The following is a 57,671-nucleotide window of genomic DNA, read 5'->3' on the forward strand; positions in this document are numbered from 1 at the left end:
CCCTATTTTGATTTGGACAGCATCAGTGACAATGACAACCTGTTTTCTGAACAAAACATCCGGATGAATAGTTTCAGATGGTTACGATGCTAAAAAGGCCGTTTTTAACCGATTTTGGACACTAATGGTTATATATATTGGGGGATCAATTAGCGATTATGAATATGAACAGAGGAGAAATACTCGACCAGAATCGATTGATGTCGAATTTTTAAAGGCATACCGTGAGATTAGCAATTGTCAATGTATTGATCTTTTAATCTCACCACCCCCGCCCAAGGACCACCATGTAGCACACAATATACTGCTGCGAGAGTTCTTTATCTTTTTAATGAATGAGGTTTTAATCAATACGCAAAATCCTCGTCCAAATTCAATGGCAATTATTGGATATTCCTTTGGTGCCTATCTGGCAACCTATATCGCCTTTATTCTGCCGATGGTCTATAGTTTATCAACGATAGGAGGTGGAGGGATGGATTATGCTGCCTCACAATGCCGTAACTCTTTTTTAAATAACAAAAAAATATTTATCTTTAGTAATACCAATGATGGTACAGAAGATGAAGATAGGAAATTTCTAGCATATCTCTCATCCCAAAAAATAGAATCAGAAATTTTTAAAAGAGAAGGTAGCCATACTTTTTCTGATTATGTTAACAACAATTCTGTTAAAGATGCCTTTAAGTTTGCAATAGATTCTGTTTGTCGTTATTAACCCGAATTCTTTAATATAGTTGGCCAGCAAAGGAGAATCTAATGGCCGTATTGGTGGAAGCAATTTCGGTGATTGTGCGACGGGACGCAATTGACGCGAAATACCCCGGCGGATGGAAAGCTTACGTTGATGCTGCTCCCAGCGAAACGCTGTGCTACGACGGCAAGCTTGCTCGGGTTGGCTTCATGGCACCCCATGCGGTAGAGGCTTTCATTACTCGCCTCACGGCGAACGGGTTGACCTACTTGGTCGGCGACGAGGCGCAGGACATTGCAGTTGTAGATCAGCAGCGTGGTCCCATGACTAAGTGTGAATGGCTGGAGTTCGCGAAACTGCCGTTTGGAGAAGCCGGAGGCAAGGTTTCTGCGTGCTGGTTCTTTGACAGTCCAAAGGTCGCTGCCGGTGTGCACCTTCCTGGCAAGTCACTCGACCTGTCTACCCCTTCTGGATGGAAATTCGAGGGATCCCTCAGCCATCGCTGTACCTTTGTTCCGATGGGAGGTGCCGAAGGCAGGCCTGAGCACCTACACAACAAAAAAGAGGAACAGATCACCTCAATGACGCAGTGTGGGCCAGGCGGTTCGGAAAAATACGCGCTCGTTTGGCTTCCCCGGCCATCGGAGCACGAATTTGTTAACGCCGCATTCGGAGCCGTGGAATCTACGGGACCGATTTTCCTTCCGATCTTCCTGTCAGGAGATGACCTCACCGACTTCCGACGTACTACTGAAGTGAATTTCAACGCTGTCACACTGCTCTATGGCATCCTATATGCCATTGGCGACCGCAATGCCCCATTTGAGCACTCAACATCGTCGTGCTACTTTTGCCAGGCGTTGGACAAGTTGACTGCCGCACTCAAGATGCCCGACGTTGAAACGCTCGTTCTGACGGCAGGTGCGAACGTCAGACAGGGCTTTGGTTCAGCGCTCAGTGCCACTATGTTGCGGAACGCTCTCCAGATCCTCCCGGACTCAAACAAGATCCGTTGTGACTGCATTACTGACATTTGGGTTGCTGCCGAAGAGCGCGATGAGCCGAACCACATTGAAGTTTTAACAGCCGTTACTGCCATTCTGAAGGAAATTGACTGCGCTTCGCTTGCCCAACCATTCCGCAAGTGCCTTTCCTACATTGCCACGGTTGCATTCGCCGAAGTTGATCCACAGGCAGAGGACACCTTCATCCGGCAGCATTTCTCTGATAACGATCTTGACTGGATTCCCAAGGAAAAAGAGCAGATTGCCGAGTATAGAAGAACGAAGCAGTTCTCATGGAAAGCACTTTCGATACGTTAGGGCCAACAATCGCCTGCACTTTACAATCTCATTCCATCCGTTCTTGCCTAAGTCAGTGAAAATCACGTTGGGTGTTTCAAAAGCGAATGAGGCTTTGACATATTCGTTGAAGCCTTCCTTCAACTCCGCTATGAGTTCTTCATCCAGGAGTTAAGCGTCATCAGGATAACCGTACCCACAGGCCTATCATAAAACGCAATAAAACTTGGAGAAAGACAGAGTTACTCAAAACAAATCTTTCATAATTTTGCCTTCAAATGTTCCGGCACATATTTTAACACACCGCTGAAATTTTTTACCGCGATCTTACACAGATCCTGAGTTCTCAGTGATTCCGGCACATATTCTAACGCACGGCCGTCATTTGCTACTGCAATTCTACACAGCTCCTCCGTTTTCAACTCTTCTGGCACATACTGCAGGGCTTTCCCGTATTGTCTTACAGCAATTTTACATAGTTCCTCGGTTCTCAGTGACTCCGGCACATACTGCAGGAATTCGCCTCTTCGTTTTACCATATTTCTACATTGTTCCTCAGTTATCAACTCTTCCGGCACATATTCTAACGATTTGCTGTCATTTGCTACCGCAGTTCCGCACAGATTCCCGGTTTTCAACTCTTCCGGCACATACTGCAGGGCTTTCCCGTATTGTCTTACAGCAATTTTACATAACTCCTCTGTCTTCAGCTCTCCCGGTACATATTCTAACGCACCGCCGTAATTTTCTACCGCAATTCTACATAACTCCTCAGTTATTAAATCTTTTGGCACATATTCTAACGCACTGCCGTAATCTTCTACCGCGATCTTACACAGATCCTCGGTTCTCAACTCTTCCGGCACATGTTCTAACACAAAGGGTCTATATGCTCCCGCAGTTCTACAAAGCTCCCCGGTTTTCAACTCTTGCGGCACATGTTCTAACGCCTTGCCGTCATTTGCTACCGCAATTCTACACAACTCCCTGGTTTTCAACTCTTCCGGCACATATTCTAACGCACTGCCGTCATTTTCTACCGCGATCTTACACAGATCCTCGGTTCTCAACTCTTCCGGTACGCATTGTAATAGACAAGGGTTATCTTCTACCGCAATTCTACACAGTTCCTCGGTCCTTAAAGATTCCGGTACATACTGTAATGCCCCATAGTGACTTTCTACCGCAATTCTACACAGATCCTCGGTCCTTAAAGATTCCGGTACATACTGTAATGCCCAATAGTGACTTTCTACCGCAATTCTACACAGATCATCAGTCCTCAATGATTCCGGCACATATTCTAACGCACTGCCGTCATCTTCTACAGCAATTTTACATAGCTCCTCGGTAATTAATGATTCCGGCACATACTGTAATGCCCCATAGTGACTTTCTACCGCAATTCTGCATAGCGCCTCAGTTTTCACTGACTTCGGTACATACTGTAACGTAAAGCCATATTTTACTACTGCAATTTTACACAGCTCCTCGGTTCTCAGTGACTCCGGCACATATTGCAGGTGAACGCCAAATTGTTTCACCGCAATTTTACACAGCTCCTCGGTTCTCAGTGACTCCGGCACATACTGCAGGAATTCGCCGTTTTGTTTTACAGCGATTTTACACAGCTCCTCGGTTATCAACTTTTCTGGTACATACTGTATCACAGTACCGTCCTTTATTACCGCGATTCTACACAGACTTTCTGTTTTCAGTGATTCCGGCACATGACCTAACGCACTGCCGGCTTTTTCTACCGCAATTCTACACAGATCATCAGTCCTTAATGATTCCGGCACGTGACCTAACGCACTACCTTCGTTTTCTACCGCAATTCTACACAGATCCTCGGTAATTAATGATTCCGGCACATGACCTAACGCACTGCCGGCTTTTTCTACCGCAATTCTAAATAGCTCCTCGGTCCTCAATGATTTCGGGACGTATTTTAACGCATAGCCTTTACCTTCTACTGCAATTCTGCACAAACCCTTAGTTCTCAACTTTTCTGGTACATACTTTAATGCACTACCGTAATTTTTTACCGCTATTTTACATAACTCCCTAGTCCTCAATGATTCCGGCACATGCCTTAAATCACTACCGTCTGTTCCTACCGCGATTCTAAACAGTTCGGGGGTTCTATGCTTATTTTTCACTGTCAATATTAGAAGGCCGCCATTTTTTACCGCTATTTTATACACTTCCTCAGTTCTCATATCCCGGGGCACAACCGACAAAAGATTGCCGTTTTGTTTTACCGCGATTTTACATAACTCCTCAGTTATTAAATTTTTTGGCACATACCGTAACGTATAGCCTTTATCTTCTACAGCAATTTTACATAGCTCCTCGGTTTTCAACTCTTCCGGTACATACTTTAATGCACTACCGTCGTTTTTTACCGCAATTCTACACAGGTCCTCGGTCCTTAATGACTTCGGTACACGCTTAAGACTAACGCCGCATTTTTTTAACCAACCCCTATAGAATGAAATTGTTTTCTTATTTTTTTCCATGTTATAACCTCAAACTGATACCAGCTTTCATTACAAGTGTCCCTTGAAACCATTATCCGTCCGTGAGACTTATCATTAACCCGCTCCCTTTAACTGATAAGACATGGCTCCTGACATATTTATCCTGCTCTAAACTCGCGATTCAGTAAGAACTGTAAGAACCTGGCAGCCCCTTTAAATAGTGCATGTGAAATTCGCCGAGGCGTTGAAAGCTAATTGATTTGATCTTTCCTCATTTATCACACCGTAGAAGATAAAAAGAGTATCCACCGCCTTCGACCAGGCGAAAAAGATTACCACAATCACGGCACCTTGCTTCGACTTCCCGTCCCATCACGCCCCCCGCATGAAACAACTTCTATATTTAAAATACCATATATCAAGGTACTGTGACAGAAGAGGTCACACTTCCCGGTTTTTTAATTATTTTTCCGCCGGCATCAGAAAACATCATCCACTTGATTATTTTACGGAATAACTCTATATCTTTTGGCACTCACGGGTTATTGAAAGAAATTTTAAGAGCGCAGGGGTATCTGGCCAACAACAAAGTGAGGAGACCCAATATTGAAGTAAGTCAGGCAGAGCAAAAGCTTGTTTAAAAGACGCTGGCTTCGTTTGGGTGGCTATAGCCCGCATATTTCATAAAATTTTCCGGCATAACCGAATAAACCTATAAAAGACAGCCTGTTCGAAAAGATTTTGATGTGTACTCCAAAAATTCAAATTGTCTTTCGTTTTTTGTGGTATTTTATCCTTCTAATGCCGGAAAATTTCACCCTGCGGGCGAGTCACCTTGACCGCATCCGCTGTGTTGCAGGCCGCTCGCAGTAGATTGATTACAGCTTCGCGACCTGCGCCTTGCGGCTCCGGCCAAATCGACTCGTGAAAGATGCGGGCTAGAAAAGGCGTTTATGGAATTGGCGATAACTTTTCAATATAGTCAGAATTTAATTTATTGATGTCATTACACCCGATCAATGCCATTACCCGTTCCATTTCATCTTTCAAAATCGAAAGCGCCCTGTCTACCCCTTTTTCTCCCCCGGCTGCCAATCCATATAAATAGGCCCGGCCAATCATACAGGCATCGGCGCCCAGGGCGATCGCCTTAATAATATCGGAACCTCTTGTAATACCGCCGTCAACCAATATTTCGAGCTGATCCTTTACGGCATCTTTAACCTTGGGTAAAAGTTCTAAACCCGTGGGGGCGCCGTCCAGCTGCCGGCCGCCATGATTCGATAACACGATGCCGCTGGCACCGATATCAACGGCCCTTTTTGCGTCTTCTACAGATTGTATTCCTTTTAAAAGGAAGGGGCCCTCTCCCCAGTAGTCTTTTATTTTTTTGGCATCTTCCCAGGAGACAGAGGCATCGTACTGGCCATTAATGGTATCAACTACTTTTTGCATGTCACCGCCATGGGGTAAATACCCGGTCATATTGCCCATAACCAGTTTGGGAGATGTTAAAAACCGGAATAACCATTTCGGTCTGGAGAGAGAGGCTAAAGCCATGTTTATTTTTAAGCGGAAGGTTCCATGACCGTGATGAAGATCACGTTCTCTTTTACCCAGAACCGGTGAATCTACCGCCAGATAAATACCCTTGTAACCGGACGTTTTGCAGCGATCTAAAAACTTGTACACCCAATCCCTGTTATGCCAGATATATATCTGAAAAAATAAGTCCCCTGTTGATACGGCTGCCGCATCTTCTATGGAGGTAGTCGAAACGGTTGATAAGGTATAGGGAATTTGCGCTTTATTGGCGGATTTCACAACCGCCTCCTCGCCTTTATAGTGGAAGAGACGGGAAAATCCAGTAGGCGCCAGGACAACAGGCAGGGCACTGTCCCTGCCATTTATTTGGGTTCTCAGGTTAATTGCCGTGACATCTTTCAATACTCTTGGCCGAAAACCATATGTTCTGAATACAGAACGGTTCCGCTGCATTGTAATTTCATCTTCAGCCCCGCCATCAATGTAGTCGAACGCTACACGAGGAATGCTTTTCTTAGCAAGAATCCGTAAATCATTTATGGAAGCACAACGGTCAAGATTTTTCACAGCGTAATTCCAATCTTCTTTTTTGTTTTCTATTTTCTTTATTATCATCGTTCTTAATATTATCCAAATCCTCACCGTTAACTAATTTACTGCCGATATCCGATAACAGAACAGCCCCGTTATTCCATCAATTTTTTAAATGCAAGGCCCGTCCACATAACCATTCTAATGGGGAAAACCCGGGAAGCCAGGTCCATCAGTCTGGCATCCATGCCCACCATGATCCGTTTTTTGTTTTTCTTTATGCCGCCAATAATTATCCTGGCGGCTTTGTCCGGTGAGGTTTTCGCGATCCGTGAAAAATTATCGGCAGCCGCGGCCTGATTCTGGCTGCCACCCGCCGAGTGATAGAACCGGGAGTTTGAAACGATATTGGTGTTGATACCCCCGGGATGGACGCTGCTGACAGAAACGCCGGTGCCGGCCAGTTCCTGCATCAGGGTTTCGCTGAAGGCCCGTACCGCATATTTAGACATGTTGTAAGGGCCGTTGTGGGAAAACGGGATCATGCCGTTGATGCTGGAAATATTGACGATATGACCTTTTCCGCGTTTTTTCAGCAGGGGCAGAAAGGCCCGGGTGCCATACACCACGCCCCACATGTTGATGTTGATGAGCCATTCAAAATCTTCATAAGAGACGCTTTCAAGGGATTCCGTGACAGCGACACCGGCGTTGTTGATAATCACGTCCACCCCGCCGTGATGGGCCGCCGCCTCATCGGCATACCGGTACACCTGATTTCGGTTTCCTGTGTCCACCAGATGCGAGCTGATGGATGTGCCAGGCCCTCCGGTCATCCGGACGGTTTCCTCGAGCCCGGACGCATTTATATCCGACAGGGCCAGCCGGCAGCCTTCCTGCGCCAGCCGTATGGCCAGGGCCCGGCCGATCCCCGAACCCGCACCGGTAATGGCCACCACCTTGTTTTTCAGCGAATTCATCTTTTAGCCTTTCTCATAACCTGGTCAGCTTAAGGCCATCTCTAAAAATTAGAATTTTGGTTCGAGTTCAAGGCGCGCGAGAATTTTAACCGCAGGAATACATTGGAGTATTTCGAGGATTAAAATTTGAGCGCAACGCCGAAATCGAGCCAAAAGGCAATTTTTAGAGGTGGCCTTAAAATTTATTTTAATTCTGCTCATGAGTCGATGTTAAATACATCTTAATATTCTCCGCCTTGGAATAAGTTCCATATAAAGGGAGTCCTTGTGGTATAAGGTTTTTGCTTGGTTCATCATCCCCAATCATAATTCGGATACTTCCATTTATATTTGTCGTAGAAGGTTGCTTTTGATCTTTAGAATCAGCTCCAGGTCTCCCATATACAGATCTCACAGTGATAACCCTTGGCCCTATTGATGGCGGTTTAAGGAGAAAGAGGGGACCGTCCATTGACCATTTTTGGGTTATCCATACAGGTGCTGGTATTTCTTCAGGTGTAAATTCAAGGCGGATTCTTGTTTGGCCTTTATAGACAACTTCTCCTGTCCAGGAATTTCCTGATTGCTTCAACGCCACGCTATCAGCAAGATATTTGGGATGCCCCATGGTACGTCCGGCCCAAACTGGTACCCACTTGCTTTCCGGCATCGTAAGACAATACCAGCCCGCTTCACTTTTATATGAACATCGGATCTTAATATATGCGAGCTTGTAAGGGGTGAGCGGCCATGGCCCGACCTCAATATTATCCAAAACACCTATCATTACCATGGGATGATCGGGCATATTAAATTGCTCAGGCAGAAGTTTTCTGTAAAGGGTTAAGTCTTTCGGTTCAACCAGAACAGTTATATTTTGTTGTGCTCTAAAATTATTTTGCGTTGATGCGACCATATGCATAGCTTTTTCTGCAAGATCGCCTTCAATTACCGAATACTGCCCGTTGGCGGTACGATTGTAAAAAAGAATCGATAAAACTAACAATATAATCAAACAAAGACATCCAATTACTAACAGCTTTTTTTTCATTTTTATTGTCTCCTTTTTTATTAAATATTTAGTAAATTTCTCGATTCTTAGACGTAATGACTGTTTATTACCCGATATGTTTTTTCAAAAAAATCAGTTGATCCTTTATCGTTTGTTTAAAATCGGGCTCCACGTAGACATCAAAATGGCCCCGGTCATATGTAATCAGTTTTCCTTTTGGCGCTTGTTTTGCCGCTTTAATAGTCGGCTTTGAAGGCGTTGTGGCGTCTTTTAATGCCACCTGGATTAATACGGGCACCTGTATCTTTGCCGCCAGTTTTCCGGGGGAGTAACTGCCCAATGATAAAAATATTCTGGCTGCCACCGTTTCATTAAACCGGCCTTTTTCCGGATAGAGCTTGCGCGACGCTTCAAACTCTCCCTCAGCGGTCATGGCGGCCAGTTCTCCGGGCCGGCCAAGCGCTGGCACATAAAAAGGGCTTCTGCCCAATAATGCGCGGGTAATGTCACGAAAGGCGGCAACGCCAAGCCGTACGTTCTGAGCCGGGCCTGCCGCCAGGGCTGTGGCCAAACCATTCATGTGCGGCACCTGGGAAATAACGGCCGCGATATTTTTGTCTTCTGCCGCTACGGCCAGGACATGTCCGCCGCTGAATGACGTGCCCCAGACAATGATCTTTTTTGGATCCACGCCGGGCAGGGAACGGGCGAAGGCAATGGCGGCATGCCAGTCCTGATGCTGTTTTTTGATGTCAAGAATCTGCCTTGGCTGACCATCACTGTCGCCGAAATGCCGGTAGTCAAATACCAGTGCGTGGTAACCGGCAGCGGCGAACCTTTCGGCATAGGCGTCCAGCCGCATCTCCTTTACCCCGCAGAAGCCGTGGGCAAGGATTACACACGGCATTTTTCCTGCCTGAGACGGTTTGAACAGCCACCCCCGGCAGGCTGAACCCCTTGATTGAAACTGAATATCCTCTCTCTGGATCATGATCATTTCTCCTGATTCGAAAGTTGTAAACGAATACCCGGTTGAATGAATAACTAAACCATATGTGAGTTCTAAGTATTGACCATATGTGAATATGATTTGACATTTTGTGAAAATATGAATTTAAAAAATATTGTACGGTAATGAAAAAGTTTAAATTACAAATTCTTATCGTGGAATTGATGCTATGGAGCGCCGGAAAGCGAGACGGGAGACGTTTATCGAGGCCGGCCTGGAATCATTCGGCACAATCGGATATGTCCGCTCGACCATCAGGGGGATATGCCAGCCCCGGATTGTGAGAAGTCCGCCAAACTGTTTAATGCCTGATCTGGCCTGCAGTTTATCAGCTGAAATGAAAGACAAAGGCGACGGCGGCACCGATGACCATGGTTAGAATGGCCGCGGCTATCCAGTCCCGGCTATCCAGGCGGCGCGTTTCCGGGAAGCGGGCCGTGAGGTAGAGGATAAGGACCAGGGCCATGAACGGCAGGGCCGGCAGGAAAAGGCCCAGTTCCTGGGCCGCGATCACGGCAATTATCAGGCCCGCGCCGGTTACCGGAAGGAACAGGCCGCTGACCCGCCTCTTTCGTACCATCTCATCCAGTCCTTCTCCGAGTAAATTGTCCCGGATATTGAATTTCATGCAGGCGGCCGCAAAAAAAACCAGCATCACCCAGTCCGACACACCGAAAACCGGTATGGCCCGGGCAAGGCCGGGAACGGCTGTTTTGAGGATCAGCACGTCGCCAAGCGGTACCGGCCCTTTCATTCCGCCTTTGTAATACGGCTTCAGCATATCGCTGATAACCCGGGTGGGGCCGGCCAGCACGCTTATCCCGTCGATCATGAGGACAAAAGCGGCCAGCAGAACGATTTCCGACGGTCGTTTCAGGGCGAGACAGAGCCAGGGGCCCACCAGGCAGGCCAGGACAAGCAGGTTGCCGGTCGACAGTATCTGTATGGTCATATCCGCACCCGTATTCCGGGTGGAAATAAACAAAATCGTTCCGATGGTGAGGCTGATGACGATCAGCGCGGTACGAAAGACCGGCCGTCGGGCCAGTCCGGGTTCGGCATAAACCAGGTGAAATGCCGTCAGGCCGGCCGCGGCCAGCACATGGAAAATAACAACCAGTGGTATAATCACCCCGGGCAGGTCCCCGCCGGAAAGGAGGAGCCTGCCTGTCCGCTGAAACATCATCTGCCAAAGGAACCAGGCGGCATAATACCCGCCCAGGCATGCCAGCACGGTGGTTACAGACGTTGGCGGGGGGTATGGTTTATGCTCATCGTCCGGCATGGTGAATCTCCACTATCATATGGCCCGCAGGCTCAAGACGTCCGCGATCCGATGCCGGACAGAATGGTGTCGGTCTCCCGGATAAGGCGTTCCCGCGCATCAACCGGTAAACCAAGGGGATCAAACCGGTATCGATAATGAAGCGCCAGCACGCCCATGATGCGGTCCGTCAGTTCAGGATCAGGCAGATACGTCTTTATCCTTAACAACCAGGCGACCAGGGTTTCTCCTTCAAACCGGTCATAACCCTTTGACAGCAGGGCTTGTTCCACCCTGTAAAACGGCGAATCCGTTCCCGGCCATGCCGCCGCCTCCGGCTGCTGAGCGCCTGCCGCGCCTTCAAGGCGTGTTTTCCGGTGGCGGAACAGGTTCCGTCCAAGATAAAGGATCATGGGAATCAGCAGCCACAGCATATAATTGGACAGGTTGCGGTCCTCGCCCCAGCGCCACAAGGCATAGGCGAAATAGATGTCCGACAACCGGTTGTAAAGCGGCTCCCAGATGGACACGTTTTCATTATCGGCCTGCCGCCATACCGGGGGGGTGGTGTCAACGGGAATCCATCTACCGTCAATCAAGGCCACGGCCCAGGCATGGGCGTCACGGTCCTTCACGGAAACCCAGTCCGCGTTGACCCCCGTACCCGCCGGCAGTCCGTACCCGGTTACGTATCGTGACGGGATGCCGGACGCACGAAGCAGAAGGACCGTTGCCGTGGCAAAATATTCGCAATGCCCCGAACGGGAACGCAGGAGGAAATTGGCGAGTGCCGTGCCCTGCCCCTGGTCCCGCTGTTCCAGTGAGTAGGTAAATTCATTTCGAAACCAGTCGCTTACCATATTAACGACTTGTCCGGGCGGTCGCCCTTCAAGCTGCAGTGCATGCACGACGGTCTGCACCGCCGCTGCCTCCTGATTCGGAATTTTCAGGTCATACCGGTCGGGCGGATCAAGCCCGTCCGGCACACCGCTCCGCGCCGTATACGTTACCAGTCCGGGACCGTCCTCCACCGTTACCGCGCCCAGCCGGTTCCGGCGGAAGGCGGCCGCCGGCAGACCGGTGACATCAATGGTTTCGGCCGGGAGTTTCAGCACCCCCTCACCCTGCTTCAGCGGGGCGGCTACGGTAACGGCCGCTTCCTTTGCCACACCGGGAATCAAAACCAGGCCGGCATTATTAATTCCCGGCTGAATGACCTTCAGCGAAGCCCCCATGGCGGACCATCCCGGCGGGGAATATGTATTATAAATCCCTTCACACAGAAGGTCCGGCAGGGGCCTTGCCCCGGCCCGCTTTACCCTGAAGGCGATCCGTCCCGACGGCTTCAGTTCGCCGATATCACCGATGGCCGTGGTGGCAATCAACGGATCGGTCTGCTTCATGAAGTATTTGTAATACCAGCCCGCCGTCAGTTTCTGGAGGGTGTTCATTCCGGTATGCAGCCCGAAACCGGTAACACTTATTATGGCCAGCGCCATAAACCACACGGCAAGCGGGTATCGTTTCGATCGCAGGGGATACAACCCCCAGGCGGTCAGGAGAATGACGCCGGCATAAAACCAGGGGGTTCTTACATTGGCGGCCCCGGCAGCAATGACGCATACGGCTATGTACGGAAAAGACAGGTCCACGTAGCGCGGTGTCAGTTCTCCCCGGGCCTCCCCCCGTCTCAACATCCATATCAGGGCACTGACACGGGTCTTGCCGCGCGTGCTGTATAACTGAACCGCCATTATCGGGAATATAGCCAGGGGCAGCCATTTGCCGACGACATAAAGCGCCTTGAAGGGCGTGACGCTGAGAAAATAGACAAAGAGGCCGGCAATAATCACCGCGCAGATATCCGCCACCCGGTTGAAGTCGGCCTCCTCGAAATCCCGCCGGCGTTTGACCAGTCGGGGCAGCTCCAGAACCAGGGCCATGAGCAGTGCCACGGTTATTGCGCCGGCATGGGCTCCCCAGAACAGAAGCGCACCGGTCATTATAAAGGGCGGAGGGGTCATATGGCGGCCAGTCCCTCCTTGATCTCTCCGGTTTTCAGCACATGAAAGGCCCCGGGCATATCCAGCATGGGGCCCGCGTCGATTTGGTCTTCGGCAGTTGAATTTCTGATCACCAGCACCCGCAACGGCAGACGCAACCCGCGCAGCCGGCGGACCAGTTCCTGCCGCGGCTTGTCCCATCCCAGAAGAACGCACAGGCAGCCGCTCAAGCGACCGGCATTTTCAAACACGATCGGCCACAGGGTCTCAAAGGGTTTGTCCCGGCAGGCGGTTACATCCGCCAGGATTTCAAGCATCCGACCGCTATCCGATATCCCGCGCCCGCTTGAAAAGCAGTAGGCCCGGTCCCCGACAAACATCAGGTCAAGCAGCGCCTCCCGGGTCTGGAGTGCGTCCACAAAGGAGGCCGCCACGGAGACGGCGCTTTCGAACACATCGGTTTCCCCGTCTGGTTCAAAGGTGTCCAGGATAAGCGCGTGACGCACAAAGAATTCATCCTGAAACTCTTTTATGATCGGTTTGCCTGTCCGCGCCCAGCTTTTCCAGTGGATGTGACGCAGGGGGTCACCGGGCCGGTACTCACGAACGGAAAAAAATTCCTGTGAATCCCCCACGGACGACGCCAGTGTCACGCCGCCGGGTTGAAACCGGCGGCTGCCGGGTAACGCCAGTGCCGGTACCGGATAGCGTCGGGGAAGAATCAGAACGGATTGACGGTTCCCGATATGGACCGCCGCCTTGAACAAGCCGAAGGGGTCGGGTCGGGAGATGGTCATGCCGCGCAGGTTCAGGTGTCCCCGCCTCCGGGGCATGAGTGCCACCCGGGTTTTTATCGTAGCCCCCGGTTCCATCGGCAGCAGGGAAAAGGCTTCGGCTTCGGCACGTTTCCGACACCCGACCAGCCATTGGAACCGGTACCACATGGTCCCTCGATCCCAGGCATTGCGTTTGCCCTCATCCGGTTCGGGTATGGTCAACATCTCTTCCATGCTGGGACGCGGGTCCGCCATATTTTCTATGGCCAGCAACCCCCGCTGGCGATGCCGGGTCTGGTTGGTCACGTGGAGCGAGTATGTCAGCTCTTCACCGACGGTGCCATATCGCGGAAGTTCACGCCGGATGTCAAAACGGCCCCTGAAGAACAGGCTGAACACCGCGGCAAAGGCCATTACGGGTAAAAGAAAGGCGAACACCTGGTAAATCATGGCCCGATTGGTTTCCAGGCTGAAGAGTCCCATGACCCCGACAAGCGTGATCATAAACCAGCCGGCACGTGTAATCCGGCGTTCGCGCCACACGTCCCAGGCGTAGAAAAAGCGATAGCTTCGATAGAGAAAACGATTAAGCATCAGCTGTGGTCCGGGTTATGACGGCACCGGCACTGTTTCCAGAATGCTCCTGACAACATCCGCCATGGTCCGGCCGGCAAAAGTCGCCTGGTGGCTCAGAACCATCCGGTGGGCAATCGCCGGAACCGCCAGTTCCTGGACGTGTTCCGGCGTCACATATTCAAGACCGTCGTACAGGGCGAGGGCCTTGGCGGTCTTCATGAGCGTCAGAGACGCCCTGGGGCTTCCCCCCAGTTCGACACCCTCGACATTCCGGGTTTCGCGCACTATCGTCACGATATAGTTTTTCAATTCTTCACTGATGCGTACCGCTTTGACCGCCCGCTTCAGGGCCATGACATCGTCGGTATTCACGCAGGGCGACACCTGCTCGATGGGATGACGGTTTTTCTGGTCCGTCAGAATGGCGACTTCATCAGCGGCGGACACATATCCCAGGTCGAACTTCAACGCGAACCGGTCCATCTGGGCCTCCGGCAGGGGATACGTTCCCCGGGACTCCACCGGATTCTGGGTGGCGATAACAAAAAAAAGATCTTCCAGCCGCCGGGCTTCACCGTCAATGCTGACCTGGCCTTCCGCCATCGCTTCCAGCAGAGCGGATTGGGTCCGCGGTGATGCCCGGTTAATCTCGTCCACCAACAGGATATTCGTAAAAATCGGGCCTTTGTGCAGGTTAAAGACCTGGTCCTGCTGGTTGAAAATCGATACCCCCAGGATATCGGACGGCAGGAGGTCCGGCGTGAACTGTATCCGGCGAAACCGGGTATTGATGCTCAAGGCCAGCGTTTTGGCCAGGGTGGTCTTGCCGGTTCCCGGATAATCCTCCAGCAGGATGTGGCCGCCGCTCCCGAAACCGGCCAGCATCAGCCGTATGGCGGCGGCCTGACCCCTCATGACGGTTTCGATATTGGTTGTCAGCTTCCGGTAGGTTTCATGGGCTGCGTTCAGATCACTGCCGGCAGAGTCATCCTTCATTCGCGCTCCCCTTATTTTTGAAGTTCTGGACCGGATAACGATAATACAGGGATCTGTCGGCGGTCAAGCCGGAACACCGCATTTCTGGAAATCTATCACGGGCGTTTTTCACTCTTGTGTCGACAAATAACTTTGCCGGTACTCACCGGGGGTAAAACCCGTCCATTTTTTAAAAGCCCGGTTAAAGGCGCTTTGTTCGGAATAGCCGAGCAGGAAGGTAATATCGATAATCGCTATCCGGGATTGTTCAAGCAGCTGTATGGCGTGCTCTCTTTTTACCTTATCCAGTATGTCCTGGTATTTTACACCTTCTTTGCTTAACCTGATCTGAAGGCTTCTTTTGCTCATGGCAAGCTGACCGGAAATGGTTTCTATGTCCGTCTTGCCGGAAAGCAGATTCTGAATGATTGCGGTTTCAACCTGCACGGAAAACAGGTCTTCACGATATATCTTTTTTTGAAGTTTTTCAGCATATGACTTAAGCGTGTCAAGAATTCCGACATTGGCGACCAGGACAGGAAGATCCAGATGTTTTTTACTAAAGGTCATTTTATTTTCCTGCTGACTGAACAGCACGGGTATTTTAAAAATACGTTCATGCTCTTTTGTGCTTGAAGGAGACGGATGAATAAACTGAACGCTGTCAAGCCGGACCTCTTTCCCGGTCAGGCGGGTTAACAGATTAGTGTAATAAGCAAAATGGCCTTCAATGAATTGTCGGAGCTCATTCATATCTGTAATTTGATATTGCAATTCAAGAGACAGGGATGCGGTATTCCCGGTCTGAGAGAACACAGGCACGGCCACATCATGCATCAGGGGGTAATACTTGCAAAAATTGGTTAATGCTTCTCCCAGGGTGGGAGAGTTAAACGTGATCACATGCATGGCGTCCATAAAAAAATCAAACGCTTCTCCCAGGTGCAGTCCTATATCAGGGTCATAAATGAGCTTCAGGACTTCACTTGCCAGGCCATGCCCCTGTTCGGCGGGTAACCGCCCATTCGGGGCCTTAAGTAAATTGGAATCAAAACCCACTTTTTTAAAAAACCATTCGGGATCAATACCAAGTCTATCCCCCTCCTTGACAAGCATATTAATGAAGTCAACCGAAAAACTGGGTTCTTTTCCGGTTCGGGTCTGATTTTTCGTCAACTCATTCGGCATGTTCGATCTCTTCTTGATGGAATGTCGGTCTGTTTTCCTAAAATACCCCGTATTTTATAAATTCATTTTTTCACAAATTGTCAAATCATATTCACATATGGTCAATACATAGCGCTCGAATATGATTTAAGTTACCTGTTCAACTGGCCGTTATTTTACACATTGGAGAAGGAGAGTGTCATGTTTAAAAACAAAACCATACTCATCACCGGCGGATCATCCGGGCTTGGACTGGGGTTGGCTCAGGCACTTTTAGAAAGAGGCGCGCGCCTGATTCTTCTGGCCCGCACGCCTGAAAAACTTGAGCAGGCAAAAAAGATGTTGCTGGAAAACGTTCCCGGCGGAAATGTAGATATCGTCCCCGTGGATGTAAGCGACCGCGAGGCGTTACAGGAAGCGCTTCATGACGTACTGCGGCAGCAGCCCTCCCTGGACATGGTCATCAATAATGCGGGGATATTAAAGGAAGGATATTTTGAAAAACTGGGGGCAACGGACTTTAAAGAGATGTTCGGCGCCAACTACTTTGGCTGTCTTTATGTGACGCAGATCACCTTGCCGTACTTAAAAAGGTCCCGGGGCCGACTGATCAACGTTGCCTCCGTGGCGGGATTGACCGGAGGTTTTGGACTTTCCGCCTACGGCTCATCAAAGTATGCACTGGCAGGACTGACAGAAACATTACGCTGCGAGCTAAAGCCACAGGGCATCACGGTTCAAATGGTGTGCCCTCCGGAATTTTTATCTCCCATGGTTGAGGAACTGGATACCTATCGGACGCCGGAAAACCTGGCGCATACACAGATGATTCCCAGACTGTCTCTGGATGCTCTGGTAAAAGATACAATAAAAGGCATTGAAAAAAACCGGTTTAAAATTATCCCCGGCCGGCGGACACGATTGATGCTTCTCGGGGCGCAGCACTTTCCCTGTATCAGCCGTCGTATTGCCGACCAGGTGATCAAAAAAGCCTATGTCGGCCCCGATCAACATAAAGGGATTCCTGACATACAACGGTTTGATGCTGCGTCTGTTTATATTATGGTAAAACGCCGTCCGTTTTCAGGGGCAGGAAGATTTAAGCGTGCCCTGTTGTCAGACTTTGCCGGGGAAGCCGCATCCGTTAGAAACACGTTGGACTATACAACGTTCAAGCAACATCATCTTGTCACGGGAGGCTCCTTAGCCGCTCTTTCCTATATTGCGACACGAAAGCATGTAAGTGTGTCATTGCTGAGCCGCATCCGCGGCCTGACACCTCCAGCGCCTTATCATATTTCATTGTTTCCATACTATGACGCGGTGCTGGAATTTCAATTTGCCGGCCAGTTGTCGAATGAACAGAGAACAACGATCAATGACCTTGCTCATTATCTGACCAATATCTCTAAAAGAGTATCCGTGGTGGAGAGCAATGTCCGCTATCAGGCATTCGACGATAAGAGCCCCGCGAAAAAGAATCCTTTTCACCTGGTGTTCATTTCACAGGAGCCATCTCATCTTGCGCGTGAGCAGGCGCAAAAGCACTGGATAAATGAGCATGCCGCTTTCGTCGTCAATAATGTCAAGTATACCAAAATGAAGCGCTACCGGATTTCCCATGCAACGCTTGATAAAAAAAGCGTGTTTGAAAACAGGTATGGCGGTATCGCGTTTGTTGAATTTAAAAACCTGCCGGCGTTTATGCTTAACATGCTCAATCCTAATGCGGTAAGGCTCAATAATTCAATCGTGCTTGATGAAATGAATTTATCGGCTGATTCCGGAATTATGTTAATGGAAGAATACGACAGCATGAATTGAACACGGTATGGCGTTGTATGTCGGCATACCAACCAACGGGTCCAGTTCCAGATCATTGGTCAATTCATTTGCATTGGCGCCTTGCCGTTCCATGCCGTTTTTTTCCGGATGCATGATCTGTCTACCCCAGCCGTGGGACATGGAAACAACCCCTTTCCGGATGGTGTCGTCAAACATGGTTTTTATCTTAACTGCGCCGGTCTTGGTTCTGACCTCTACCATCTGGTTTTTGTTAAGGGGACGTCTATGATTTTATGCGCTTCTTGAGTACTGCGGGAAGAAACGCATAAAATCATAGACGTCCCCACTTTTTTTCCCAAAAAACAGTTGACAAAACCTGGATTTTTGGGTTAGTTGACTAACTAATAAGTGTTTTAAGAAATTGCACCAGCAAAAGAGCTTAAAAAGGTATATTCACAAAAAACCTTCAGAAAGTAGTTACTTAAACCGTTCACGGTATCAGCCTTTTTCACTCTGAAAGTTTTTATTATGGCATTCAGTATGCATCTTAATGCCCAGGAAAGGTCAATTAGTGTGATAAAAAAACATTACTCGATTTGCTGTCTCTGTGGTGCTGCGTGTGGTATTGAAATCCAACACAAAGACGGGAATCTTGTATCCATACGTGGTGATAAAGCCAACCGTCATAGTCGAGGATTTATCTGTCCCAAAGCTGTTGCTTTAAAGGACATCCATAATGATCCAGATCGCCTGCGACATCCAGTGATTAGAAAAGGAGACAAATGGGAGGAAATCTCCTGGAAGGATGCATACGAGTACACGGGGCAAAAAATCCGACAGGTACAAAAAACCTATGGGAACGATTCAGTTGGCGTTTATATCGGAAATGCCATGGAGCACAATTATGATTCCGTACTTCCTCTCCTGACGTTTGTAAATGGATTTAAAACACGCAATCGCTATTCAGCCATTTCAGTCGATTCTTTGGCACGATTAGCAGCATCACTGCTCTTGTATAATAATCAAGCTATCCTACCCACACCAGATATAGAGAGAACTGACATTTTTCTCATCATAGGTGCCAACCCCCTGGTTTCAAACGGCAGTATAATGACAGCGCCAGACACCAAAAAAAGATTCAAAGAAATACAAAAACGGGGGGGTAAAATTATTGTCATTGATCCGAGGCGTACCGAAACTGCTGCTGCTGCAGATGCGCACTACTTCATTAAACCCGGTACAGACGCGCTGTTGTTGTTTGCAATGATTGATACCTTATTCAAAGAAAAACAAATAGACACAAGTCGTCTTCGCCCTTTTGTGGATGGAATTGAAAAGTTAAAACAGTACGCAGCCGGTTATTCTCCAGAAATCGTATCGCCTGTTGTGGGGATAGCACCAGAAGAGATCCGAAATATAGCCAGGGAATTTGGAACTGCCAAACATGCTGTCTGCTATGGGCGATTGGGCGTATCCACCCAGGAATTTGGAACTTTAAGCACATGGCTGATCGATATTTTAAACATAATTACCGATAATATGGACACTCCTGGCGGCGCCATGTTTAATACGCCAGCCGTGGATTTGCCAGGCCTTGCGAATCTGTTTCGATTACCCGGCACATTCAATCAATACCAGAGTCGTGTGAGCGGCCTGCCTGAATTCAATGGGGAACTTCCTGTGGCTGCTTTAGCAGAGGAGATGGAAACTCCCGGCTCCGGTCAGATCAAAGCTTTATTCACTGCCGGGGGAAATCCCCTTTTATCACTACCCAATACAAAACGATTGCAAAAGACATTTGAAAATTTGGAATTTATGGCTTCGATTGATTACTACATAAACGAGACCACCAAATTCGCAAATATCATTTTTCCACCCACATCATTTTTTGAACGAGATCGATATCCGGTTATTGAGCTTATGACCGGTGTTCACAACTTTGCCCAATATTCACCAGCTGTATTTCCCAAGTCAGACAACGCAAAACATCTATGGGAGATAATGGTGGATCTCAGTTATTATATGGATAAACATCGCGGATATTTATCTAAAATAATGGGTTGGATTAAATGGGTCGCTGTCAAAAATGTTGTAACACCCAAATTCCAGCTGGATTGTCTATTGAGACTGGGGCCACAAAAACTATCCATCCGAAAACTATTAGGCCATCCCCACGGCCTTCTTATCGGTCCTCTTCAACCCAGATTAAAAAGCATTATCAATACAAAAAACAAACGCATTAATCTCTTTTCTTCCCCGGTGATTAAAGATCTTGAAAGGTTATCCCTTAAACTGAAACAGACACCTTCCAATGGCAATGGGAAATTTCTTTTAATTTCCCGGAGAACATTGCGCAGTATGAATACCTGGATGCACAACAGCCCAAGACTTGTTGGCGGCCCCCATCGGTGTACCTTGATGATTCATCCCGAAGATGCAAAACAAAAGGGTTTATCGCCAGATCAACGTGTCGTTGTTAAATCAAGAGTAGGCAGCATTACTGTTCAGATTAAAATAACTGATGAAGTTATGCCAGGTGTAGTCAGCCTGCCATTTGGATGGGGCCACAATCAGTCTAAGACAAAACTTTCCATCGCCAATCAACATGCAGGCGCCAACATGAATGACATCGTTGATGATGAATTCTATGACCAACTTTCAGGCAGCTCTGCATTGGGTGGTATACCTGTAGATATTACCAGCGTAGGGTGATAAAGGGGACGTCTATGATTTTATGCGTTTCTCCACGCAGTACGTAAGAAGCGCATAAAATCATAGACGTCCCCACCTTGTTTCCCGGTTTACAGAGCAGACAACGCCTTTTCTATCCCCGTTACGATTTTGTCCAGATCCTGGTCGTTGATGGTAAGGGGAGGGCGGATGACGACGCTGTGTCTGGCGACCACTCCGTTTTTTACCAGCACGCCCTGTTGAATCGCGCTTCGACAGAATCTTTCCGCCGCTTGCGCGCTTTCAAATTCCAGGGATAGCATCAGTCCGACACCCTGCACTGATTTGAGTTTCGGGTTTGATGTGGCCAGTTGTTTCAGCCTTTTTTTCAGTATATTCCCCTGTTTGTGCGCGTTTTGCCAGGGTTGTATCCGGTCATACTCGTTTAAGGCCGCGGCGGCGACCCGGCAGCCCACATCATGTCCGCCGAATGTCAGCAGGTGGATCAGGGGATGGGCATCAAAAAAGGTTTTCACGGAACTGGTAAATACCATGGCCGCGAAGGGAAACATACCGCCGCCCAGGGCTTCACCGAGGAGCATGATATCCGGCCGCACGACGAAATAATCCGAGGCGAACTTTTCCCCGGTCCTTCCGAACCCGGTCTGGGATTCATCAAAAATCAGCAGCGCCCCGGTCTGATCGCAAAAGGTGCGCAGGGCAACGAGATAATCCTTGTCCGCGGTGCGGCAATTGTTTTCCGTTTGAACCGGTTCCAGGATGACCGCCGCCGTTTTTTTAGTGATGGTTTTGCGGGCAGCATCGATGTCATTAAAGGGGATCGTCTGAACATCCGGTATCAGAGAGCCGAAGTCTTTCTTGTCCGCCCGCTCGGACAGGGTCATGGCAAACCCGGTCTGACCGTAGCATCCCCCGTCCACGGTGATCAGTTCAGTTCTCCCGGTATACCCCCGGGCCAGTTTGCAGGCGGCATCCACGGCTTCGCCTCTTACGACCGTAAACAGGCAACAGTCCAGTCCGGGAGGGGTGAATCGGGCCAGTCTTTCCGACAACATGGCCTTTTCCCGTGAGATCATGACAAAGTTTCCCTGGTCGGTTTCATGGATGGCCTGTTTGAGTGCCCGGGCGATGGCGGGATTTTTCCGGCCCAGGTTATAGGTGCCGGACGAACAATAACAGTCAATGAATTCCTTGCCGTTTGAATCATGAACAACCGATCCTTCCCGGCCGGACTCTATCCAGTCCAATCCCTTTGACACCAGGTTTTCCACAACACCTTTTCCAAATACCTGTTGAGCGTCTGCCATAAGTTGATCCATATTTCATTCTCCTGAAATTTTGATGGCTTCGTACTTTTTACGTTGCCATCTCAAATTGGACTTTTTCGAGTTCATTGTATTTTATGTTTCATTATTCCCAGAATGCGGCCTTGCGCAGCAAGTTATTGATGGTGACCATAATATCCCCCTTGTTCATCGCTTCCCGGACAAAGGGGATTTTGGAAAGCGGTCCCAAGGCCAGCATATACAATTTGCTCAGCTTGATCGCTTTTCGAATAATCGCCAGGGCCTCGTCAATATCTTCGGCTGTCGCGGCGGTGGGGAACTGGAACCGCATCACCTGGGGCGCATTGCCGGAATAGGCGGCAAACATGCCGTGGGTTGCCAGGCAATCGGCCATGAGCATCCCCATGAATTCATGTTTATACTCGATCCCGACCATCATGCCCCGGCCGCGGACTTCCAGGATCTGTCCCGGATTTTCGTTCTGAATACTTCGGAGCCCTGCCAGCAGCCGGTTGCCCATCTTCTCGACATTTTCCCAGATTTTATTCTCAACGATATATTCAATAACGGCGGTGGAAACCATACAGCCCAGATCGGACCCTCCGCCCATGGACAAATGAAACTCGGGATTGCGGTCGACATAGCCGGTGAGCTCGCTGCGGTCGCGATAAACAACCGCCCCGTTGGGATACACACCCCCGCCGATTGATTTGGCCAGAAGCATGATGTCCGGTATCACACCGGAATGCTCGGACGCCCAGAGCTTGCCGGTTCTGCCAAAACCGGTCTGGATTTCATCAAATATGAGCATGATCCCCAACTGGTCGCAGATTTCACGAAGCCCCTTGAGGTATTCGTCTGTTCCCACGTGTATTCCGCCTTCCCCTTGAATCGGTTCCAGTATAATGGCCGCGGTGCGGTCGGACACCATTTGACGGATCGCCTCAAGATCACCAAAGGGGGCAAAGCGGAAACCCGGCATTAACGGCACGAACAGTTCTTTATAATAGTCTTTGCCGTTGGCCGACAGGGCCATGCCGGAATGGCCGTGGTAGGCCTTCAGCATGGCGACAATTTCATTTCGCCCGGTGGCGGCCCTGGCCAGTTTTAATGCCCCTTCAACCACATCGGCGCCGGTTCCGCACAGCAGAACCCGGTTCAGGTCACCCGGGGCCACGTCCGCCAGCAGTTTGGCCAGCTTGATTTTCGGAGCGGACAGCATGCCATAGGTGCCCATATCATACTCATCCGCAGCCGCTTCCAGTTTCCGGATAATCTGCGGATTAGAGCGCCCGACATTGAAACATCCGGCTGCTGAAAACCCGTCGATATAGCTTTTACCGGATTGGCTTTCATAAAACCGGAAGCCGTCCCTGTCTCCTTCCAGGATATCCAGGTGACCTGCTGTCAGATAACGGATCTGTCCCTTGGAAATGTGTTTGCCAAAGGCGTCGAAAATCTGATCCCGTTCCTTCCGGGATATGGTTTTCCGGGCTGTTTGATTCATGGTGGTTTTACCTCGCTCGTCAAATGGTTCTTATCGCCGGAACTTTTGTATCCGGCCTGTAATCATCTACGGTTCTATCTTCAATAAATGGCATGCGTTTTCATAAAAAAGTTTTCTTTCCAGCCGCTGGTTGCCTTTGCAGGCGGCTTTTACCGCCTTGATGGCCGGTTTCCTGCACCCGAAGGGCCAGTCTGACGCAAAAAGGACTTTATCCTCGCCGAACGCTTCAATTAAGTTCCGTATCGTTCCGGGCGACTGCAGGGACGTATCCACCCATACATTTTGATACCCCCTCAAAAGCTTCATGACGTCTTTGACTTCAAACATACCGGCATGGCCCACAATAAACTTTGCTTCAGGAAAGGCCGCAACCAGTTCCGCGGCTTCTTTAATACCGCCATATTCCGGAATATTCTGCCCTTTCTCGCTGCCTACATAGTAGTTGGAAACGCCGGCATGAAACAGTATGGGCAGATCAAACCGCATGAATGACCGGACCGCTTTCTTCATCCGTGGATCTGTAAAAGATACCTTTTGAATAATGGGATGAAGTTTCAGGCCCTTTGCGCCTGCCGCCACGTCCGCTTCAAATTGCCCGTCCAATTGTGATGTATCGGAAAAATCAACGCCTGTGAACGGAATCAGCCCCGGATCTTTTTCTGCTGCCGCTTTAACGTCAGAGAATACAACATAGGGCGGAAGCGGCAGGCATACGGTAGCCGTCACCCCGGCCTGATCCATCGAGTTTCTGGCATTCTCCCGTGTTGCCGTAAAATTTCGTTCCTGTTCGGCCCTGATAATCCAATGTAAGAATATTCTGTAAGGCAGGTTCCCCATTCCAAAATCTCGATTCAAGCCCATCTGCGATATGGTTATGGGATCGAATATCAGCTTTTTCCGGACCCCTTTTTGCTCGATAATCCTGCCTCCGCCCGGATATAAAATATCGCCGATATGAGAATGAGCGTCTATAATGTGATCCATAATAAAGCTTCCTTGAATGAAGATAATTTTTATTAGTTAGTTGACAGACTAATATAAAAAAGTTAGTCTGTCAACTAATTTATTATTCCTTTGTAAAATTAAAAGGATTATATTGCAGATGTGGATTTAATTTAAAAACCGCAAAAAAACTCAAGGCATTGAAATGACGAAAAGAAACATTCAGGAAACAAGGCGGAGGCAGATTCTGGAGGCCCTGCACAAACGGTTGCTGATCAAGCCTTTTGACAAAACATCCATTAAAGAGATCGCATCGGAAGCCGGGTTAAATCACGGTATGCTCCATTATTATTTTAACAGCAAAGAAGATATCCTTCTGGCCTATATCGATTATTCAATCGACATGCACAGGGATCTCTTTGTGGAGTGGTTTTCTTCCGATGCTGAAAAATACAAAACCCCTGTTGACCTTATTCATGCGACATTCGATTTTATGACTCAAAAAATTACCCTGAACCGTGAACTTTCAAAAGTTTTCATAGAAATATGGGAAATCGCGCTTTACAACAACAAGGTCCGGTCCAAGCTCCAGAAAGCCTATGGGGAATGGATAGCCGTTGCATCCGGACATTTATCCGACCAGCTTAAATCCCCTGAAAACACAAAAGCATTCGGAATGCTGGTGGTGGCTTTTTCTGAAGGTTTGTCTCTCCTTTCCGTTATCCTTAAAAAATCAGAGGTTCCGGCAGAGATGATGATCAACATGTTCAGAGATGCGGCCTTGCTGTATATTGATGAACAGATCAAAACGACATGACAGGATATTGAATTCCACTGCCAATATCCTGTCCCCAGAAAATCTCTTTAAAAAGGCGTTTCTCCGCATTTGAAGAAATAGGGCAGGACATCCAGGGGCGCATCAACCGTTACCGTCTGCCCGCCCTGGTACACATAATTGGTCCTCATATACTGCCAGCAGCCTTGCGGCAATATGACCGATTTGACCCGTTTCCCTTTGTCCAGCACCGGCGCGACCAGCACCTTGTCCCCCAACATGAATTGCCCCATTTCGTTGCGGAACCGCACATCGTCAGGGAACTCCAGCCACATGGGCCGCCACAGCGGCAGCCCGGCAGCGGCCGCGGTTTGCCAGAGCGTATTCATATAGGGCAGGGCTTTTTTTCTTAAGGCAAGAACGGATTTGAAAACCTGTACGGTCTGATCATCATACGACCAGGGCGTTTTAAGCGCCGTGAAAGGCGAATTGTGAAGCCTGAATACGGATATAAATGTGGCCAGCTGGGTCCAGCGGATAAAGAGTTCTTTGTCGCAGACACCATAGAGGTCCCAGTACCCCCCGATATCTGTTGAGGTATTATAAGCCCCGCCCAGGCCCCGGTTGAGGATATCAGGTAAGACCGACTTAAGACCGGTGTCGGCATCCCAGGATTGCGTATTGTCCCCCAGGAACTGAGCGGTTTCGTAGGCCGGCGAGCCGGGCCGCCCGGAATAATTGGCGCGGGTAAAAAAGAAAATGTCCCGCCCCGGATGGGCCTGTTCGTAGGCATCGACAATCCGGGCGGTTTCTTTGTTCCCCAGGACCGGCAGCCTGTTATGCATGCTGCGGCCGGTTTCACCATTATAGAAACGCATGTCGGGCCGCACCTGTTCGCCAAAGTCAAACATAAAGCCCTCGCTGCCCAGATCGAGCATGCGGTTAACCCGCTGCTGCCACCAGTCCAGGGCCTGGGGGTTGGTATAGTCAACCACGCTTGTCGGTGCCATGAGTACCGGGTAGGCATAGGGGGAGCCGTCTTCCCGGGTGGGCATATAACCATTGGTGTATGCCTGGTTATAGATTTCCGGATCTTCCGTGTTCAGAGAATCATCGGTTAACATCATCCGCATATACGTCAACGGCCTGATGTCCAGGCGATCGAGCTCCGCCAGCAGCAGGTCCAGTTCATCCCGGGTAATATTGGCCGAAGACGCCCAGGCCTCGATAAGGTATCCGCTCGTCTCGATATTCAGTTCCGTTAATTTCCGTAAATACGTCATGGCGTCCCGGAAATAGGCCCCGGGTTCGGCTTCACCAATGAACGTTATCGGTGATCGCTGGGCAAAGATCAGCCCTTTGGCCCAATCGGGAACCGCGCGATGGCGGCCGTTGATGGCCGTGATATTCTCTATGTTCTGCCGGTAATCCCCGGCGCTGACGACAAAGGCGGCCTTGCCGGAAGACACATTCACCTTCCAGGCGTTGTCGCGGTCGTTTCCCATGTAGAATCGGGCCAGCTCACTGTTTTCCAGGAGAAAAGCATATTTTCCCGAAGAATAGAACAGGGCCTGCGGTCCATAGGCACGGGAAAGAGAGTATTGGTCCACGATGGCATTCTGTGCCATGGCGTCCATGGTCCATGAAAAGATCTCCTTGCCTTTCTGATCGAGTGTCCCGCGGCGCCCCCCGAATCCATAAAAGGATTCATTTTTATTGCTTGCAAAAGCGAAACTGACATTTTGCGCCCTGGCGTTATTTACCGTGGCCTTGATTCGCATGGCTTCCACGCCCGACGGGTCCGGTTCAACCAGGACATCGACCGTGGTGTCGTCTCTGGTGGTGGATAACGTGAATAATTGCCCTTTACCGGAAGCGCTCGCCTTGACAACGTCTTTGGCAAAGTAAAGTTTCGTGTCGCGATATATCTGCATCGGTTCCGCCACGAGTAGATCCAGGAAATCAAATTCTTCAGGCTCTCCGATTTCAAAGAACAGGGGGGCATAGCAGTCGCAGATGAGCGGCGGAAGAGACCAGAATCCACCCATCAGGTCGGGTTCGCAGTAATAGCAATCCGGGTTAACCAGCGGGATGTCGCTGACAATCGACGCCAGCACGGTCTGCCCGGCACTGTCTTTTATGAGCAGGCGAAATGGCCGGGTCTCTATGACAGCAGACACTTTATTCCCGGAAACCACATATTGCGGCGCTAAAGACGGTTTCGTGCCCATGGCCGACAACGACTGGGCCCCCCCAAAACACAAACAAAGCGCCAAACCGATAAAGATAAACCGCTTCATTTCATCTTCCTCCGCTTAGTATTATTTTAACTCCCGTGCATCCTCATTAACGGACATGTTTTTTCTCTATATACCGGCTCGATAGCCATAAAATCCTTGACGATCTTGACAAAAGTTAGCATTATTCCCGCATGGCTCTTCAGGCGTTCGGAAAAGACCTTTTTCTCCTCGACAACTATCCGATTATCGTGTTCAAGGTGGCACCGCCCTATCTTTTTTTGAAACGACCGGATCTGGATTTCACCCGGCAGCAGCATTATCATGATTTTTCAGAACTGGTCATTGTCACCGGGGGAACCGGCCTGCATTGGGTGGAGGGGTTTGAATTTCACGTGGCTGCCGGAGATGTGTTTTTAATTCAAGGGGAGCAGCAGCACTATTTTAAAGCGCTCAACGGACTGACGCTGTATAACGTGATGTTTCAACCGGACAGGCTCCAGCTGCCCGTAAATGAACTGAGGAAAATCCCGGGATATAACGCTGTCTTTGTTCTGGAGCCTTCCTACCGTGAGAAACACAACTTTAAAAGCCGTCTTCACCTGAATCGTTCCGGTCTGGCCAGAGTGCAACAGATGCTCGGTCAGATGAGTCAGGAGATCAGGTCGCAGGAGTCCGGTTTTGAAACTTCACTTCTGGGAAACCTGATTCAGCTGTTTGTGTTTCTGTCCCGTGAATATTCAAAAGCGCCGCAGACGGCACAGGGCCAGGCGATTCTTCGAATTGCCGAAGTTATCGGCAAGCTGGAAAAGGAATATGCAAGCCCCTGGAAGCTTTCAGATCTGGCGGATCTTGCCCGCATGTCCGAGGGGAATCTGCATCGCGTTTTCAAGGAGGCTGTCGGCCAGTCCCCCATCGATTATTTAATTCAATTGCGGCTTCATCGGGCCATGGAACTGTTGTCCGGGACAACGTTGTCGATAACGGAGATCGCTTTTCAGGTGGGGTTCAATGACAGCAACTATTTTACGCGGCAATTTAAAAAAGTTGTGGGAATATCCCCCTCCAGATACCGGAGGGCTTAACCATGATGGACCCGATTTTCGATCTCATCCCTGGAATGATCCAATTTGATTTGTATGATAATCCTGTTGATGGTAACATTATTATTATTCCCCGGTGTCAAACAAGGTGCAGTTTTGCGGAAAGGTGTGTCTGATGAGCAACGTTAAAGTCAGCAAGGTCAAAGGGAGCATGCTGGTCACTTTTGTCAAGGCAATCAAGGCGGATAAGACCGGCGCCTGCGCGAAACTGCTTACGGATCAGGACAAGGCAGTGGTCTCTTCGCTGATCCTGGCGTCCAAATGGTACCCGTTTGAAGTTTATAAAAACTGCTTTAAAGCTGTTTGCCAGGTTAACGCCGGAAACAGGGCGGATGTGCTGCGGGAATGGGGGAGATTTGCCGGTGAAGAAACCATGACCAACATTTACAAAACCGTATTAAACAAAAAAGATGCTCAGTCGGCGCTGGACACCTTCAGGCAAATCACAAAGAATGTGTATGATTCCATAAACATTGAAAGCACAATGGTTTCAGATAATGAAGTCATGATCAAAATAACCGATTTTGATCCGGATTTTGAACAATGGTACCTTGTGGGCCTGGGGTGGATCGAAAGGACCATTGAACTGGTGATCAAAAAAGAGGTTAAATCTAAAATCATCGAGCGGTCCTGGCTGGGGTCCCCCGCCACGGTGTATAAAATGAGCTGGGCATAGTGACAACGGAAGATCGCTTTTGCCAAAAAGGGATTATGGCGAAAACTTTCGCTTAATCATTTTTGCGACAGAAGAAGGAAGGCGATCCATCGCGCCCAGCACGCGGGGTAAAACTTTCAACTTCAGCCCCCTGTACTCGCTGGGCACAATGGCGTCAATCAAATGGGGGCCGGGCTCGCTGAACGCAGTCTTCAACGCGTTAACCAGCGCCCGGGACGTTTTAACCGTTTTCGCGGGTATTCCCATGCCGCTGGCGATGGCGGCAAAGTCAATCCCGGGCCGGGACAGGTCAAGCTGTGATTTTGCCTTCAGGCCGGCCTTTTCCGCCCCGACCCTTTCCAGTTCGATATTTAAAATGGCATAGGACCGATTGTTTAAAACAACAATGGTAATGTCGAGTTCCTCCCTGGCGATCGTCCACAACGACTGGATGGTATACATGGCGGACCCGTCACCGACCAGGGCGATTACCGGTCGATTCCGTCCGGCGATGGCGGCCCCGAGGGCTACCGGCAGTCCCTGGCCGATGGCCCCGCCGGTGAGGGTGAGCAGGTCGTGGCGCGGCGCGCCGGCGGTGAAGGCCGGCAGTTGAACACCCGACGTCTGTGCTTCATCCGAGATAATGGCGTTATCCGGCATGAGCGCGCCGATGGCCTGGCATACTTTTGCACCGGTCAGCCTGCCTCCCGGGAGTTTCGGCCTCCGGGACGGCTGCAGTCTCGGCCCGGTTTTTTCGGCGTCAACGGCCGACACCAGGCGTTTCAGGCTTCCCAGGGCATCCTGTTGGGGTTGGCACAGGTGATGTACGGTACAATTATCCGGCACGAGGTAACTTTTCTTGCCCGGATAGGCAAAAAACGAAACCGGGTCCCTGGCATCGACGATGACCAGGTTGTCCAGACCGTTCAGTTGAACGGAGGCCATCTCCGCAAGATAGGCGATTCGCTCCACGTACGGCAATCCCGCTCCCCGCGCCATCCGGGCGGGAAACACTTCCGCCAGGAGCTTCGCCCCCGTTTTTTCCGCGATTTTTGACGCGGCCACCAGGCCGTCCTCCATCAGGACTCTCCGGCCCAGCAACAGCGCGGTTTTCCTGCCCGGCTGCAGCAGCGCTTCGGCGATGCCATTGATGACCGCCTCGGAAGCGGTTTCCGATCCGGTGAACGGCAACGGGACGGCCGCCTCTCCGCCTTTGCTCCAGGACACATCAGCGGGAAGAATCAGGGTCGATATCCGCGCCGGCGGCCCGATGGCCGCTGCTACGGCCTGGGCCGCATCAGCCGCGACCTGATCCGTGGAGGCGCAGGTGCGGAGCCAGGCGGAAAAATTCCGGGCAACAGTTTCAATGTCCGACTCCAGCGGGGCGTCATATCGCTTATGGTAAGTGGCGTGATCACCGATGATGTTGACCACCGGCACCCTGGCCTTGCGGGCGTTGTGCAGGTTGGCCAGACCGTTCCCCAGTCCGCACCCCAGATGCAGCAGGGTCGCCGCCGGTTTACCGGCGATTCGCGCGTACCCGTCGGCCGCCCCGGTCGCCACCCCTTCAAACAGCGTCAATACGGCCCTCATGCCGGTGCTGTCCAGGGCGGCGACAAAATGCATTTCGGAAGTCCCCGGGTTTGTAAAACAGGTATCGATGCCACAGTTGATAAGGGTCTGAATCAATGCTTTGGCGCCGTTGTTCATGGGCGGACCTTTCTTACCTGTACCTGATTATTTCACATCACCGGGGTAACGTTCGACCAGCAACGGTTTCTGCTTCAATCCAGACCAACGGAAGGAGAGTGGGTTTTTCTTCTTTCCATCAGCTCGACAAACCCCTCGATACGGGTATTGATCTGTGCCTCGGAAAAGGCCCGGGGATCGTTCATGTCGCACTGGATGATCAGCACCGGGATATCGCACTCCTGCTGCAGCGCGTTTTTCAGGTCGATCATGCCGGTGCTCGAGGGCCGGCAGGAAAGGTTTTCGTGCAGGATGACGCCGTCGATGCGATAGTCGCTGATGGCCTGCTTGAAGTAGGCGATGCGTTTTTCCAGGTTGTAGGAGTAGGGCACGTCCATCATGGTCCGGGCCACCTGGCGCAACGTCTCCATGTATCCCAGGTTCACCGGCTTGGACGGGGCAAAGGAAAAGGTATAGGGCTCGTAAACGACAACGGCGCCGTACCGGGCCAGGTCATACATGAACCGCATACGGTACCAGAACGGGATGCCTTCAAACATGAGCCGGTAGCGCTCCCTGCCGGTCAGCGTCCCCTTGCCCTGGTCGGCCCGCTGTTTGATGTCCCCCAGAATCTTTTCAAAGAACCGGATGCCGGACCGGACGCCGGGCATCACCACCAGGGGGAAAAAAGAGGCGGAGGTCTCGGCCATTCCGTAGGGCGAGGGAACGTGCTTGCGGTATTCGTAAATCTCCCGCCACAGGGCGCTCAATCGTTCGGACTGCTCGGCGGCCTTGATCATCCGGTCTATATCGGGCTTTTTGCCCGTGTGCTTTTTGACAAAATCAAAAAAATCGAAAAACTGCTCCACCATGTAGGTGATATAGCCCTCGATGGTGCGGTCATCCGTGCCGCTGACGATCTTGGGGCAGTCGAACACGAACAGGGGCACGTCCAGCTTTTCCGCCTGGATCTGAAACCACTTCCAGTGGGTGTCGCAGATGGTATTGGTGCAGGTGATGATATCCGGCCGGGCGATGCCGCCGTGTTTCAGGGGCGCGCCGGTGTCCACCGCGCCAATGTTGGTTTTGCAGTAGGAACAGAGGTCCCGGGAGTATCCCATGCTTTCGGCGTGCTCGATCAGCCGCCGGGACTGCTTCTGGGCCGCGGCCACGGTGGCCATGTTCTCCGGGTGCAGCGGGAAAATGTCCAGCCCCAGCAGCAGTTCGATGGGGAACCCGGCGCAGGTCCAGGCGGTCTTTTTCCACGGCAGCAGGCTGTACAGCTTGCCCGTGAGAAAATACCAGGTCATGGGCCAGCGGAGGTCTCCGGCGTGGGGCAGGGTCTCGACCCGGACGGGGGCGTTCGGATCCATGGCAGGGGGCGTCGGTTGTTCAGCGTTCATGATGTTCATCCCATTTCCGCGAAGGCGGCCAGTCGGGTGGCCAGCGGGTTGTCCGGGGCGGCCGTGTACTCCCGTTCCACATGGAGAACCCGGTACCCCCGGCTTTTCAGGGCATTGTTCACCAGCACGGCGTCATAGGCATAGGGCTCGCAGAACTTGAGGTTCTGGGAGATGACGGCCTTGATGCCGGACTGGGCCAGGGCCCCTTCCAGGTATGCCAGCCGCTGGCGCAGGCCCACCTTGGTGGCGGGCTTGGGTATGGACAGGTAGTACCGCGCCAGGCATTCCACGGGGTCGCCCGATTCGGAAATCCGGTTGGCAAAATACCGTTCGCCCAGGGAGAGGTCGTCCCGGACCACCCGGAATCCGGCCTCGTCGATCTGGTCCATCAATTCCGGATAGGTCACGTCCGATCCGGTCAGCAGGACCTTCACCTTGTCCCCGGGGAAAGGCCCTCGGTTGCTTATCGTATCGATGGCGGCATCGATTTCCCTGATGGCCTCGGCTTTGGGCAGGGTCATGCTTTTGATCATGACCGAGAGGTATTCCCGGTTGGTCATATCCTTTTCCGCCCGGAGGCCGGCAAATACCCGGAGCCGTTCCTTGAGGCGGTTGGATTCCTGGTTGGCCCGGGCCAGCATCTCGCCGGTGACAAGGACGTCGAAATGGCGCTGGATAGCGTCCATCAGCCGCCACAGTTCGGATTTCATGAACCGGACGGCCGCGTCGTCGTCCTTGAGCGGCGTGTTGAACCAGTGCAGGAACGGCGTGGGCACATGCCGCTTCCACACGTCGTAATGGCGGTTGGTGGCGTTGCACCCCTGGGCGACGACGATCCCGGCCCATTGCCCGGACCGGGCCAGGGCCTCGGTCATGATGCTGCGCGCGGCCGGGCAGAAAAAGGCCGGCAGGTAACGGTCCGCCGGGTCGTTGGAGGCGCGCACGTCCCCGAGGATCTTGTACGGGGCAAAACCGGCGGCGGCGATGACCTCCTCGGGCATGTCGTGGGAGGCGTCAAAATAGGCGATGGTTTCCATGTGATTTTTCTCCATTTGCCGTACAGCCGATCAGTAGCGCCATTTCCGATTTTGAGGGCGCCTTCAACCGGTGGCAAGTAAAATCCAATCACCCGACAAGATAACCCCAATCGGACAAAGCCGCCAGAAAAAACTGGATGCGGCGATACAGAAAATTTATGCGGATATACGACTATCTGAACGAACACCAATAACTGCCGGCGGTTTTCCCTGGCTTGAATTTAAGGGCACCTCTAAAAATTAGAATTTTTAGAGATACCCTTTAGGAGCGGATTTATACAACATCTGGCGAAGCGAGGCCCGGGAAAGGGCCGTCTGACGCGGTGGGGGTGTCTGCCCTGTTACCGCCTCGGGCGGACACAAGGTCCGCCCCTACCGGTTTAAATCACAGCGGCGAGACGGCGGGTTCGACCGTGGCGCCGATGATATCCTGCGGCAGCGGACCACCGGCGTTGCGCCGGATAAAGGCGTCGGCCATTTTCCGGGCAACGGCTTTGGAGCGGGCGCTGTTCATCCGGTCATACATCTCAAAAACCGCCTGATACTTACGGTTGATAACCGTATCCGGCGGTGTGAATTGGTCCACCTGGTTAAACATCTCCGCCAGGCGGCTTAAAAATTGCTCGGAACATCGGGTAAAGACCCGGTCATTAAAGGCAAAGGACGCCAGCATCACCCGCTGAATGTTGCGCCGCACCATCCAGTAATTGAAGGTGGCGGCCCGGACTTCGGCATCGTTGGTCGAATCCTTCAGGTTCATGAATCCCCGCCACATCACCAGCAGGGATGACAGAGCCACCGGCCCGTTTTCCCGGTAGAATTCCTCCCGCATCTTTTCGTCGATCTCCTCCAGCCGCCGTCCGTCGATGTGGGACTCGTTATAGCCGGGAATGAACTTGTGGCCGAACTGATAATCGGAAAAGCTGAACATGTGTTTGTGGAGACCCACGATGCCGGTGATGCTGTGGGACATGACCTGCCGGGCGCCGGTGCGCAGGCTTTTCCACCATTCAAAATCCTCCCATATGTTGAGCCGGTCGAACTTGCCGCTTCTGACGCGGTCCTGCCTGAGTTCAGCCAACCGGGCCTCGACCTGTTCGGCCGTCAGATTACCTTCTTTTTTAATCTCCTCCCTGACTTTCTCCTCATCAGCGAAAATGCGGGTGGGCCCTTCGGTATGATAGGGCAGGCCGGGAATGAATGAACCGATCACCACCACCCCCAGGCTCTGCAGTTCGTCCACGATGCTTTTGACCGTTTCCGGGGTGGCACCGCCGCGCTTATCGAATACGTCCCCCCGGGACTCGATACCGATCCAGATGGAGGTGAGCCCGCCGCGCACCAGCGATTTGAAATCCCCGTCCTTCTGCCGGACATTGACCAGGCTGCGGATATCGGAAAAAGTACCGAAGTGCATGTTCTTGCCGGAATGCTCGATGTAGCCGCACAACTCCCTGGCCGTATCCAGGAAATTGATCATACCGCAGGCCGACATGACCTTTTCATCCTTCATGAAATTTTCATCCATCAGGAAAAAGGTGGCTTCCGGCGGATAGTCGTTCCGGGCCGCGTTCCGGTCGTAAACGGTCTCCATGGGAACAAAAATTTTTGCCGCGTTCTGGTAGAGATAGGTCTTTTCCCGGTTGAACATCTTGCTGGTGTTGCAGAACCCGCACTTGTTGGAACAGCCGATGGCGCTGACCAGCTTGTGGGAATCCTTGGGCATGGTGACAAAACCCAGTCCTCCCTTGAGCCGCAGTTTCCAGCCCTCGTTCGAGGTGCTGCCGGAATCGGCAATGGCTTCCGAGACCAGCGGCGTGTTGGGGTCCCCGGCATCGATGCCGGCCACGTCCCGCAGCCACAGGCGGATGTCGTGCACGCCCTCGCCCTTGTAAAAATCAAGGCCCTGCTTCTTTTTCGTTTCCCGCTCTTCTTCCGAATCCCACAGCACGGTGCCGTCTTCCGGAGTCAGCACGCCCAGCTTCTTGCCGGCCGAGGCGCCGTAGCTGCCGAGGATGATTTTAATGTCCGGCCGCGCCTTGCGGATCCGGGCGCAGAGCTTTTTGGCCTGATAGACCCGGTTCTCGCAGCCGATGCCCATGCCGACGATGGCAATGTCCGGGTTCTTCTTTAAATGATTCACGATCCAGCGGTTGCTTTTCGGATACTCCGCCAGAGAAATGTCCAGATAGTCGCGCAGGTTGTATTCGATCAGCCGCATGCCCATGTAAGGCGTCCGGCGCGACGGGTTGAAAAGGTTTTCCAGTTTTAAGGCCATCCGGATCCGGCGCCGGTTGGTGGGCGACATCTCCAGGGCGTTGAAGATCCATTCCAGGACATGGAGCCGCGGCCCCTGGGGCAGCTGGGCGATGTTCATTTCATAAAAACTGGAGTCGGCTCCGGGCATACCCACCAGCAGCATACGGGGTTTCTTCATTTTTGTATCCTCATGAATGGTTATCAGGCGCGGGTCATTTTTTGCCGGGGCGCGGCGCGCCGTGCCCCGCCTTCGATAAGTGCCTGACCCTATAAAAACAGGGGGATACTGTCAACGGGAATGCCTGAAATTACAATTGTTTTACAAACAACGGCGGGCCATGCGGACAAGATTCCGGCCCGGATCCGGCGGCATCGACTCTGATCCGGCAGGGGCACGGCGCGCCGGGCCCCTGCCTTTACAGAAGACCCAATATTACATAAATGATAATTTTATGATCATTGATTACATAATTGTTATGTATAACGTCGGCCTGGCGCCGTTACCGTTTATCGTTTTTGTTCTTTAACCATATGATTTTTGGATGTTTAAAATGAGCGTTTCCGTTACTGTTCCGCTTTGGCATACTATCTGCTTTATGCTGAAACAACGATTAACACTTAACCACAGGAGGAAAAATGAAACGCTTTATTCTGGGTCTGGCAATGGCAATGGTGGTATGGGCAGGCGGATCGGCCATGGCGGCTGACGCGACCGCCAAGATTGATCTCAACTCCGCCTATGTCTGGCGGGGCATCACCTTCAACGATGGGCTGGTGGCTCAGCCCAGCATCGATGTTTCCAAAAACGGCTTCGGCGTCAACGTCTGGAGTAATTTCGACATCGATGATTACGACGGCACCCTGGACGACAACGAGTTTTCCGAAGTCGACCTCACCGTCTACTACGGGTTTTCACTCGAACCGGTGGAGATCGGCCTGGGGCTGATCGAGTATCTTTTTCCGGCCGGTGCCGATGGAACCCGGGAAGCCTATCTCAGCCTCGAGGTGCCGGTGGCCGGCGGCCTGTCAATCGGCGCCACCACCTATTATGATAACGATCAGATCCACGGCTGGTATACCAACGCGGCCGTCACCTACGGCCATGATCTGGTCGACAAGCTCGGCCTGGAAGCCGTGGCCAAAGCCGGTTACGCCGACCAGGACTATGCCGAGGCCTATGGCGGCGAGGACAGCGGGTTTTACGATTATGGCCTTTCCCTGAGCCTTTCTTATGCCGCCACGGACACCCTGACCCTGGGCGCCAACATCAATTATGTCGACTCCCTGGATGATGATGTCCTGCCCGACGATCTGGTGGACACGGATGTTTTCGGCGGTATCAACGTGGCCTACGCTTTTTAGAAGGGTTCAAGGGGTCCGGGGGTCGAGGGTTCAAGTGAAAGCGTTCATAAATCCTTTCAGCAACAACCCCTCGACCCCTTGAATCCTTGGGCCCTGTGCGCCCACTAAATTGAAGAAGAGCCAACAATCAAACAAAACGCCGACATCGGACCAGAAGGCAATTTTTAGAGATGCTCCTACCCTTTGGACATGATTTCCGATGGAGAATCCGTGGTCGGTAACGAAATCGTGAAGGTGGTGCCCTGGCCGGGGCTGCTCTTTAAGGTAATATAGCCGCCCATCTTTTTAATGATGCCCCGGGAGACCGACAGTCCCAGGCCGGTACCTTTATGGCCCTTGGTCGTAAAGAATGGTTCGAACACGCGGCTCTGAATATGCTCGGGGATGCCCGGGCCGTTGTCCTGTACCGTGACCAGGATATAACCAGGTGTTTTATCTTTTTCCACCTTGACCCGGATCTCCCCTCCCGGAGGCAGGGCGTCCACCGCGTTTAAGATCAGATTGACGAAGACCTGCTTGAGTTTCTGCTCATCCCCGTGAACCCGGGGAAGATTGGATTCACATTCGACCTTCAGGTTGACCTTGGCAAACTTGACCTGATTGGCCACCAGCCGGGCCGAGTCTTCGACCAGCCTGTCCATGGCCAGGGCCGCCAGCTGGGTTTCGCCTTCCCGGGCAAAATCCAGAAGGTTCTTGACGACGCTGCGGGCCCTTTCGGTTTCGCTGATGATGTCTTGGATCATGTCGTTCTTTTCCTCATCGGAAAGCGTCGCCAGATCTTCAGTCAGCACGGAAGCCGTCAGCAGCGTGTTGTTCAGGGGATTGTTCAATTCGTGGGCCACGCCCGCCACCAGGGTGCCGATCGCCCGGAGCTTGTGAGATTCCAGGAGTACCTTGTGCCGGTAGTCCAGCTCCTTGATCATGTGGTTGAACGCCTCGGCCAGCTTGGTGAACTCATCCTTGTATTTGCGGACCGGCATGATGGGAGAAAAATCACCCTCGCCGACGCGTTTGGTGTAATCCATGAACCGGTTTAAGGTCAGCAGCAGTTGCCGGGTCAGGAAAACCGTCACAAACACCATCAGCACGAACAGAACGACGATGAAGTACATGGGAACGCGTTTGGCCAGGAGCAGCATCCGGCTGGCGGATTTCTGCTCCTTGATGACAAACTCCTCGGCAAACGAAACCATCTGGCCGCCGAAGCCCCGAAGATTCTGGACAATCAGATCCTGGGCCACCTCCCGGTCCGTCTTTCCCAGCAGGACCAACTGCTCACGGTAGGCGGACATCAACGCCACCATGGTGGCAAAATGTTCTTTGCCTAAAAAGTTCTCAATTTTTTCGGTGTTTTCCTTTAGCACCGCGGCCGCGGTTGCCAGATGCGCCATGGCATCGTCAAGGTTGGTGCCGTACAGCAGATAGTTTTTTTCAAACCGCCGGGCCTGCTGAATTTCCACCAGATAGCTGTCCGCGATCCTTAGAAATTCTATGGTCTTCTCAAGACTGCTCAATGTCCAGTAGGACCATACGGTTACCGTCAGCGACAGAAAGAAAAAAAGCGAAAAGGACACCGCCACCTTGGCCCGGATACTGATGTATGGCCGCCGGTGCAGGAGAATGTTTTCGGGCTCTTGACTGTAATCGTCCTCATGCTTACTGCCGACCATGTGCGGATTTATCCTCTGTCGTCTTTTTTGTTCGCGTCATGAAAGCCCGGCTTTTCAGGCAACAGGCTTCTTTCCCCCTTTTTGCCTTATTATCAGAGAAGCCGCCTCCCGGGCAAGTCTCCCCGGCCAGTCAGACATATCGTCCGAAGAGACTCGCCCCATGCGGTGCGGCACTTCCTGGCTTTAAGCCTCGGCCGGGGCTTGAAAAATCTGGCTCTGGATCTGGCGCCGCTGCCGGTAGGCCTTGACTACATTGACCAGAATCAGCAGGCATCCGGAAATACCGGCGGCAAACAGCATAATCTTGCTGCCCAGGTTGAAATAATTGTCCCACGCCGGATCATAGGAAATCAGGTGTAGTTGTCTCAAGTAAATGGGAATCGCGACGCCACGGCTGACGACGCAAAGCAGGATAATGCTGCCGGTAACGATACGGATGACCACTTCCTTGACCACCTTGGTCCCGTAGGTACCGATATAAATCCCTACCAGCGATCCTAAGTAAAGCAGCATCATCAGCCGAATGTCCACGTACCCCTGATAGGCGTAATTAAGCGCCCCGAAGGCCCCCATGAACATGGCCAGGTACAGTTCCGTTCCCGCGGCCACGGCCGTCGGTACGCCGAACACGTAAATCATGGCCGGAACACCGATAAATCCGCCCACGCCGATGGTGCCGGCCAGGTAACCGGTGGCCAGGCCCACCAGCATTAAAACCCACAGGGAAACCCGGACGTCGGCCACGGGAAAATGAACATAGGGCGGCAGATGAATATTGGCCAGGAAGTTGGCGATTTTCATGGACGGGCCGCTGCCGTTTTCATCGCCCGACTTGAGGGCGTCCCGCAGCATGGAAATGGCCACCAGGGAAAGAATGCAGACAAAAACCAGGCTGATGTAAAGGTTGGAGGCCGCGTCTCCTCCCCCTTCGCCGTGGCTGCCGCCGCCTCCGCCGGAAAACAGCATGCTGTTGATCCAGACCGCCAGCCGGATGCCGGCAAACGACGTCAGGATCAGAAAGGCGCCCAGGCGCTTGTCCACGTTGCCCAGTTCACCGTGTTTCTTGGAGCCCATCATGGCCTTGCCGAATTTGTGCGATATGTTGCTTCCCACGGCCACTACCCCGGAAATGCCGAGGTTCATCATGCCCGGGGTCATGAAAAAAGCGCCGCCGCTTCCGATAAAACCGGACAGGACGCCGCCGATAAACCCCAGCAGCACCACCTGAAGGGCCGAGCCCAAATCAAGTACGATAAAATTAGGGATGATGTAATCGATCATTTTCTCACCTTATTTAGTCCGTATGAATAGCGTTGGTCTGTTTCGTTTATTTGTTTGTTCCCTACTCCATCTTAATCAGCTTTAAAAAGCTCTTGGCGACATTTCCGTATAGAAATGCCACAATCGGGGTACAAACAAACACCCCGACCGCGGCCATGAGTTTCGTTTTCCACTCCTCCCCGACGAAAAAGTTCAACAGCGGTTCCTGATGGGTGAAAACCAGATAATAGATAATCGCCGTCAACCCGAGGTAAAGCAAAGCGGACAGGGCGTCTTTTTTGGTAAACAGGTATTGGCTCTTCAGGTCCTCCACGCCCACCACCGGCGCCCGGATGTGGTCGCTCAAATAACTGCGCAGCTCCCGGTTGAGACGGGTGCGAACCGCGTGGCTTTTATCGAGGAACACATCGCCGACCACCACCAGCGTATAGGGGGCGGTTCGGTCCACGGCTTTGAGCAGGTGCTCGTGTCCTCCGGCCACCTGGTGCCCGCCGCCGGAACGACCCAGGCGGGCGAGTTCCTCCAGGGTCTCCGCCAGACCGCCGGCCTTTCCTTCGGCCGCTTCCTCGACGTCATCCTCGATGCCGCCGTCATACGCCCGGGGAGCGGCTTCCACGGGAGCAGGGTCCGCGGATTTTTCAGCCGAATCGGCGACCGCATCCCCCGACTCAAACCGGACCAGTTCCACGGCCGCGTTCCATTTGGTGGCAATCTCCACCACCTGATGAAAGCTATCGGACTGGGGCTTGAACTCCTCCTGAATCCAGAGCAGGTTGGTGGCGGCCATGGTAGCCTGAAGCTCTTTGATCCCCGCCACGCCCGCCGTCACGGGCTGAATGAACTGGGCGGCCTTGCTGTCCTGGGGCAGATAGGTAACGGTGACGCCGCCATTGTCGGCCCTGACCTTGAAGCCGGTCCGGCCGGTGCGTTCATCCCTGGCCAGGGCCAGCCGGACCCGGGCCCCCAGGTTGAGGTTATCCATGACCCGCCGGGAAGCCGGGGTCATCTGAAAATCCGGCAGCTGGGAAATGGTGGTCAGCGCCGCCACCGCGTTGTCCACGCTTAATTGTTCCAAATTGATGACGATGTCATACTGCCCGGCTTCATCCCCTGATACCCCGTAAAGGTTGTGCGCCCAACGCCGGCGGTCCTCATCCACCGCCTCGAGGTAGCGCTGGGCCTTGACCCGGTCCACATTCAGCTGCTTCATGGCCGCCTTGATGCGGTAGTCCCAGTCCGCCACTACCCGCACCCGCAGAACATGATTGACGCCCGGCAGGAGAAGATGCCCCGTCCGGCCATGATACACCAGCGGGCCGTCCTTGACCTTGTCGCACAGGTAAGCGGTGGTAAAAGCGATGTAATGTTCACGCTCCAGCGCCAGGCGTTCGGTAAACAGGCCGGGCTTCATCAGCGCGGTTTCGATCTTGCCCACCTGGATCCCTTCTCTGATTGCGGCCTCTATCAGGTCCTCACGGCTTAAGCACTGGTAAAGAAGCTTCTTGGCCAGTCCTTCCGCCAGCTGCTTGCCGCCGCTCATTGTTCCCCGGGAAATACAAATGATCTGCATGCTTCCTTTCTCCACTTTGGATGTGATTTCTTTTTATACAGCCAACCTCGGCTCAAATACGTCTTAGGCGAACATCATGAACTCTCCGTCCAGGAAATACGCCGCGTAACGGGTGACGGCCTCATCGGTCCGCAGCACGGCGTCGAGCTGGCGGGCACAGACAATCAGGCGGCCAAGACATTCCAGGGCCCGTTCCGAGTCTTCCCGCGGATAGCGCCTGAACCAGGCGGTCACCAGATCGCCGCTCCGATCCACGCCGAACCCGGATTTGCGCAGGACCCGCTCCAGAAAGCGGGCGCGTCTTTTTCGGTTATCCTCGCCGGCCCCGCCGCCCCGGAAACGGAAGTGAACATGATTGTGCTCGGAGCCCGGCCCCACCATGGCGTCAATCATGGCGTAATGATAGGCGAAGCGGGCGTTAATGTTCATGTAGTCCCCGGCGACCACGGCGTAATTCCTGTCCGCCGGCCGGCGCGGTCCCTTATTGCCGCCTAAAACGGCCTCCTTGAAATCGGCCGGCATACCCCGCATGGCCCGATCCCATCTCTCCGGCCAGCCCAGCCGGCTGTCGGACACGCCCCGCCACAGGGCCTGAAACGGCACGCTGGCCACCGATTCGGGAACGACCTTGCCTCCCTTTTCGGATACCGACCGGTCCAGGTCGATGAGCTGAAACTTTATCGGCAGATCGGTGGCCAGTTTCCGGGTCTTCTTATTCCAGGCGCGGTTTTGTTTGTCGCCGAATCCGAACATGGACCGGACCGACATTTCATGCATGAACCGCAGGGTATCGTGCACCGACCGGCACGATTTGGCCTTAAAGGAGCGGGCGTCCGGATCCAGAAGGTTCAGCCCGAGCACCAGGTTGTAAAGCGGTCCGGACTTTTTCTGATGACGGTTGCCGGCGGCGATCCGGGCCAGCACCCGTTCCCGCATACCGGGCCAGCGGCTGCCGATGTAAACCCTCCGCCGGGTGGCATTGACACTGACGACTTTTTTACCCGTCAGGGCGGCGGCGTTTTTACCCATGCGAAAAAGGCAGGGCACCGCGAATTCCCGGATCAGTGTGGCCAGGTGGCCCACCGGATCGCCTTCCACGACCAGGAACGCGCCGATTTTCGGCAGAAGGGCGGCCAGTTCGGGCCGCGGCTGCTCTACCAGCACGACGGCTCCTTCCGGCACGTCCGCCGCCGAGTCCTCCGGGTCCACCCAAACCACCGGCCCTTCCGCCCGGCCGGGGAAAATGGTCATGCCGCTTTCTATCACCGGCAGATCGTCCTTGCGTTCAGGGACCGCGGAAAAACCGTCTCCCGAATCGGCCGGATTCAGACGCCGGGCCTGGACAAAACGGACGGCGCCCTGTTTGTCCACCACCCACTCGATATCCAGGGGGTGACCGAACCGGGTCTCGGCGTTTCCGGCCAGACGGGCGATTTCAAGCAGCGTTTCATTGGTCAGATAGCTTAAGGCCGGGGCCGTCTCTTCCCCGCCGGCCGGCACGATCCGATTGATTTTCATGGCCGGCCTTTTGGAGATCACCGCCGTATCCGCCCAGACTTCTCCCCTGACCAGATGGTTGGCCAGGCCGGGCACGGCACTGATGATCATGTCGTCGGAATCGGGGCGGCCGACATCAACGGTATACACCACGCCAGCCGCGGCCGGAACGACCATGGGCATGAACAACACCGCCATGGGCGAGTCAATTTCCCTTAAATTATGGTAAATTCGGTATTTAACCGCCCGGTCCGTAAAGCGGCTGCTTAACACATGGCGGTAGGCGGTAATGAGATCAGCCGACCGGACCTGGAGTTCGCTGTCGAACTGACCGGCAAAGGAACGCGGCCCGTCCTCATAGACCGCCGACGAACGAACGGCCCAGAGGAGGTCCGGATTTTTGCCGCTGATTTGCTCGGCCTGCCGCCGGATGGCGGTTTCGATCTCTGAATTCACAGTGGCTTCATTAAGCATGCGGCGGATAGCCCGGGTCTGGGACGAAAACCGATCCTGATCCTCGGTGACATCCAGGTTGTCGAGCATGATGCGGATACGGTCATGAAGATCGTTATCCTCAATGATACGGTAATAAGCCGAGGTAGTGGCTACGAAGCCCGGCGGCGCCAGGTCGGGAAAAGACCGGTGGAGCCGCGCCACGCCGCAGGCCTTGCCGCCGACCAGGGCGGGGTCTTCTGATTCAGTCCCGTCCAAGCCCACCACCAGCGGCCCGTTTGCCGCGACCCGATCTCCGGAAAAGACCTGATCCACGTCGTTGCGGAGCCCAAAGATGACATCGTACAGGTCCCGGTAGTGATTCCGGGTCATCAGGTTCAGCTCCTGGGCCATGAGCAGGGATTCGGTGATCAGGCGTTGAATCGGGCGCTTGATCCGGCGGTCGAAATGACGCATATGGTTCAGGTCCGCCTCCAGATCACTTAAAAGCTGAAGCGCGTTGCCGTTCTGGTTGAGCAGCGACCGCAGCGTCTCATATCGGAACCTGAAGGCATAGTCTTTTTCCAGACCCGTGTTGTTTTCCGAAAGCATCACAGCCCTCCCCAATTCCCAGCCAGTATGTTCCGTCTCGGCCGGCGGCGGCCTCCCGCCACCCGGCCGTATTTAGGTCAGCGCTAAAAGCTATGACCTCAATTCCTTAGCCGCCCGTTCGATGACCGCCCGCAAATCGGCCGGCTTGAATGGCTTGGCGATAAATTCAAAGGCCCCTTTGACCAGAGCCTCCCGGGCGATTTCCACCGTGGCGTACCCGGTAATCATGATGACCTTGGCCCGGCCGGATTTGGCCAGAATGTGCTCCAGGATTTCAATCCCGTCGATTTTTTCCATGCGGATGTCGGTCACGACGATATCGAACGGTTCCTGATCAAACCGGGCCAGGGCTTTTTCCCCCTCCTCAAATGTCTCCACGATATCTCCGGATTTTTCCAGAGCTGGTTTTAGCCGTTTTCCGACGATATTCTCGTCATCGATAACCATGATTCTCAGCGGTTTTTCTGACATGTCTCTTCTCCCCGTCTAAATAAATATATCTGTTATGGCGTCCGCCAGACGCTTTCATCAAAAATATGGCGACCGATGTGCCTTAAGGCGTCTCCCATGGTCTCCCGCGGTATGTCCAGGCTCCAGGCGAACTGGACGTCTTCCGTGCTTTCCACGTGAAATTGGTCCGGGAGAATGGCCTTCAGGACGGCCGGCCTGTCAGTGAAAACAAAAATAAAATCCGAATCCTCATAGCCGCTGGCCAGGGTCTCCAGGCGGAAGCGGACACCTGGCCACAGGGATTGAAGGCTCAACTGATGTTCGCTGACCGCAGCCACCCAGTTTACCCCGTCCCGCTCATTCCGATCGGCCGGAAGCAGATGCCAAAAGGGGATGCTGTTAAAATCGGCCGTGGCCCGTTGTCTGTCCGGCAGGGACCGTCCGTCCTTCCACAGGTCAATCGCGTACATGGCCATATCCGTCACCTTAAGACCGCAGCTTTCAAACAGGGCCTTCTGGTTTTGGGCGGGTTCGGATGTCATTTCCAGCAGCACACGGCTGAAGGTTCGCTTGATCAAATCCATGACCGTGCCGTCAGCCGCGGCGCCGGTTCCGTAGAACCACCGCAGGGCGTCGGACAGGAGCCGGTATTCCGGGTCATCGGCGACGAAATCGTCCGCTCCAGGTTCCGCCGGCCGGCCGGCGGCATCCTTCTCGATCAGCCGACGGGCCGCCAGTTTATAGTCGTCATAAGCGGCGTAAAATAATTCCCCGCGGACGGGAACAAGGACGCCGGCGTCGTAAATCATCATGCCCAGACGATCCACCACGGCGTCGATCAGGGACACCACGTAATACCGGTCGAAAATATACTCTCCGGCAACTTTTTCCCGACCGTCGGCGAAAAGGTCAAGCAAAGCCCGGCCGTTTTCCAGGAGTTTTTTGAATCGCAGGGTCTGGACGCAGAACGTTCTGATTTCTCTTTCTCTGTTACCGCTTTTCTTAAGTCTTTTCAGCACACCCATGATTGCCTCTCCTCTATTTCCGACGCCTTCTTCCCGTTTGCTGACGGTCAGCAGCGGGCACTCCAGGCTGCCGGTTACCTTTGACAGCCAGTGCCGCTGTCCGCACTGCCCCTTGTCCGGCAGATCTTTGCCGCTGCCCCAGACAATGGATTGAAACGGCGGCCGGTCGGCCAGAAACTTCACCAACTCCTGGGCCGGGTCGCCGATTTTAAGCGCGGAATTGACCTCGATGCCCTGTGGGATAAATGTTTGCAAGCAGTCGGACAGCAGCTTTCCCGCCCGGATTTCAATATTCCGGATCGTGTTCCGCTGGGGACCAAGGCCGGTCCGCACGGCAAAGGACATGGGCACAATCATCAGCACGGTGACCCGGGCATCCAGTCGCAGCGCCAGTTCCCGGACATAAGTCACGGCTTCGGGAAAGATTTTTTCTTCTTCAAAAACAAGCAGAATGTTATGCAGCATCCCTGGCCTCCTGAAAAATTTTAGATAGCAAGGATCCTGCCAGACCGGGGGAACAAAACAACCTGTTGGATTTGTTTGAACAATTAAATCTCGTGCGCATGGGGGCGGGAAACGACGCGTTGCAAAACGCAACGGCGGGCTTATCCGGTGCAAGGGCCCGGCGTAAAACCAGGGCGGGGATTAAGGTGTTGCAAAAACGAACGCGAGCGTTGCAAAACTCAACTCAAGTCGTACTTCTTCATTTTCCGCCACAGGGAAGCGCGATCAATCCCCAGGATTTCCGCGGTTCGGGCACGGGCGCCGCCGGTGATCTTCAGAAGATGAGAGATATAGTCCTGTTCCAGTTCGGCCAGGGTCATGAGTTGTTCTTCCGGCGGGTTGTAGGTCTGAAGCTTGAAGGTGACCAGGTCCGGGGGCAGATCGCACTCACGGATGACGTTCCCCTGGCAGACCGCCACGGCTCGCTCCAGGATGTTTTCCAATTCCCGCACGTTGCCCGGAAAGGCGTATCCGCGCAGCAACTCCAGGGTTTTTTCGGATATGGCGCCGACATTGCGGTTGCCCCGGCGGTTTAAGCGGGAAAGAATATGGTAGGCCAGCAGGGGAATGTCTTCCCGGCGTTCGGCCAGGCCGGGCAGCTTGATGTTGACGATGTTGATGCGGAAATAAAGATCCTTGCGAAAGGTGCCGGCATCTACCGCGGCCTTGATGTCCACGGCCGTGGCGGAAACGATGCGGACGTCAACGGAAACAGGCTTACTGCCGCCAACCCGGAGCAGTTCCCCTTCCTGAAGCACCCGCAGCAGCTTGATCTGCATGGTATGGGGCATTTCTCCGATTTCGTCCAGAAGCAGGGTGCCGCCGGAGGCGGCTTCCAGCAGGCCGATGCCGCGGCTTTCGGCACCGGTAAAAGCCCCTTTTTCATGACCGAACAACTCGTTTTCCAGCAGGCTTTCATTCAGCGCGCCGCAGTTGAAAGCCAGAAAAGGACCGTCGGCACGCCGGCTGGCGGCGTGAATAGACCGGGCCACCAGCTCCTTGCCGCTGCCGGAGTCGCCGGTAATCATCACGTTGCAGTCCGTGGGACCAATCTGCTGAATAATGGAGACCACCTCACGAATTCTGGCGCTCTCTCCGATGATGACCGGCATCCGTGATTTCCCTCTGGCCGGAGAATCACCGGCCGTTGCAGCCTGCCGGCTACGGCAAACCTGCAGGGCCGCCTTTACCCGCTCCCGGACCCGGTCCGGCGTAAACGGCTTCTCCAGATAATGAAAGGCGCCTTCCCGGGTGGCCTCCACGGCCCCGTCCAGCGAGGCAAAGCCGGTAATCAGAATCACTTCCACCGCCGGAAAACGGGCCTTGATGCGGGTCATCAACTCCAATCCGCTCATGGTGGGCATGCGCACGTCACTGATGACCAGGTCGCAGGAGGATGTCTCGATATGCTCGATGGCCCGCTGGGGATTGGAAAAGGCGGAAACCGCGTATCCTTCCTTCTCCAGAATCCGCCGGAGCTGCTTGAGGGTAATGGGTTCGTCGTCAATGATGACGAGGCTGGGTGTCATGGCATAACCCGCCGCTATCCGGCTTTTATTCCGGATGGGAAATCGTTTTGGGTCCTTTTATTTGTCTGAATGAAAATACCGTATGACAAAAACAATTTAATTGCAATAAACAGGGGCAATTGTAAAATCTGGAAAAAGGATAACAAAGAATCTCAATCCAACAGGCGTGCATCCCGTGAACTTTTTAAACCGCTTATGGAAGCGTCGGCAAACGATCCGGAAGACGGAGCGGCCGCCCCGGCCGGAAGGGTGGAACCTTACCATCGCCGACCTGATGGCCGAAGTGGAGGCCGGCCGCCGCAAAACCCTCGGCCCGCCGGAACTGGACTGGGCCCGCGATTACGAGCGCAGCCTCATTCCCGAAACCATGAGATTCCCGGCCAAAGGAGATGTCTTTGAAGCCCTTCAGGACATGGAGGTGGAGTTTATGACGGCCTGGTCCGCGCCGTTTACCGGCGGTGGAAAGGCGGTAATAAAACAAGGAGAAAAGGTCCGGGTGGATTCCGAACCGTCTGAGTCAAGACCGATTGGAACATATGCGGTCGCGGTGGACTATAAGACAATGGAAGAACGGATGGTTCCCGCAGCCGACCGGAACGCCTCCAAATATGGCGGCTTTTATTTCTATTTCAGCACGATTGATTTGAATACCCGATTTGCCCTGGTACCGATGGATCCTGAACGTGCCTCGGCTTCCGGAAAAGAAGAAACCGGCGGATAATTATTTTTCAGGCAGGAATTGGCAGGCGATGAGTCAGGAAAAACGAAACTTCGATCGGGGGGCCGGGTCATGGGATGACAATCCGGTCAGAGTCAAACTGTCCCGGGATCTTTTCCGGGCCATATCCGGCCGGATCGCCTTGACGCCGGCCATGGATATGCTCGATTTCGGCTGCGGCACCGGCCTGGTGACCCTCCGGTTCCAGCCCCATGTCCGCTCTATCACCGGCGTGGACAGTTCGCGGGGAATGCTGGACCAGTTTGACAAAAAAATTGCCGAACTGAAGCTGACCAACGTGCGGACCGCTTTGGTCGATCTTGACCGGGGCGACACCCTGACCGGAAGTTATGACCTGGTCACCAGCCATATGACCCTGCATCACGTAAAACATATTGAGCCTCTTTTTGCTCAATTCCACCACATAGCCGCTCCCGGCGGTCATCTGTGCGTGGCCGACCTGGACCTGGACGGCGGAAAATTCCATGACGACAATACCGGCGTTTTTCACTTCGGGTTTGACCGGGACGCCCTGCGCCGGGTATTTACGAAGGCCGGGTTTGTCGATGTCCGGGACGGGGATGCCGCCGAGGTAGTCCGTCCGGGCGGTGACGCGGAAATCAGGCGGTTTACGGTTTTTATCATGTCGGGCCGGAAGCCGGAAAATGTCTTGGCATAAAACAGGTCTTCAGGTTTTTGCCAGTGTATCTTATTCGTTCTTATGAATAGTAACCATCCCGAAAAGGAGGATCCTCACATGAAAAACACAACCATAGTCAGCCTGATTGCTGCCGTCATGATCACCGCCGCGTCCTGGGCCGCGGCTACCGATCTGATGACCGATATGCCGCTGCCCGCGGCCCGCATGGAGGGCGGGAAGCCCCTCCTGCAGACGTTGAAGGAACGACAGTCGGCCCGCGCCTTCAGCGATAGGGCGCTGCCGGCCCAGATGCTGTCCGATCTTCTCTGGGCGGCCTTCGGCGTCAACCGGCCGGACTCCGGTAAACGCACGGCCCCCTCGGCCCGCAACTGGCAGGAGGTGGAAGTGTACGCGGTCTTGGCCGACGGGACCTATCTTTACGACGCCGGCGCCAACACTCTGCGGGCGGTTGCCGCGGGCGATCTGCGCAAACTGACGGGCATGCAGGACTTTGTGGCCGCGGCCCCCCTCAACCTGGTATTCGTGGCGGATACCACAAAAATGAAAGGCGCTTCTTCCGACGACCTGTCCCTGTATATGGGCGCCGACACCGGCTTTATCAGCCAGAACGTCTATCTCTTCTGCGCCTCGGAAGGGCTGGCCACGGTGGTCCGGGGCCTGGTCGACCGGGATGCCCTGGGCAAAGCGATAAACCTTCCCGAACACAAAAAAATCGTCCTGTGCCAGACCGTGGGTTATCCGGCGGCCGGAAAGTAGTCTCGAGGGATAATCACGAGAAAGCCGTCACGCCACCGGCGTGATTTTATCCGGAGAAAGCGAAAAAACAGAAGGGGCGACCGGCGGGTCGCCCCTGATTACCGCCAGGCGAACGGCTGAGCCGGATTGGCGGAAGCGTACATGAAATAAAGGATTAATGGGGATTTTTAAAGCTGGTCCGGTTGATAAAATCATTATTAAGCTGTTTATAAACCTGCTCAAAATTGATCTGCACTTTCTGGTTGTAAGCCGTTTCCTTGTCCGAAAACCATCGGCCAAATTCCGTGTTGTAAAAGTCCACCAGCCTCACCAGTTCGTCATCCGTATAGACATCAAAGCCCTGCTCATAAGAATGAATCAGGCTGTCGCCGGCTTTTTCGAATATGACACCGTATTTTTCGTCCAGGTCCTTTTCCGTTATGTCCGGGTACTGCCTCAGGATTTCGGCTTTATAGCCGGCTATCGACTGTTTGACAACCTGTTCAACCCCCATCTTACGGATCAGTATGTTCACGTTTTCACTCCTGGAAGCGGACACGGCGATGGTAGAAGCCAGAGACAATAATATTGTTGCCAACAGAAAAAATATTTTCATTTCCTCTCTCCCGCGGTTAATTTTTTCCCGCGACTTGAACCTCGAACCAACGTTCTAATTTTCAGCGGTGGCCTTACTAACCATGCGTAATGGGAAACGGTTGTCACCGCCCATTGCAGCGCAGCCGAGTGCGAACGGTTTTTTCGGAAAAAGCGGGCAGACTGTTTGAGTTCGCCGATAGGCGAACGAGTTTCTGACCGCGCCGAAAAACGTTCGCGCGAGGGCAGCCGAAGGCCAAGCTGCCGGGCAATGTTTCTTTTGGTACTTTTCTTTGCGCCAAAGAAAAGTACATATAAAAACCTTTATCCGATCTGAATCCGCGCTTCGGATTTTTTCACCATGGGCACCAGCACGTCGCGTTGGTCGGCAATCAGTTCGATGGCGCTGGTGGGGCACTGCAGGGCGCACTGGCCGCAGCCGATGCATTTTTCCACGGCGATGACGGCCCGGTCTTCGGTCTGGCGGATGCAGTTGGTGGGGCAGTGTTTGACGCATTTGCCGCATACCTTGCACTTTTCCGGACGGGTCACCTCGGCCCGGTAAAAACGCCTCATGTACAGGGGAATCAGGCCACGGTTGTAGCTGCCGTAAACGCCGCAGCAGTCCCAGCAGCAGTTGCACACGGCGATGTTGGGCAGGCGGATGTCGTCTTTCTCATGGAACAGGGTATGCACGGCGCCGGCCTTTGAGACCTCTTCCAGAATCTTCAGGGCGTCGGCCCGGGTGATACGGCGGCCGTAGCCATACTCGATCAGGCTGTTGGCCATGGGGCCCACCGCGACGCAGGTTTCCGGCTGGATGTGGAACCGGCAGGGAGTATCTACGAATTTGCGCCACTGGCGGCAGAAGCAGTGCAGGACGACAATGGCGTTGTCCCGGCCGTGCCGGTCGATCAGTTCGGACACATACTGGGTGGGGCCGGCCGTCTGGGCAGCTATACCAAGGGATTGGCCGACCGGCACCGTCCGGCCCGCGGCCGGATCATCCGGCGGCCGGATGGCGCCGATGGTCTGGTAGGGCTTGGTGACGGCCCGGGTAAACCAGTTGAGGGCCGGACGCAGGGGAAACACATTCAGTTTCCTTAAAGAATTGAACAGGTCCTCCGAAGCCCGGGCAAAGGCTTTCTCCTGCGCCCCTTCCCGGCCGTGACAGAGCTGCATTTCAAACCAGCCCACTACGATGGGCAGCAGCTCAAAGCCGCGGTCGCCGTTGGCAAACGTATACGGCCAGATCCAGCCTTTTTTGACCAGATCGTCCAGATACGCCAGGGCCTTTTCCCGGGGCAGACCGGTCTTGCGCGCGGCCTCATCGACCGTGTGCGGTTCGGGTCCCAGAGTCAACAGAAAGTCAACGTCCTGCGGCAGGGCCACCACGTCCATGAGATCCAGCAGGCCGCCCACGATGGGAATGAGAATCTCGTTCTTGGTGTTCATCATTTTGGCCAGCCGTCGAAGCTTCTTGCGGTCGTTTTTCATTTCGCGTTTTACTCCTTTATCTCCTGCCGGTTTTCATTTAAATGCGGCCAGCGCCAGCCGGACTTCTTCGGAAACCGGCCCGGACAGGTCCCGGCCGGAAAAATCGTTCAGGGCCGCGCCGGCGTTTGCGCCGCCGATCCGGCCCAAAGCCCAGGCGCACATTCCCCGGACCCGGTCATCCGTGTTTTCTTTAAACGCCCGGACCAGGTCCGGTATAAAGACGGAATCCCGGCTGTTGCCCATAACCCGGGCCACGTTCATTTTCCACCGCCAGATATCATTATAGGACATGTAAAACATATGCGGCCAGACCCTGGTTTCAAAATAGACTTTATCCATGTGCAGCAGCGCCGGCAGATCGAAACTGTCGGCTTTCGCCGCCGCGCGTTCATTGAGCGGCAGATTTTTGGCCAGCCAGGGCTGATTGCGGGGGCAGACATTCTGACACCGATCGCAGCCGTAGACAAACATGCCCATGGGCTCCCGGAGTTCAAGCGGTGTGATGCCCTGACCGAAATAGGTCAGAAAGGAGATGCATAGCCGGGGATCGATGCGGCCGTTGCCTTGGAGCGCCCGGGTGGGGCAGGCGGCGATGCAGACGTTGCGGCACCAGTCCGGGCATCCCATGGACAAAGTGGGTTGGTCCGGCGCGTATTCCCGGTCCACGACCACCGCGATGGGCAGGGTCCATGATCCGCCCCGTACCACCCGGTGGGCGTAAAACAGACAGTTTTTGCCGAACGTCCCCAGACCGGCCCGGGCGGCCGCCACCCGGTGGGGAAGGTTGAACGGCACTTTGGAATTCATGCCGTTATCCCGCAGAAATCCGCGAAAGGCCTTGATCCGCTGTGTCAGGCCGTCCCGGGTCATTCGGTCGTCATCCAGGTAGCAGCGCCCGAAATGTCCTTCCATGGAACGGGGGTACGATTGGTTAAAATAATTTTCTATCAGCACAATAATCGTTCGGGCCTCGGGAAGAATGGTGGCGGGATCGGTTCCGTTTAACAGGTCCAGTCCCACGGCTTCGGCCCAGCCGTACTCTTCCTGTCTTTCCAGCAGATAGGCCTTGTGCGCGTCAAACGGTTCGGGGCCGGTAAAGCCTACGTCCTCAAAGCCCAGCCGATGGGCTTCCCTGATAATGTCTTGTTTGGAAACGTTCATGACTTCCTTTCGTTGTTTCGTTTATGCCCGTCGGGAAAAACCGCTTCGTCCGTGCGGTTTGATCAGATACCCCGGGACGGATTTAAAATGCCCCGGATCATGCGGATCATCACCCGTTCAGCCGTTTCCACGGACAGCTTCTGGTGATGCCGCAGGCTGTGCCAGGCGGTCCAGGAGGTGACCGCCTGCAGGGCGGCGGTCACTTCCGCGGCCGTTTCTCCGTCCAGGCGGGCGATTTCCGGCCCAAACACCTCCGCGGCCTGTTGCCGCTTGAAGGCCCGGAACCGCTCCAGCTCCGCGGCCATGACTTTGGATGTGACTTCGGCGCCGATCATCACTTTGCGGACCGGGGAGATAAACTCCAGGAGCGTTACCCGGTGGTCAACAAAAGCGGCCAGCCGAGCCTCAAAGGGCGTTTCCGGCGGGAGGTCAATTTCCAGCAGGGACTTGAGCCGCTCTCCCTGAAGGGCCATGAGTTCATTATAAATGGCCTCCATGTCTTTGAAGTGATGGAATACCAGGCGCGGCGACACCCCGGCCCGTTCGGCCACCTGCCGGGCCGAGGGATGGGGCGTGCCCGCCACGATCAGTTCCAGCAGAGCAGTGACGATGGCGTTGCGCGACCGGCCGGACCGGGCCCGGCGGCCGTCCGTTACAGAGGACTTTTTTTCATTCATGATCCGATGATCTCTTTGGATGTCTTCAGGCGCGCCCCGGCCCGGACCATCTCTTCCAGGGCGTTTTCCGTATCTCCCGGCCGGGCCTCGATGGCCTTGACGGCATCTGTTATCACCACCGTGGGGATATTGTTTTTACGGGCCTCCAGTACCGTCGCCCGGACGCAGTATTCGGTGGCAATGCCGGTCACATACAGTTCATCAACGCCCTTGTCCTGCAGCACCCGCAGCAGATCGACATTGGTGGCCTCAAAAGCGGAATACCCGTCATCCATGTTTCCCGTGCCTTTGAACAGTTCCAGGTGAATTGGCGCGGTATTCAGGTCCGGATGATAATCCGCGCCCCTGGTATCGCGGACGCAATGAACCGGCCAGCGCTCAAAATGGCGGGTGTCCGCCGGGTGCCAGTCCCGTGACGCCAGCACCAGGTCGAACCGATCCATGAGCTTGTTGATGACCGGAACGATGTGGTCGCCGTCGGGCACCGCCAGGGCGCCGCCCGGGCAGAAATCATTCTGAACGTCATTGACCAGAAGGGCTTTCATGCCGACCTCCTTTCTTCTATGGCTGTCCTCGCCCAGTGTATCCGGCAAGCCTGTGAAGGCTCCCCCTACCCACTTAACACTTAAAACTTAACCACTTAAAACTTAACACTTAACCCCTTAATCACCTCATCCCTCATGCCTTCCAGCCGGGGAGACAGGCCGACCTTGTAAATGTGCGGCATTTCAAACCGCTTATGTTCTTCCGGAAGAAAAGCGAGCCTTTTACGGCCATACTCCCTCATCGCAATCACATCCGTTTCCCGGCTGATAATCTCGCCCCCCTCCATAACGGGCTTTTGCAGTGGCTCCGACGCCAGTCCCCGCAGGGCGCAATGCTTGTCGCGCTCAAACGGGTGCGCCATTTCTTCCGGCGATCCTTCATCGACCAGGCAGACGCAGTCGGCATAGAACTTGCCCGCGCCGTTGAAATACCGTCGGGTCTCTTTTTTTCCCGGCAGGGAAATCTTTTCCAGGGTGTTGGACAGTTTCAGAGTCGGCTGACCGTTATAGGCGGCCAGCTTGTAAACCCCGTCCAGGGCCGCGGTGGTTTTGCCGGTGACCAGTTCCGTGCCCACGCCGAACCCGTCGATGGGCGCCTGCTGTTCGTTGAGGCTGCGGATCAGGTATTCGTCCAGCTGGTTGGAGGCCAGAATCTTGGTTTCCGTCAGGCCCGCCTCGTCCAGCATTCGCCGGGCCTGCTTGCTCAGATAGGCCAGGTCGCCGCTGTCCAGCCGGACGGCCTTTAACGTCTGCCCGGCTTCTTTCAGCTCCAGGCCCACCAGGATGGCGTTGGGCAATCCGCTGTGAAGTGTATCGTAGGTGTCCACCAGGAGAATGGTATTGTCCGGATAGAGCCGGGCATAGGCGCGGAAGGCGGCCAATTCATCATCAAAACTCTGGACCCAGGAGTGTGCCTGGGTACCGGCAACCGGCAGGCGGCAGCGCTGGCCCGCCAGCACGTTGGAGGTGGCGTCGACGCCGCCGATGACGGCCGCCCGGCTGGCCTGGAGCCCGCCCATGCCCTGGGCCCGGCGCAGGCCGAAATCGCTCACCGGCCGGTCGCCGGCCGCGCGCCTGACCCGGGAGGCCTTGGTGGCGATGAGGGACTCAAAATTGAGCACATTCAGCAACAGGGTTTCGATCAACTGGCATTCGATAATGGTTCCTTCCACCCGCACCAGGGGCTCCTGGGGGAAAACCACCTCCCCTTCCCGGACGCTGCAGATCGTTCCACGGAACCGGAAATCCTTTAGAAAGGCAAGAAAGGCTTCGGTAAAGGCCCGCTCCCGGAGATAGGCCCGGTCTTGTTCGCCGTAAACAAAACGGCTCAGGGCTTCCAGCAGGGTGTCCAGCCCGGCGAAGATCACGTAGCCGCCGTCAAAGGGATTGACCCGGAAGAAATAATCAAACACGGCCGTGTCATCTTTTTTGCCGGACAGAAAATAGCCCTGGGCCATGGTCAGCTCGTAGTAATCCGTGTACAAACCGCTGATGCCGGACAACCGCATTCGTTACCCCGTTGATTCCGTGCGTAATTCAAACACGCACTTTTCCGCGCCCATGGCCCGGCATTGAACTTCCCGGACGGAGATCGGCCGGCCGGAAATCGTGCCGGCGTACCCGGCCACGATGCCGGCGTAAAAATGGCAGACCGGCTTGTCCGAAGGCCCCAGCCAGCGGGCCTCCTGGGAGTTGAACAGCGAGACCCGCATAGGGTCGGCGGAAAAATCAAACTCCAGATGCCCCCAGCCGCCTTCGTCGGTGATCAGGCGGGACATCATGTTCATGGTCTTCTGAAAAAACCGGGCCATGAGCGGATCGGTCCGGACCTCGTCCAGGATGCGGCTATTGGAGATGAGCGGCACCAGAAAAGAGGGCGCCCATCGGCCTCCCTGAAGAGCCTGGGTCACCTCCCAGGTGCACAGGGTCACGCCCATGTCGTACAGGGTCTGCTGCTTTTCTTCTTCCGGCATCCGGCCGGTCAGGGTGGTGTGCAGCAGATGGATGATCTTGGCGCCGGCCATGATCTCCTCCACGCCGCCGATGCCGATGCGGCCGGCCTTTAAATCCACGTCGTGGATCTCAAAGGCCGTGGCGCCCATGTAGGCCCGGGGCAGGACCATCATCTTTGCCGAAAGCCCGGGAATTTTCGTCAGCGGCCGCAGAAAAATCCGCACCAGCAGCGGATGGGCTTCCAGAAACTCCATCATCCCCAGCAATACTTTGATCTGTAATCGTTTTTTGTCCATGGTTTCCTTCCATCTATAAATGTAGGGATCAACGGCCCGCCGGAAGCTTCGACCGCATCATTGATATTATTCGTTTGCGGTTATCCATATATTCTTTTTCCCATCGTTTGTCGCAATAAAAACAATTATGCCACATGTTCTGGAGGACGGGGGAACCCCGCCCCTACCGCCGCCGATACATTGGTAATGACGATGATGCCATGTACATGAGTGGGCCTGACGACAAATGCATCCATGCCTACATCCACAAAATGACCCGGGACGTCTTTCCTCCAAATTCGTTTGCTCGATAAAGCCCGCATCGATATTTTAGGATGGCTTTAGTAAACCGAACGCTCTCTCAATAAAAGAGGACACAAACCCCCCGCCTCTGGGGAACCTGCTGTTTTCGAGTACCGTTTTCTGCTCCCACATTTTTTCAAGAATTAACTTCCGGGATTCAAATTCGCCGGGGGGGCGGCCGGATTCTTCAAAACCGGCTTTCTCTTCTTCAATGGCTTGTGACAGGAGATTCGGTGAAAACAAGCGGTCTTCCCACGCTTCCCGTTCCCCCACGGAACATAGCCAGCTTGCTTCACTTTCGTCGGAAAAGGAAAACCAGACCAGCTTTCTCAACAGCGTTTCACCCCGGGCGTGTTCATAAACAAGGGAATCCGGTCTTGAGTCGGCGAAAAGATATATGACTTCGCCGACTTTCCGTGAAAGCCGGACAGCGATTGACTCCGACCCCGTCAGGATGTCGTCATTCGGAGGGGAAGCGCCTGGACGATAACTATACACAGTCCAATCGGAACCGGGCACGGTTGCCAGGGCCTTGGCCTCCAAACGGCCCAATTGTGAGGAAAGAAAGTTCAAATCACCATTGTTGATAAAGAAAACCGAAAATGATGCCGCCATTAACCCCTCCCTGATTAAAGTTAATCACACTGTCCTCGACATGCATGCATTTCGATCAGCTCGCTTTCATGCCCCATAGCCGGCGCCGGTTGGTATGTTTTCAAATACCCGCAGCGCATCCTTGCGGGTGATGACCGTGTCGTAAAGACCGATGTCCTCGCCTTCGTGCTTGCAGATCCCGGTGTAACTCAGGCTGGCATCTTCATAGCGTTTGAATTTGTAAACCGCGTCATTCATCAGGGCGCTGTTAAACAGCCCCAGGCTGACCAGCAACTCGAAGTCCTTTACGGTCAGGCCCGTAACCTTCTTGAACAGGCCCGGTTCCAGTTGGGTAATGACAT

The 57,671-nt window shown here is 53.6% G+C and carries 44 protein-coding genes and 1 pseudogene (1 of these 45 running past the window's edge); 11 read left to right on the plus strand and 34 right to left on the minus strand.

The window, feature by feature from the left end; genetic code table 11:
- Window positions 1–124: 124 nt before the first annotated feature.
- Together AB1724_06435 and AB1724_06440 are read left to right on the plus strand one after the other, a co-directional pair.
- Window positions 125–718, plus strand: a complete 594-nt coding sequence (locus AB1724_06435) for a hypothetical protein (protein MEW6077427.1) — start codon at window positions 125–127, stop codon at window positions 716–718.
- Between the two features lie 41 nt (window positions 719–759).
- Window positions 760–2,016, plus strand: a complete 1,257-nt coding sequence (locus tag AB1724_06440) for a hypothetical protein (GenBank protein ID MEW6077428.1) — start codon at window positions 760–762, stop codon at window positions 2,014–2,016.
- A 239-nt stretch (window positions 2,017–2,255) separates the two neighbouring features.
- Here the strand turns inward: AB1724_06440 and AB1724_06445 are convergent, their stop codons facing one another.
- The 10 genes from AB1724_06445 to AB1724_06490 form a co-directional block, all read right to left on the minus strand.
- The gene (locus tag AB1724_06445) at window positions 2,256–4,517 is read right to left on the minus strand and encodes a DUF4116 domain-containing protein (GenBank protein MEW6077429.1); all 2,262 of its coding nucleotides are present in this window, start codon (window positions 4,515–4,517) and stop codon (window positions 2,256–2,258) included.
- A 912-nt stretch (window positions 4,518–5,429) separates the two neighbouring features.
- Complete coding sequence (locus tag AB1724_06450) at window positions 5,430–6,638, minus strand: alpha-hydroxy acid oxidase (protein ID MEW6077430.1); 1,209 nt, start codon at window positions 6,636–6,638, stop codon at window positions 5,430–5,432.
- 71 nt (window positions 6,639–6,709) lie between these two features.
- Window positions 6,710–7,534 carry an SDR family oxidoreductase gene (locus AB1724_06455; GenBank protein MEW6077431.1) on the minus strand — a complete coding sequence of 275 codons (825 nt, stop codon included), beginning with the start codon at window positions 7,532–7,534 and terminating at the stop codon, window positions 6,710–6,712.
- A 187-nt stretch (window positions 7,535–7,721) separates the two neighbouring features.
- On the minus strand, window positions 7,722–8,564 hold the full coding sequence (locus AB1724_06460) for an acetoacetate decarboxylase family protein (protein MEW6077432.1): 843 nt from the start codon (window positions 8,562–8,564) through the stop codon (window positions 7,722–7,724).
- Between the two features lie 67 nt (window positions 8,565–8,631).
- Window positions 8,632–9,522, minus strand: coding sequence for an alpha/beta fold hydrolase (locus tag AB1724_06465; GenBank protein MEW6077433.1), 891 nt, complete (start codon window positions 9,520–9,522; stop codon window positions 8,632–8,634).
- A 340-nt stretch (window positions 9,523–9,862) separates the two neighbouring features.
- Window positions 9,863–10,819: a hypothetical protein gene (locus tag AB1724_06470; GenBank protein ID MEW6077434.1), complete on the minus strand. Its 957-nt coding sequence runs from the start codon at window positions 10,817–10,819 to the stop codon at window positions 9,863–9,865.
- 32 nt (window positions 10,820–10,851) lie between these two features.
- Window positions 10,852–12,822, minus strand: coding sequence for a transglutaminase-like domain-containing protein (locus tag AB1724_06475; GenBank protein ID MEW6077435.1), 1,971 nt, complete (start codon window positions 12,820–12,822; stop codon window positions 10,852–10,854).
- A complete protein-coding gene (locus AB1724_06480) occupies window positions 12,819–14,171 on the minus strand; it encodes a DUF58 domain-containing protein (protein MEW6077436.1) in 1,353 nt (450 codons plus the stop codon). The genes AB1724_06475 and AB1724_06480 overlap by 4 nt, the downstream gene beginning before the upstream one ends.
- 15 nt (window positions 14,172–14,186) lie before the next feature.
- Window positions 14,187–15,149 (minus strand): MoxR family ATPase, encoded by a 963-nt coding sequence (locus tag AB1724_06485; GenBank protein ID MEW6077437.1) that lies wholly within the window; start codon window positions 15,147–15,149, stop codon window positions 14,187–14,189.
- Window positions 15,150–15,257: 108 nt separating this feature from the next.
- A complete protein-coding gene (locus AB1724_06490) occupies window positions 15,258–16,316 on the minus strand; it encodes an AraC family transcriptional regulator (GenBank protein ID MEW6077438.1) in 1,059 nt (352 codons plus the stop codon).
- Window positions 16,317–16,496: 180 nt separating this feature from the next.
- On the opposite strand from AB1724_06490, the gene AB1724_06495 reads away from it, so the two are divergent.
- Window positions 16,497–18,119 carry an SDR family NAD(P)-dependent oxidoreductase gene (locus tag AB1724_06495; protein MEW6077439.1) on the plus strand — a complete coding sequence of 541 codons (1,623 nt, stop codon included), beginning with the start codon at window positions 16,497–16,499 and terminating at the stop codon, window positions 18,117–18,119.
- Here the strand turns inward: AB1724_06495 and AB1724_06500 are convergent.
- A pseudogene (locus AB1724_06500) lies at window positions 18,090–18,350 on the minus strand (molybdopterin dinucleotide binding domain-containing protein). The gene AB1724_06495 and the pseudogene AB1724_06500 overlap by 30 nt on opposite strands.
- A gap of 303 nt (window positions 18,351–18,653) precedes the next feature.
- On the opposite strand from AB1724_06500, the gene AB1724_06505 reads away from it, so the two are divergent.
- Window positions 18,654–20,792 (plus strand): molybdopterin-dependent oxidoreductase, encoded by a 2,139-nt coding sequence (locus tag AB1724_06505; GenBank protein ID MEW6077440.1) that lies wholly within the window; start codon window positions 18,654–18,656, stop codon window positions 20,790–20,792.
- An 89-nt stretch (window positions 20,793–20,881) separates the two neighbouring features.
- Here the strand turns inward: AB1724_06505 and AB1724_06510 are convergent, their stop codons facing one another.
- From AB1724_06510 to AB1724_06520, 3 genes are all read right to left on the minus strand, one after another.
- A complete protein-coding gene (locus tag AB1724_06510; GenBank protein ID MEW6077441.1) occupies window positions 20,882–22,090 on the minus strand; it encodes an aminotransferase class III-fold pyridoxal phosphate-dependent enzyme in 1,209 nt (402 codons plus the stop codon).
- Between the two features lie 91 nt (window positions 22,091–22,181).
- Window positions 22,182–23,564, minus strand: a complete 1,383-nt coding sequence (locus AB1724_06515; protein MEW6077442.1) for an aminotransferase class III-fold pyridoxal phosphate-dependent enzyme — start codon at window positions 23,562–23,564, stop codon at window positions 22,182–22,184.
- Window positions 23,565–23,630: 66 nt separating this feature from the next.
- Window positions 23,631–24,548, minus strand: coding sequence for an amidohydrolase family protein (locus AB1724_06520; protein MEW6077443.1), 918 nt, complete (start codon window positions 24,546–24,548; stop codon window positions 23,631–23,633).
- Between the two features lie 226 nt (window positions 24,549–24,774).
- Between AB1724_06520 and AB1724_06525 the strand changes: the two genes are divergently transcribed.
- The gene (locus AB1724_06525; protein ID MEW6077444.1) at window positions 24,775–25,323 is read left to right on the plus strand and encodes a TetR/AcrR family transcriptional regulator; all 549 of its coding nucleotides are present in this window, start codon (window positions 24,775–24,777) and stop codon (window positions 25,321–25,323) included.
- A 47-nt stretch (window positions 25,324–25,370) separates the two neighbouring features.
- Here the strand turns inward: AB1724_06525 and AB1724_06530 are convergent, their stop codons facing one another.
- Window positions 25,371–27,461, minus strand: coding sequence for a TIM-barrel domain-containing protein (locus tag AB1724_06530; GenBank protein MEW6077445.1), 2,091 nt, complete (start codon window positions 27,459–27,461; stop codon window positions 25,371–25,373).
- Window positions 27,462–27,712: 251 nt separating this feature from the next.
- On the opposite strand from AB1724_06530, the gene AB1724_06535 reads away from it, so the two are divergent.
- Both AB1724_06535 and AB1724_06540 read left to right on the plus strand, forming a co-directional pair.
- Window positions 27,713–28,603, plus strand: a complete 891-nt coding sequence (locus AB1724_06535) for a helix-turn-helix domain-containing protein (protein ID MEW6077446.1) — start codon at window positions 27,713–27,715, stop codon at window positions 28,601–28,603.
- Between the two features lie 133 nt (window positions 28,604–28,736).
- Complete coding sequence (locus tag AB1724_06540) at window positions 28,737–29,297, plus strand: hypothetical protein (protein ID MEW6077447.1); 561 nt, start codon at window positions 28,737–28,739, stop codon at window positions 29,295–29,297.
- A 33-nt stretch (window positions 29,298–29,330) separates the two neighbouring features.
- Here the strand turns inward: AB1724_06540 and AB1724_06545 are convergent, their stop codons facing one another.
- The 4 genes from AB1724_06545 to AB1724_06560 all read right to left on the minus strand — a co-directional run bounded on the left by AB1724_06545 (window position 29,331) and on the right by AB1724_06560 (window position 35,842).
- Window positions 29,331–30,986 (minus strand): acetolactate synthase large subunit, encoded by a 1,656-nt coding sequence (locus AB1724_06545; protein ID MEW6077448.1) that lies wholly within the window; start codon window positions 30,984–30,986, stop codon window positions 29,331–29,333.
- A 74-nt stretch (window positions 30,987–31,060) separates the two neighbouring features.
- Complete coding sequence (locus AB1724_06550) at window positions 31,061–32,368, minus strand: 2-hydroxyacyl-CoA dehydratase family protein (GenBank protein MEW6077449.1); 1,308 nt, start codon at window positions 32,366–32,368, stop codon at window positions 31,061–31,063.
- Between the two features lie 5 nt (window positions 32,369–32,373).
- Window positions 32,374–33,420 carry a 2-hydroxyacyl-CoA dehydratase family protein gene (locus AB1724_06555; protein MEW6077450.1) on the minus strand — a complete coding sequence of 349 codons (1,047 nt, stop codon included), beginning with the start codon at window positions 33,418–33,420 and terminating at the stop codon, window positions 32,374–32,376.
- A 370-nt stretch (window positions 33,421–33,790) separates the two neighbouring features.
- Entirely contained in the window at window positions 33,791–35,842 is a 2,052-nt protein-coding gene (locus tag AB1724_06560) for a hypothetical protein (GenBank protein ID MEW6077451.1), read from the minus strand.
- Window positions 35,843–36,300: 458 nt separating this feature from the next.
- Between AB1724_06560 and AB1724_06565 the strand changes: the two genes are divergently transcribed.
- Window positions 36,301–37,026: an MltA-interacting MipA family protein gene (locus AB1724_06565; protein MEW6077452.1), complete on the plus strand. Its 726-nt coding sequence runs from the start codon at window positions 36,301–36,303 to the stop codon at window positions 37,024–37,026.
- A 176-nt stretch (window positions 37,027–37,202) separates the two neighbouring features.
- On the opposite strand, the gene AB1724_06570 is transcribed toward AB1724_06565, so the two are convergent.
- The 7 genes from AB1724_06570 to AB1724_06600 all read right to left on the minus strand — a co-directional run bounded on the left by AB1724_06570 (window position 37,203) and on the right by AB1724_06600 (window position 47,596).
- A complete protein-coding gene (locus AB1724_06570; GenBank protein ID MEW6077453.1) occupies window positions 37,203–38,696 on the minus strand; it encodes a HAMP domain-containing sensor histidine kinase in 1,494 nt (497 codons plus the stop codon).
- Between the two features lie 183 nt (window positions 38,697–38,879).
- Window positions 38,880–39,977, minus strand: a complete 1,098-nt coding sequence (locus AB1724_06575) for a sulfite exporter TauE/SafE family protein (protein ID MEW6077454.1) — start codon at window positions 39,975–39,977, stop codon at window positions 38,880–38,882.
- A gap of 61 nt (window positions 39,978–40,038) precedes the next feature.
- Window positions 40,039–41,547: a cytidylate kinase-like family protein gene (locus AB1724_06580; GenBank protein ID MEW6077455.1), complete on the minus strand. Its 1,509-nt coding sequence runs from the start codon at window positions 41,545–41,547 to the stop codon at window positions 40,039–40,041.
- Window positions 41,548–41,610: 63 nt separating this feature from the next.
- Window positions 41,611–44,088: a PEP/pyruvate-binding domain-containing protein gene (locus AB1724_06585; GenBank protein MEW6077456.1), complete on the minus strand. Its 2,478-nt coding sequence runs from the start codon at window positions 44,086–44,088 to the stop codon at window positions 41,611–41,613.
- A gap of 90 nt (window positions 44,089–44,178) precedes the next feature.
- Complete coding sequence (locus AB1724_06590; GenBank protein ID MEW6077457.1) at window positions 44,179–44,559, minus strand: response regulator; 381 nt, start codon at window positions 44,557–44,559, stop codon at window positions 44,179–44,181.
- A gap of 32 nt (window positions 44,560–44,591) precedes the next feature.
- A complete protein-coding gene (locus AB1724_06595) occupies window positions 44,592–46,028 on the minus strand; it encodes a hypothetical protein (protein ID MEW6077458.1) in 1,437 nt (478 codons plus the stop codon).
- A gap of 218 nt (window positions 46,029–46,246) precedes the next feature.
- The gene (locus AB1724_06600; protein ID MEW6077459.1) at window positions 46,247–47,596 is read right to left on the minus strand and encodes a sigma-54 dependent transcriptional regulator; all 1,350 of its coding nucleotides are present in this window, start codon (window positions 47,594–47,596) and stop codon (window positions 46,247–46,249) included.
- Window positions 47,597–47,771: 175 nt separating this feature from the next.
- Here AB1724_06600 and AB1724_06605 point away from each other — a divergent pair, with 175 nt between their 5' ends.
- The 3 genes from AB1724_06605 (at window position 47,772) to AB1724_06615 (ending at window position 49,731) form a co-directional block, all read left to right on the plus strand.
- The gene (locus tag AB1724_06605) at window positions 47,772–48,317 is read left to right on the plus strand and encodes a hypothetical protein (GenBank protein MEW6077460.1); all 546 of its coding nucleotides are present in this window, start codon (window positions 47,772–47,774) and stop codon (window positions 48,315–48,317) included.
- 28 nt (window positions 48,318–48,345) lie between these two features.
- Complete coding sequence (locus AB1724_06610; GenBank protein ID MEW6077461.1) at window positions 48,346–48,993, plus strand: class I SAM-dependent methyltransferase; 648 nt, start codon at window positions 48,346–48,348, stop codon at window positions 48,991–48,993.
- Between the two features lie 78 nt (window positions 48,994–49,071).
- Window positions 49,072–49,731, plus strand: coding sequence for a SagB/ThcOx family dehydrogenase (locus AB1724_06615; protein ID MEW6077462.1), 660 nt, complete (start codon window positions 49,072–49,074; stop codon window positions 49,729–49,731).
- Between the two features lie 154 nt (window positions 49,732–49,885).
- Here the strand turns inward: AB1724_06615 and AB1724_06620 are convergent, their stop codons facing one another.
- The 8 genes from AB1724_06620 to AB1724_06655 form a co-directional block, all read right to left on the minus strand.
- Entirely contained in the window at window positions 49,886–50,326 is a 441-nt protein-coding gene (locus tag AB1724_06620) for a DUF2059 domain-containing protein (protein ID MEW6077463.1), read from the minus strand.
- A gap of 302 nt (window positions 50,327–50,628) precedes the next feature.
- Window positions 50,629–51,801 carry a 4Fe-4S binding protein gene (locus AB1724_06625; protein MEW6077464.1) on the minus strand — a complete coding sequence of 391 codons (1,173 nt, stop codon included), beginning with the start codon at window positions 51,799–51,801 and terminating at the stop codon, window positions 50,629–50,631.
- A gap of 33 nt (window positions 51,802–51,834) precedes the next feature.
- Window positions 51,835–52,962: a 4Fe-4S double cluster binding domain-containing protein gene (locus AB1724_06630; protein MEW6077465.1), complete on the minus strand. Its 1,128-nt coding sequence runs from the start codon at window positions 52,960–52,962 to the stop codon at window positions 51,835–51,837.
- A gap of 62 nt (window positions 52,963–53,024) precedes the next feature.
- Window positions 53,025–53,639 (minus strand): TetR/AcrR family transcriptional regulator, encoded by a 615-nt coding sequence (locus AB1724_06635; GenBank protein MEW6077466.1) that lies wholly within the window; start codon window positions 53,637–53,639, stop codon window positions 53,025–53,027.
- A complete protein-coding gene (locus AB1724_06640; GenBank protein ID MEW6077467.1) occupies window positions 53,636–54,184 on the minus strand; it encodes an isochorismatase family protein in 549 nt (182 codons plus the stop codon). The genes AB1724_06635 and AB1724_06640 overlap by 4 nt, the downstream gene beginning before the upstream one ends.
- Window positions 54,185–54,279: 95 nt before the next feature.
- The gene (locus AB1724_06645; GenBank protein ID MEW6077468.1) at window positions 54,280–55,692 is read right to left on the minus strand and encodes a nicotinate phosphoribosyltransferase; all 1,413 of its coding nucleotides are present in this window, start codon (window positions 55,690–55,692) and stop codon (window positions 54,280–54,282) included.
- Between the two features lie 3 nt (window positions 55,693–55,695).
- Window positions 55,696–56,433: a V4R domain-containing protein gene (locus tag AB1724_06650; protein MEW6077469.1), complete on the minus strand. Its 738-nt coding sequence runs from the start codon at window positions 56,431–56,433 to the stop codon at window positions 55,696–55,698.
- Between the two features lie 963 nt (window positions 56,434–57,396).
- Window positions 57,397–57,671, minus strand: partial view of a GIY-YIG nuclease family protein gene (locus tag AB1724_06655; GenBank protein ID MEW6077470.1) — the end only. Its footprint extends 2,278 nt past the window's final position; 275 of the gene's 2,553 nt are visible here — the last part of the coding sequence; its start codon lies off the right edge, out of view; the stop codon is at window positions 57,397–57,399.

Source organism: Thermodesulfobacteriota bacterium (assembly GCA_040753795.1).
GTDB lineage: Bacteria > Desulfobacterota > Desulfobacteria > Desulfobacterales > Desulfosudaceae > JBFMDX01.

Coding starts and splice junctions, on each gene's coding strand:
- AB1724_06615 (MEW6077462.1), top strand. CDS start 49,072: ATGAAAAACACAACCATAGTCAGCCTGATTGCTGCCGTCATGATCACC.
- AB1724_06610 (MEW6077461.1), top strand. CDS start 48,346: ATGAGTCAGGAAAAACGAAACTTCGATCGGGGGGCCGGGTCATGGGAT.
- AB1724_06585 (MEW6077456.1), bottom strand. CDS start 44,088: ATGCTTTCGGAAAACAACACGGGTCTGGAAAAAGACTATGCCTTCAGG.
- AB1724_06495 (MEW6077439.1), top strand. CDS start 16,497: ATGTTTAAAAACAAAACCATACTCATCACCGGCGGATCATCCGGGCTT.
- AB1724_06435 (MEW6077427.1), top strand. CDS start 125: ATGGTTATATATATTGGGGGATCAATTAGCGATTATGAATATGAACAG.
- AB1724_06575 (MEW6077454.1), bottom strand. CDS start 39,977: ATGATCGATTACATCATCCCTAATTTTATCGTACTTGATTTGGGCTCG.
- AB1724_06580 (MEW6077455.1), bottom strand. CDS start 41,547: ATGCAGATCATTTGTATTTCCCGGGGAACAATGAGCGGCGGCAAGCAG.
- AB1724_06560 (MEW6077451.1), bottom strand. CDS start 35,842: ATGAAGAAACCCCGTATGCTGCTGGTGGGTATGCCCGGAGCCGACTCC.
- AB1724_06630 (MEW6077465.1), bottom strand. CDS start 52,962: ATGAACGTTTCCAAACAAGACATTATCAGGGAAGCCCATCGGCTGGGC.
- AB1724_06520 (MEW6077443.1), bottom strand. CDS start 24,548: ATGGATCACATTATAGACGCTCATTCTCATATCGGCGATATTTTATAT.
- AB1724_06445 (MEW6077429.1), bottom strand. CDS start 4,517: ATGGAAAAAAATAAGAAAACAATTTCATTCTATAGGGGTTGGTTAAAA.
- AB1724_06555 (MEW6077450.1), bottom strand. CDS start 33,420: ATGGAGAAAAATCACATGGAAACCATCGCCTATTTTGACGCCTCCCAC.
- AB1724_06510 (MEW6077441.1), bottom strand. CDS start 22,090: ATGGATCAACTTATGGCAGACGCTCAACAGGTATTTGGAAAAGGTGTT.
- AB1724_06595 (MEW6077458.1), bottom strand. CDS start 46,028: ATGCTGCATAACATTCTGCTTGTTTTTGAAGAAGAAAAAATCTTTCCC.
- AB1724_06540 (MEW6077447.1), top strand. CDS start 28,737: ATGAGCAACGTTAAAGTCAGCAAGGTCAAAGGGAGCATGCTGGTCACT.
- AB1724_06590 (MEW6077457.1), bottom strand. CDS start 44,559: ATGTCAGAAAAACCGCTGAGAATCATGGTTATCGATGACGAGAATATC.
- AB1724_06485 (MEW6077437.1), bottom strand. CDS start 15,149: ATGAAGGATGACTCTGCCGGCAGTGATCTGAACGCAGCCCATGAAACC.
- AB1724_06620 (MEW6077463.1), bottom strand. CDS start 50,326: ATGAAAATATTTTTTCTGTTGGCAACAATATTATTGTCTCTGGCTTCT.
- AB1724_06650 (MEW6077469.1), bottom strand. CDS start 56,433: ATGGACAAAAAACGATTACAGATCAAAGTATTGCTGGGGATGATGGAG.
- AB1724_06645 (MEW6077468.1), bottom strand. CDS start 55,692: ATGCGGTTGTCCGGCATCAGCGGTTTGTACACGGATTACTACGAGCTG.
- AB1724_06440 (MEW6077428.1), top strand. CDS start 760: ATGGCCGTATTGGTGGAAGCAATTTCGGTGATTGTGCGACGGGACGCA.
- AB1724_06470 (MEW6077434.1), bottom strand. CDS start 10,819: ATGCCGGACGATGAGCATAAACCATACCCCCCGCCAACGTCTGTAACC.
- AB1724_06570 (MEW6077453.1), bottom strand. CDS start 38,696: ATGGTCGGCAGTAAGCATGAGGACGATTACAGTCAAGAGCCCGAAAAC.
- AB1724_06490 (MEW6077438.1), bottom strand. CDS start 16,316: ATGCCGAATGAGTTGACGAAAAATCAGACCCGAACCGGAAAAGAACCC.
- AB1724_06535 (MEW6077446.1), top strand. CDS start 27,713: ATGGCTCTTCAGGCGTTCGGAAAAGACCTTTTTCTCCTCGACAACTAT.
- AB1724_06640 (MEW6077467.1), bottom strand. CDS start 54,184: ATGAAAGCCCTTCTGGTCAATGACGTTCAGAATGATTTCTGCCCGGGC.
- AB1724_06450 (MEW6077430.1), bottom strand. CDS start 6,638: ATGATAATAAAGAAAATAGAAAACAAAAAAGAAGATTGGAATTACGCT.
- AB1724_06635 (MEW6077466.1), bottom strand. CDS start 53,639: ATGAATGAAAAAAAGTCCTCTGTAACGGACGGCCGCCGGGCCCGGTCC.
- AB1724_06460 (MEW6077432.1), bottom strand. CDS start 8,564: ATGAAAAAAAAGCTGTTAGTAATTGGATGTCTTTGTTTGATTATATTG.
- AB1724_06550 (MEW6077449.1), bottom strand. CDS start 32,368: ATGAACGCTGAACAACCGACGCCCCCTGCCATGGATCCGAACGCCCCC.
- AB1724_06455 (MEW6077431.1), bottom strand. CDS start 7,534: ATGAATTCGCTGAAAAACAAGGTGGTGGCCATTACCGGTGCGGGTTCG.
- AB1724_06565 (MEW6077452.1), top strand. CDS start 36,301: ATGAAACGCTTTATTCTGGGTCTGGCAATGGCAATGGTGGTATGGGCA.
- AB1724_06465 (MEW6077433.1), bottom strand. CDS start 9,522: ATGATCATGATCCAGAGAGAGGATATTCAGTTTCAATCAAGGGGTTCA.
- AB1724_06600 (MEW6077459.1), bottom strand. CDS start 47,596: ATGACACCCAGCCTCGTCATCATTGACGACGAACCCATTACCCTCAAG.
- AB1724_06545 (MEW6077448.1), bottom strand. CDS start 30,986: ATGAACAACGGCGCCAAAGCATTGATTCAGACCCTTATCAACTGTGGC.
- AB1724_06625 (MEW6077464.1), bottom strand. CDS start 51,801: ATGAAAAACGACCGCAAGAAGCTTCGACGGCTGGCCAAAATGATGAAC.
- AB1724_06475 (MEW6077435.1), bottom strand. CDS start 12,822: ATGACCCCTCCGCCCTTTATAATGACCGGTGCGCTTCTGTTCTGGGGA.
- AB1724_06515 (MEW6077442.1), bottom strand. CDS start 23,564: ATGAATCAAACAGCCCGGAAAACCATATCCCGGAAGGAACGGGATCAG.
- AB1724_06480 (MEW6077436.1), bottom strand. CDS start 14,171: ATGCTTAATCGTTTTCTCTATCGAAGCTATCGCTTTTTCTACGCCTGG.